The following is a 57,671-nucleotide window of genomic DNA, read 5'->3' on the forward strand; positions in this document are numbered from 1 at the left end:
ACGGGATCGGCGTGGGTGGACATGGCAGGTCTCTCCAGTCTGGTCAGGGAAAGGGAGGCCGTGCTGTGCTGCCCGGGAACACGAGGGGCCCCGGCGCCCCGTTTCTGATGCAGAGTCAGGAATGTGACGCGGGAACCGGGATGAAGTCAAGAGGTACGCCACCCCGAGCGGCATACGCCATGCATTCGCGTCCGGCGCGCGGTTACTCCACGCCTCGCCCGTCGAGCACTCGCCCAGCCCGGGAATTGACCACCAGGATCCTGCACCTGCCGAAAAGTCGTCCGCGCGGTTCATGCGACATGTTCGTACGCATGGAATGCCGCCGAGACTCCCTGTGATTCAGGGGCGTCTGGCCACGGGTCGGACAACTCGACGAGGCGTACGTCCTCGTACTGCGCCTTGGTGGCCCTGACGGCCGTGAAGCGGGCGGTATGCGGTTTTGACTGCACCGTACGGCGCAGTGTGGCTGTTCAGGTCTTCAACGTGGCGCCGAGCGCATTGCTGGGGGTCAAGGGGTCGCAGGTTCAAATCCTGTCGTCCCGACGGTGTTCACCAGCGGGTCTGCCGGAAACGGCGGGCCCGCTGGATGCGTTCGTGTGACACGTGATGGCGACGTGATGGCAACTCGCGCCCGTCTCGGCGGCCGTCTCAGGCCGCCCGGTCTGGTGGCGGTGTTTGCGGTCGGCGCGGGTGAGGGCCTTGTCGATGGCGGTGACGGCCTCGCGGGCGGCGTGGGGTAGCAGGTGGCCGTAGAGATTGACGGTGGTGGACAGCGTCGAGTGGCGCAGGTCGTGGACGCCGATTCGGGGCAGGCCCATCTCCTCAACGCGCCGGCGCAGCTCGGTCGGCATCGCCCTGCAGGCCGCGCGCGACCAGGTCGTCCAAGCCGCGGGCGTGATCGCCGACCCCACCATCGACCTCGTGGGCGCCATCGGCCGGGCAGTCCTGAACAACTTCACGCCCGCCCGCCGCCTGCGACTCAGCCCCCGCGCCGTGAAGCGCCCAATGTCCCGCTACGCCTACAAGAGTCTGCGCGTCGACCGCCACACCTACAAGGCCACCACCAGCATCGACATCCTGTTGACAAGACCCATCAGCCCATAACTTCACCGCCTTGGCCTAAAGCGCGCCATCTGCCGTCAGCTCTTCAAGATGCTCGAACGCTCGGACGGAACGACGGAAGGAAGAATCTTTCCCAAGCTGCTTGACGCGATATAGCAGTCTCGGGGGGGCATGATCGATCCGTTCTGGGGCCCGCACCGCACCGCCCGAAGCGTGTCTGCCACAGCCCACCCGTGGCCGTCCCGCCGGTTCAGCCCCGGTGCGGTGTCAGACGCAGGGTCAGGATTTGGAACGGCCGCAGCCGCAGGCGTAGGTCACCGGACTCGGTGACCTCGCAGCTGTCCTGGTCGGTTACCGGCCGCTCCAGCAGGTCTGTGACGACCGCCGACTCCAGCGCAAAACCAGGAGTCAGCGACGCTCGTACCCGGCCGCCGTGCGCCTCGTAGAGACGGACGACGACATCGCCCGAGCGGTCGTCGGCCAGCTTGACCGCCTCCACGACCACCGCCTCCGAGTCCACCGCGACCAGCGGTGCCACCTCGGCGGAGCCCGGTACCACCCGCTCCGGCAGGTTCATCTGGTAGCCCTCGCGCACCGCGTCCGTGACCTCCGCGCCGATCACGAAGCCGTACCGCAGCCGGTGCGTGCCCTGGTCGGAGTCGGGGTCGGGGAAGCGCGGCGCGCGGATCAGCGAGAGCCGGACCGTGGTGGTCGTCCCCCCGTCGGGGCGGACGTCCCGCGTGACGTCGTGCCCATAGGTCGAGTCGTTGACCAGCGCCGCACCCCAGCCGCGCTCGCCCACGTGCAGGAAGCGGTGCGCGCAGATCTCGAACTTCGCCGCGTCCCAGCTGGTGTTGGTGTGCGTGGGACGGTCGACGTGCCCGAACGGGATCTCGGCCGTGGAGTGCGCGGCGCGCACGTCCAGCGGGAAGGCCGCTTTGAGCAGCTTCTCCTTCTCGTGCCAGTCGACGACGGTGTCGATGTCCAGCCGCCGGGTCTCCTCGCGCAGCGACAGCGTCTGCGTGATCCGCGAGTCCCCGAAGGACCGCACCACCCGTACACCTTCGCCGGTCGCGGTGACCTCGTCCGCGTTGGTGAGGTCGCGGACGGTGTTGCGGTAGAAGGCGTCGATGTCCCAGGCGTCCCACTCGTTGGGGAAGTCCTGGTGTAGTTGGAGGAGGTTGGCCGCCGCGCCGGGCGCCAGGGCCTCGCGGTCCGCGTCGCGGTCGTACGCCGAGGTGACCAGACCGCGCCCGTCGACGACCACCCGGACCAGCCCGTTGTCCAGCACGAAGCCGTCGCCCTCGGCGACCGGCGCGAGGGGCGCGGCGGACGTGCTGCGCGGGGAGCCGCCCAGCGCGGGCACGCCGGCTCGCGCGTACGGTGCCGCGTTGAAGACGACCTCGCCGCCGCCTGCCGGCCCGGCCAGCGCCGTCTGCGCGTGCCCGATCAGCGCCGCCAGTTCCTGTGCCAGCTCCGCGTACGTCTCCTCCGCCTCCCGGTGCACCCACGCGATGGAGGAGCCGGGCAGGATGTCGTGGAACTGATGCAGCAGCACCGTCTTCCACAGCCGGTCCAGCTCCTCGTACGGGTAGGAGTACCGGTTGGAGACACCCTCACGGACCGCCGCCGTGGCCGCCCACAGTTCCGCCTCGCGCAGCAGATGCTCGCTGCGCCGGTTGCCCTGCTTGCCGGCGAGCTGGCTGGTGAGCGTGCCCCGGTGGAACTCCAGATACAGCTCGCCCGACCACACCGGGGCGTCGGGGTATTCGGCGTGCGCCTTCTCGAAGAAGTCGGCGGGCCTTTCGATCTCGACCCGCGCCGAGCCCTCCAGGTCCTTCAGCCGCGCCGCCCGCGAGAGCATCTCCCGGGTGGGGCCGCCGCCCCCGTCGCCGTAGCCGAACGGGACCATGGAGCGGTTGGCCGCCCCCTTGTCCTGGAAGTTGCGGACGCTGTGCGCGAGTTCACCGCCGGACAGGTCGGCGTTGTAGGTGTCGACGGGCGGGAAGTGGCTGAAGATCCGGGTGCCGTCGATGCCCTCCCACCAGAAGGTGTGGTGCGGGAACTTGTTGGTGGTGTTCCAGGAGATCTTCTGCGTGAGGAACCAGCGGACCCCGGCCAGCTTCATCAGCTGTGGCAGCGCCGCGTTGTAGCCGAAGGTGTCGGGCAGCCACATCTCCTCGGTCTCCACGCCGAACTCGTCGAGGTAGAACCGCTTGCCGTGCACGAACTGCCGGGCCAGCGCCTCACCGCCGGTGATGTTGGTGTCGGGCTCCACCCACAGGCTTCCGGTGGGCAGGAACTGGCCGCTCTTGACCTTCTCCTGGGCACGCGCCCACACCTCAGGGCGCTGCTCCTTCAGCCAGGCGAGTTGCTGTGCCTGTGACATCACGAACTTGAACTCCGGGTGACCATCCATGAGTTGCGTGACGTTGGATACCGTGCGCGCCACCTTGCGGACCGTCTCGCGCAGCGGCCACAGCCAGGCGGTGTCGATGTGGGCGTGGCCGACGGCGGAGATCCGGTGGGCGCTGGCGGTCGCGGGCGCGGTGAGGGCGGGGGCGAGCACGGCCCGTGCGGCGCTCGCGCTGCCGCCGATGTCCTGGAGGTCGATGGCGTCCAGGGAGCGGCCGATGGTCTTCAGCAGCTGCCAGCGCCGGGGCGACTCCAGGGGGAGTTCCCGCATGAGTTGGCCCAGCACCTCCAGGTCCTGGACGAGTTCGTAGACCTCGGTGTCGAAGACGGCCAGGTCCATCCGGCGCAGCCGGTAGCGGGGTTCGCCGGCCGGGGCGTCCTCGTCGTGCAGCCAGGCGGCGCGGGCACCCACCGGGGTGGGCCCGAAGGACAGTTCGCCGGGGCCGTTGTGCATGACGACCGGGTTGGCGGCGGCCTCGATGTACGCGGTGAACTCCTCGCCGCCCTCGGCGCTCCGGGTCACGGGCAGCCAGGTGTTGCGCGGATTGAGGGCCTTCACGGCGGTGCCGTCGGGCCGGTAGACGAGCCCCTCCGTGGAGAAGCCGGGCTCGGTGGTGCCGAAGCCGAGGTCGAGGACGGCCTCGACGGTGAGTCCGGCCCACTCGGCGGGTACGGTCCCGCTGATCCGGAACCAGCTGGTGGACCAGGCGGGACCCCAGTGATCGCCGACCCGGGCCGGCCGGTAGTCGGCGGCCAGGCCCTCGGCGACCGGCACCGGCTCGCCGGGGACGTTCCATATGCCGACCGTCAGCGGGACCGACCGGGCGTGCACGGCCGGCTTGACGCGCTGGTTGAGCACCCTGTCGAGCCGCTTCTCGATCACTTCGCGGTCGCTGTGCATGGCTGTCTTCTCCGTTACGGGGAGTGGGGGCGGAGAGCCCGGTCGGTGCGTTGTTCATGGCGGCGCGGTGGCGCGCGCGGCGCGTTCAGCCCTTCACGGCGCCCCCCAGTGCGAAGCCGCCGCCGAGCTTGCGGGCCAGCAGCAGGTAGAGCATGACGACGGGGACGGAGTAGATGATCGAGAACGCGGAGAGCTGTCCGTACTGGGTCTGGTCGTGCGCGCTCAGGAAGTTGAAGACGCTGACCGAGGCGGGCAGTTTGGCCGGGTCGAGCAGCAGGATGAAGGGGACGAAGAAGTTCCCCCACATGCCGATGAAGGTGAAGATCGTCACCACGGTCACGCCCGGACCCATCAGTGGGAGGATGACCCGCCACAGCACGGTCATGGTGCCGGCGCCGTCGATGCGGGCCGCCTCCTCCAGCACGATCGGCACACCGTCCATGAAGTTCTTCATCAGCCAGATGCCGAACGGCAGCGCGGAGGCGGCCAGGAACAGGGTGGTGCCGAGCATCGAGTCAATCAGGTTGACCTGCACGAACATGCTGTAGACGGGGATCATCACGGCTGTGATGGGCAGCCCGGTGGAGAAGAGGATCGTGTAGAGGAAGGGCCGCCGCAGCCGGGAGCGGTAGCGCGAGAGCGGATAGGCCGCCAGGATCGAGCAGACCACGCAGATCAGCGTGCCGCCGCCGGACAGCAGCAGCCCGTTGACCATCGGCAGGTAGGTGGTGTCCCAGTTGAGCACCCGGTCGAAGTTGTCGAAGGTCGGCGTGCCGACGGACAGCTTGAAGCTGGCGTGCGAGTTGACCGAGGCGAGCAGCATCCACAGCATCGGGACGACGTAGAGCACCGAGATCACCAGCAGGACGACGTTCACCGCGGCCCTGCTCCCGGCGGCCCGGCCCTCGCGGGACCTGCTGAAAGTGCCGCGCCGGCCGGTGCTCGTGCTCTTCACGGGGACGGACGTACGGCGTGTGGACCGGCCGGCGGGGGCTGATGCGTCGGCCGGCCGGTCCGCGGAGCCGGCGGCGGTGTCGGTGGTGGCCATCAGTCCTTCTCCAGCTTCAGCATCCGGATGTACACGACGGAGAAGAGCGCGCCCACCACCAGCAGCACCAGCGCGATGGCGGTCCCGTAACCGATCAGGCTGTTCTGGAAGGCCTGCTGGTACATGAAGATGGGCAGGGTCTGGCTCTTGTTGCCCGGTCCGCCCCGGGTCATCGCGTAGATCAGCCCGAAGACCGACAGGGTCTGGAGGGTGATCAGCATCAGGTTGGTCATGATGGAGCCGCGGATCACCGGCAGGGTCACCCGCCACAGCCGCTGCCAGGCGTTGGCGCCGTCCATCTCCGCGGCCTCCACCAGTTCCTGAGGCACGTCGTTGAGCGCGGCGGAGTAGACCATCATCGAGAACGCCGTGCCGCGCCACACGTTGGCGAGACACGTGGCCAGGATCGGCATGGTGTACAGCCAGTTCTGCTCCGGCAGGTGCAGCGCGGACAGAAGGACGTTGAGGGAGCCCTGCTGGAAGAAGAAGGCGTACATCAGATAGCCGGCGACGATCTCCGGCAGCACCCAGGCGGCGATGACGACGGTACTGGCCAGGGAACGCACCGGCTTGGCGGCCTTCTGGAGCAGCACGGCCAGGACCAGCCCGAGGGTGTTCTGCCCGACGACCGCCGAGCCGATCACGAACACCAGCGTCAGGACGACCGCGTTGACGAAGCCGGAGTCCTCGAAGGCACGGGTGAAGTTGTCGAGGCCGATGAAGCTCGTCGAGGCCGCGCCGGTCAACTGCATGTCGGTGAACGCGTAGTACACGCAGTAGGCGATGGGCCCCGCCAGGAAGACGACGAGCAGCACGGCCGAGGGCAGCAGGGGCAGGCCGCGCAGCAGCCCCCGCGTTCCGCGGCTGGCGCCGGTGGGGCGGCGCCCGCCGCCGTGCTCGCGGAGGGCGCCCGGGCCGGTTTCGGTCAGTCCGCTCACTGCGAGCCCTGGACCGTCTCGTCGCCGCCGACCGCTGTCTTGACATCGTTGTCGTACGTGTCAGCGGCCTCGGACACCGATGACTGGCCGGTGGTCACCGACTCCATCGCCTTCTGGATGGCGGTGGACACCTGCGTGTAGGCGGGCAGTCCGGGCCGGTAGTGGGTGTCGGCGACCAGTGAGGTCATGAACTCGTTGGTGGGCAGCGCCTTCAGGTACTTCTCGTCGGCGGCCACGTCCTTGCGCACGGCGATCGTCGCGTTCATCGCGTTCCACTCGGCGGAGGCGGCCTTCGTCTCCAGAGACTGGATGAACTTCCAGGCCAGGTCCGGGTTCTTGGCCTTCGCCGGGATCGACCAGGCCCAGCCGCCCGACATGCTGACCCTGCCGGGTGCCTGGCCGTTCTGGGTGGGCATGGCGGCGGTGGCCATGGTCGACTCCCACTCCGTCCACGGCTTGCTGCCGGTGCGGATCCAGTTGTTGGGCATCCACGAGCCGTCGATGTCGATGGCCAGCTTGCCCGCGGGGATCATCTCGGTGCCCACCGTGGCGCCGATGTTCGCACCGAGTGCCTGCTCGGGGGCGGGGCCGAGCTTCTCGTCGTAGACGGTGTGCACGAACTGGAGCGAGTCCTTGAAGCCCGCGCTGCCGACGACCCACTTCTTCTTGTCACTGTCGTACAGCGCGTTGCCGGCCGCCGGGGTGCCGTAGAGCAGCATCTCGAAGCCCTGCATGCTGGACTGCTCGCCGCCGGCGGTTCCGGTGTAGAGGTTCATCGGGGTGACGCCGGGCAGCTCGGCCTTGATCGTGCGGGCCGCCTTCAGGACGTCGTCCCACGTCTTGGGCTGCCACGGCACGGCGATCCCGGCCTTGGCGAAGAGCTTTTTGTTGTACCAGATGCCACGGGTGTCGGTGTTGTCGGGAACGCCGTACGTCTTGCCGTCGCTCGCGGAGGTGACCGCGGCCTTCGCGGCGTCCGCGAACTGGCTCCAGTCCGACCACTTGGCGGTGTACTCGTCGAGCGGCTTGAGGTAGCCGCTGGCGATGTCCGAGTTGATGGTGGCGGTGTCCTCGTAGACCAGGTCGGGGGCGGTCGAGGGGGAGCGCATCATCAACTGGAGCTTGGTGTAGTAGTCGTTGGACGACGCCGTCACCGGCGTCAGCTTGACCTTCGTGCCCGGGTTGGCCTTCTCGAACGCCTTGACCATCGGGGTCAGGAAGGTCTGCTGGACCTTGTTGCTGTTGTTGAGCTGCTGCTGGTAGACGACCTTGATCGTCTTGCTGGAGCTGCCCGACGACGACCCGCCGCAGGCGGTCGCCACGAGGGCGATCGCGGCGACGCCGGTGCCGGTGACGAGAAATCTGTTGCGCACAGTGATCCTCCGTGGAGAAACCCGATCCGGACGCGTGAGGGGCACGGAGATGACCAATGTGGACATTCTTGCCCAACCGGGCTCTTTTGCCTCGGCTCGCCGGAGCTCAGCTAAATCCATTGGATGGACTAAGTCAACGCTTCAGGCATGTAAACTTCCGTCAGGATCAGGGGACTTCTCATGCAAGGAGGCGGTACGCGGTGAGCGTGATGCGTCACGGACGGCAGCGCGCGGTAGGTACGCCATGAACCGGCGCTCAGCCGGGGGACAGCCGCAGGGCGGCACCAACCTCCCGCGGGTGGGCGGTTACAACCAGGCCGTCGTCCTCGACGCGATCCGCACCCGAGGTCCGGTGAGCCGCGTCGAACTCTCCCCGCTGACCGGGCTCACCCCCCAGACCGTCTCCAACGTGGTCCGCCGTCTCCTCGACGCCGGACTCGTCACCGAGACCGGCCACGCCCCCTCCAGCGGCGGCAAACGCCGTACGCTCCTGTCGCCGCGCGCGGACGGGGCGTACGCCATCGGCATTCACCTTGACCCCGACGGCGCCATGATCGTCGTGGTGGACCTGATCGGCACCGTCCAGGCCAGCCGTACCGTGCGGCTCACCGACCCCGGGGACCCGGCCGCCGTCGTCGAGCAGACCGTCCGCGCCGCTCGCCGCCTCACCGTCCGGGCGGAGATTGATCCGGCCCGACTCCTGGGCACCGGCATCGCCGCACCCGGCCCCATCGACGGCCGCACCGGCGAGGTGCTCTCCCCGCCCAACCTGCCCGACTGGGGCGACGTACCGCTGCGCACGATGTACGAGACCGCCACCGGCATGCCCGTCGCCTTGGACAACGACGCCACAGCCGCCGCGATAGGAGAGCGCTGGATCGGCGGCAAGGCGAGGGCCGGCAGCTTCCTCTTCCTCTACATGGGGACCGGTATCGGCGCGGGGATCGTGCTCAACAACACGGTCCTGCACGGCGATTCGGGCAACGCCGGGGAGTTCGCGCACATGGCCGTCGAACCCGGCGACCGGGTCTGCGCCTGCGGCAGCCACAGCTGTCTCGGCCCGTACGTCCATCCGAGCGCCATCATCGACGACCTGCTCCAGCGGTACGGGCAGGCCGCCGCGGCCCTCGGCATCACCGGCGCCGCCGACGACCTGCACACCGACTGGAAGCTCCTGCGCCGTGCGGTCCGCGGCCGGTCCCCCGACCCGTCCGCGCTCGACGTCGTCCGCACCGCCGCCCGCCGTCTGGGCCAGGCCGCCCGAGGCGCGGTGAGCATGCTCGACGTCCCCCTCGTCGTCCTCGGCGGCGAGGCTCTGCACGGCATCGAGCATGCCCTCCGCGAGGAGATCGACCTGGCCGTCAACAGCGTCACGATCGGACGGGGGCTGCGTGGGGTCGCCGTCGAGTCCAGCGTCATCGGTAACACGGTGGGTGCGGTGGGCGCCGCGTCGCTGGTCCTGCACGGGAACTACGCGCCGGGGTGGGGCATGCTCACCGACTGATCCCGGCACCGGGTGTGTCCTCGACCGCTCGAATCCGCCCCTGCTCGCCGCCGTGGTCGACAGAGTAGCTGTCCTTGCCGCCTGGTAACCGTCCGACTGGCCTTGATAAAAGTCGTGAGGGTGTAAGACGGTGTCCTATGTGGTGAGGCGGACCAGTCGCTTGTAGCAGCACAGGGCGGCGGCGAGGCCGAGAAAGGCCAGGTAGTTGCGGGAGTGGCGTTCGTAGCGGGGGCTGAGTCGGCGGTAGCCGGACAGCCACGAGATCGTCCGCATGCAGCCGGCCCCACACGCCGGCCCGCGACCAGATCAGGAACCGGCGGTGCGCGGTCGACTTCGATATCCCGAAACACGGCGGCAGAGCCCGCCAGGCACACCCGCTGACCGGCACGTAGATGATCGCCGCGAACAGCGTCTCATCAGGTCAGGCGTGTCCTGCGTTCCGCCGCCCTGTGGCCGCACCTTCGACGGTGGGATCAGCGGCTCCGCGATCTCCCACAGGCCGTCCGGAACAATCCAACTCCACGTACCCCGCCCCATGAACAGCCCTACGAGCGATCACCACATAGGACACCGTCTTACTGTCCGAAGCAGGGCGCCGTTCGCATCAACGGGTGGTCGCATGGTCGACTCAACCAGGGGTCCGGCCGGGTTGCACATACTCCAGTGATGCGGATCCATAGGCGTGCGTACACATTCGGTGCGCTCTGCCGAGTGCACCCATATCTCAGAGCGTCACCCGAGGTCCTCGCGGTGTGGCCGGACTATGGCCGCACCTCACAACTGTGGTCGCCGGCCGATCTGCTGGGTGTGGCCGTATCCGATACTCAACCGGGCAGCGGGGTGACGCGCCCCGCGCTACTGGACCTGCTGCTGACCCATGTCCTGCGTCAGTGGCTGGAGCGGAATCGTGATGCGGACCGGCCGGAGATCGGCGATCCCGCCATCGCTGTCGCGCTGCGTGAGATCCACACGAGCCCGCACAAGCCGTGGACGGTACAACAGCTCGGCCAGACCGTGGGAATGTCGCGGACTGCGTTCACCAAACGATTCACCGCGCTGGTCGGAAAACCGCCCATGACGTACCTGGCCGGCTGGCGCCTGCGCTACGGGGCCCGGCTGCTCCGGGAAACCAAGGCGCCGCTGGCGACGATCGCCCGTCAGGTCGGCTACTCGACGGAATTCGCGTTCGGAGCCGCTTTCCGCCGCGAGTACGGCATTGCGCCCGGTCGCTTCCGCACTCTCGAGTCCCGCCAGGCTCGTAGCGCACAGGGCAAGGCGGCCGGGAACCGTTCATAGGCCGGAGACACGACGAGTAGGTCCATCATCACCGGCCTCGTTGTCAGTGGCGGCTGGAAGCCTGGCTCGTATGGACAGGGATGAGGAACTGTTGCGCGGCCGGGTCTACGGTGCGGATCACGACGACCCCCGGCAGGGCCGGCGGCCCGGCCGCACCTATGCCGAACTGGTCGGCGGGCCGCTGGACGGCCTGCTGCTCGACATCACCGGCTGGACGGCGCACGAGATCGACAGCGGTGTAGCCCTCCCCACGGAGCTCGGGCAGTTCGGTGCCGGCGGGCGCGCACTGTATGACCACCGCCCCGGCGATCCGTCCCGCTGGGACTGGTCCGGCGACACTCCCTGACCGCGGGCTGCCTCGCTCGACCGCGAGCCCGACCATCGTTCGAGCACCCCGACCATGGATCCATCCACCGCAGGTCAGCGTCCGCGCCGCTGACGGTGGTGGGCAGGGCTGGGCGGGCGATGGCCGCACTGGCGGTCGGCTGATCAAAGCGGACAACACCCGCATCAGAACCGTTGACCGGATGTCGTTGTCGGGGCCATGCGGGCGTGTCGCGACGCCTTGAGCGTTTCTGGCATGAAGCGGTGCTTGAGGGCGGTGCGCCGGGTGGCGGCGTCGCCTCCGACGACTTCGGCCCGTCCGTCCATCATGGCCAGGAAGCCCTGGCGTGCGACGCCCTTGCGGCTGTTCATACCGGGGCCGAAGGCTGTGTTGTTCATGCCGGCACGGGCGTGGAAGTCGCTGTCGGTGGCGCCGGGCATGAGAGGGGCAACGGTGATGCTGTGTTCGTGAGCGACGATCGAGTTCGAACGTCCACCTGCTGATCACTCCGGACGCCGTGCGACAAGGGGAAGTCGCGCTGATCACGCGCCTTTCCACAGTCCCCTCCGGCGGCCCGCCGGGCGTCATTCCCCGTAGCTTGTCTCTCGCTCGGTGCGTACGGACCAGACGCACCGTTTCCTGGTGCGTGCGCACGAGTTGTGTCGAGACATCGCCGACCACGACGGGGAGAGGCCGGGCGGCGGCCTCTGCCATGCCGCCCGGCGCCATGCCCCCGCCTCGGTCGGTGCTGCTCACCTCCTGATCGTCAGCCAGTCCAGCGCGGCGACCTGTCGGCCGCCATTCGCCACGAGGTAGAGGTCGTGGGTACCGGTGACCTCGCGCTTCAGGCGCACCGGTTGCTCCCGCCACTCGCCGTCGTCGTCGGCCCGCACAGGCACCACCCCGACCAGCGGACCGTCCGGCGCGTCCAGGCGCAGCTGGAGCGAACATGTGCGTGCGCAGGAGGACGCGCTGCGCACGGTGAGCTGCCTGCCGTCGACGTTCACCTTGCGGAAGCCCACCCGGTCGCCGGAACCGAGCACCCCGGTGGCGGCCGTGCCGCGCTCCACACCCTGTACGACCGTGGCCTGTTCGGCCTGGAGGGTGGTGGAGGCGTCGGGCCCGTCGCCGTACAGGCGCAGGTCGTTGACGACCCAGGGGACCGGTCCGCTCGCGGTGAGCGTGATCCTGAGGTAGCGGGCCGTGGTCTGCCGGGGGAACACCGCGTCCTGTGTGAAGGAGCGGCCCGAGACCCGGGCGAGCGGCTCGCCCCAGTGAGTGCCGTCGCGGCTGACCGAGACGGAGAAGCCGTACGGCTGGCCGCTGGTGTCGCGGCCGGCGTCGAGCGAGATCCGGTCGAAGGTCTTGGCCCGGCCGAGGTCCACGGTCAGGTGCTGGCCCGGGGACTGCGGACTCGCCGCCGTCCAGCGGGTGTTGATGTCCCCGTCGGTGACGGCGGTGGCGTCCGTGCCGTCACTGGCCGTCGTGGTCCAGGTGCCGTGCCGCACCCGTTGCCGGCAGTCCGGCAGATTGCAGCCCGTCGACCAGATCGGCGCGCCGTACTCGTACGCGCCCTGATCGGGGCCCGCGCCCCGGGCGTCCGTCGTGATGCCGTCGATCGTCTCGCCCGCGTCGATGGCGGGGGAGTCGGGCGTCAGCCACAGTTCGCCGTTCACGGCGTCCGTGTAGCCGGGCTTGTCGCTGATCAGGTTGGAGCGGACCACCGGCAGTGGGTCGCCGGTCTGGGTGGCGCTGATCGGCTTCGGGCCGATGATGTTGCTGATGTACGAGCCGGAGGCGTCCGTCGCGCCGCTGAGCAGCACCGAGTTCTCGCTGATGCCCACGCCGTAGCTGGAGTTGTGGTCCTCGTTGGCGATGCTCGGCCCGGTGTGGCCGTTGAAGAAGGTGCCTCGTCTGCCTGTGTTCCAGGCGACGTTGTGGTGCAGCCGGAAGTGGCCGGAGTAGTTGTCGACGTAGAAACCGACCTGGCCGTTCGAGTCGTGCGAGGTGTTGTGGTCGATGGAGGTGCCGGAGCCGTTCAGGCTGCAGCAGACGTAGAAGGGGGAGCCGTCGCGCGAGGTGCGCATGGCCTCGGACATGTCGTTGTAGGCGATGCGGTTGTCGTGGAACTCGGTGCCGTTGAGCTGCCAGGCGGTGTCGATGGAGGCCCGGCCGGTGCGGCGGATCGTGTTGTGGGTGACCGTGTGGCCGTTGCCGTTGACCTCGATGCCGGGCGTGTAGCTGCCCATCCAGCCGACGTCGTGGATGTAGTTGTTGGTGACGGTGTTGCCGGTGCCGCGCAGCAGGACGCCGTTCCCGGCGGACTGGGAGATCTCGCTGTTCTTCAGGGTGTTGCCGGTGCCGAGGATCTGCACGCCCGAGTCGAGGATCCGGGACGCGACGATATGGCCTTCGAAGGGCGGGATCGCGAGATCGCTGTCGGGCGGCATGGGGAGGGTGGAGAACTCCGAGATGTAGGTGGCGCGCAGCCGGTCGACCACAACTCCCGTGCTCTCATCGCCCGTTCGGAGCGACGTGCCCCACAGATTCAGGCCGCGCACGGTGACGTACGAGCTCCTGCTCAGGTCGACGCCCCACAGCCGGTGCTTCGCGGTCACCGTGTGCCCGGTCATACCGCCCTTCGGCGACACCATGTAGAGCCGCTGTGCGGCCTCGTCGTAGTACCACTCCCCGGGCTGGTCGAGGGCGGCCTTGGAGCCGACAAGGTAGTAGTTGCGATAGTTCTGGTTGCCCATGCACAGTGGCGGACAGCGGTAGTTGCCGCCCTTGAAGTCCAGCTTGCCGGGGGCGGTGGCGGTGACCGTGCCGGTCTGCTGTGCCCAGGGGTTGGAACCCGCCCACAGGTGCACGGTCGCGCCGGTCCAGTCGGCGTCCGGCAGGTCGGTGTCGTCGATGTGCTGGTCGGTGGAGGTGGCCTCGGCCTCGGCCCAGGTGGTGTTCAGCGGATCGGAGCCGGTGTTCGGCCAACGGCCCTCCTCCGCCCGGGCGTTGTCCAGGAAGACCGCGTTGAAGTCGGGGTCGGGGGGAAGGTCGGTGTCGGCGGCGACCAGGCCGTCGCCCGCGTCCTTCCAGCCGGTCACCGGTTCGGTCCCGTCGACGGTCACGGGACCGTCGCCGTATGCCGCGACGGTGATGGGGGCGTCCTCGGTTCCGGAGGGCGGGGTGAGCTGCTCGCGGTAGGTTCCGCGGTGGATCAGGCAGGTGTCGCCCGGGCGGACGCGGGAGAGGCAGTCGCCGATGGTGCGCAGCGGTCTCGCCACCGAGCCGTAGGCGTTGTCACTGCCCGAGGGGGCGACGTGGTAGGTGCGGCCGGGGCCTGCCGCCTGCGCGGGTCCCTGGACCGGGAGGGCCAGCAGTCCCGTGACGGCAGCCAGTACTAATAGGTTTCTGAGCCTTCTGGTTCTCATGTCCCGCCTCCACGCATCGAGGATTCCGGGGGGTTCGTCGGGGGATCCGGGGGTTGTCGCCATGCCTCCTCGGCCTCCGGACCGTCCGGAGCGCCCAGCACCGCGCATCTCAACCAGTGCGCGCCCGGCGGAAGTTGGCCGGTCAGCATGGGCAGTGCGGTGCGCCGGGCAAGGACGTTGGTGCCGGGCAGGCAGTCGACGATCTCACCCTCGCGTCCGTCGTCGAGGTCCCGCAGGCCGGTGAGCGTGTCGTACAGCAGTCCGTAGAAGTGCATCGCCCACGGCACGTAGTAGTCGCGCCGCTCGGTGGGTCCATCGGAGTACCAGCCGTCGCCGAGCCAGAAGCTCTCCAGGCGGGTCAGCCGGGCGGTGACGAGCGAGCGGTCGTACGGCACACCCACCCGGCCGAGCCCGAGACCGATGAGCACCGGGAAGAAGTGCCAGTTGTTGTCGGCCGTCTCGCGCTGCAGGGCGGCGCACAACCAGCGTGCCAGCCGGTCGCGTTCGCGGCCGCTCAGCGGATCCCACCACTGCTCGGGGGCGAGGGCCAGCGCGAAGCCGATCGCGGCCATCTCGACGATGCGCTGGTCGCGGTCGCGGGGTTCGCCCCAGTACTCGCCGTGGCCGGGGTCGCTGCCGTGGGCGAGGCCTCGAAGCCGCAACTCGGCATGCGGTACGGCTCCCTTGCCCGCCGCCAGGGGAGCGAGTCCCCACAACGGCCGGGCGAACGACTCGAGTTCGGCGGCGGTGTCGTCATGGATCGCGGTGTTCACACCGAGCCGTACGCGAGCCCCGCCGACGCTGAAGTGCGGCACGAGAGGGGCCACCAAATTCCGTACCTGATCCTGTAGGTGTGCGCGCATGAGCCGCGTCAGCCCTTCTCCACCCAGCGTGATTGCGATAGTTTTCGCAACTCGCGACCGCCCCGGAAACGTAGGAGATTCATCCGATGACGTCAACGGTTCGGGCAGGATCTGATCCCGGGAGGCGGCGCACCCTGGCCAAAATCGCCGAACAAGCTGGCGTTTCGGTCTCCACTGTCTCCAAGGTGCTGCACGACAGATCCGATGTATCGGCGGAAACCCGGGCCAAGGTGCAGCGCATCCTCGAACAGCACGGCTATCTGGCGAAACACCGTCCCGCGGCCACCGCGGCACCGCCTGGTGGCCTGATCGACTTCGTCATCAACGAACTGGACAGCCCCTGGGCCGTGGAGCTGATCCGTGGTGCGGAGGACGTCCTGCACGACGCGAACATGGGGCTGGTCGTCTCGGCCACGCACGGCCGTACCAAGCGTGCCCGGCAGTGGCTGGACTCGCTGGCCACCCGGTCCACCCGCGGCGCGATCCTCGTCGTTCCCGAACTGACACCGGAACAGCACGAGGAGCTGGGCCGGCTCGGCATCCCGTACGCGCTGGTGGCACCGATCGACGAACCCGCGCCCGGGACGCCGTGGGTGGGCGCGACCAACTGGCCCGGCGGTCTTGCCGCCACCCGCCATCTCATCGAGCTGGGCCATCGACGGATCGCGATCATCAGCGGTCCCGAGCGCCGGCTCACCTCGCGCGCTCGGGTCGACGGCTACCGTTCGGCGCTGGCGGAGGCGGGGCTCCCCTTCGACCCGGCGCTGGTGCGCTACGGCGACTTCACCCACAACCTCGCGCACCAGCACGCGTTGGAGCTGCTGGCGCTGCCCGAGCGCCCGACCGCGGTCTTCGCGGGCAGCGACCATCAGGCGCTGGGCACCTACCGGGCCGCCGCCGAGCTCGGGCTGCGGATCCCGGCCGACGTCAGTGTGGTCGGCTTCGACGACCTGCCGTTCGCCGACTGGGTGACCCCGCGGCTGACGACGGTCCGTACCCCGCTGGCCGACATGACCGCGCTCGCGGCCCGGATGGTGCTGCGGCTGCTGTCCGGCGAGCAGTCGGAGACCACCCGGGTGGAGGTGGCGACGGAACTGGTGGTGCGGGAGAGCAGCGCGCCGCCACCGGGCCATGGGTAAGTCATCGTTGGTTAGTCATCGGATGAATAGCCGAGTGGGTCATCCGTATTGACGCATCATTGGCCTCTTCTTACCCTCCCGTGTAAATCAAATCATCGGATCAATCAGACGGGAGATCGATGATGGGAGTCAGTAGACGGGGGTTCCTGGGCCGCGTCGCCGGGAGCGCCGCCGCCGGGGCGGCGACCGGGATGGGCATCGCGGAACCGGCCGCAGCCCAACCCGGCCTGGCCGTCGGCCCCGTGGCCCTCACCGGCATGCGGACCGACCGCGAATGGCAGGACTTCCTCGCCGGACAGGACCCACGCTGGAGACGACTGCCGCGCGCCTGGTACGAGGGTCCGTTCCTCGGCAACGGCCTGCTCGGCTCGATCGTCTACCGCGAACCCGGGGCGAACGCCCTGCGCTTCACCGTCCACCACAGCGAAGTGCAGGACCACCGGCCGCAGTTCGGCCACAACTGGGGTGTCGCCCGCCTTCCGGTCGGCAATCTCCTCCTGCGTCCCGTCGGTGCCATCACCGGTGTCGACCTGCGACTCGACCTGTGGAACGCCGAGGTCGCCGGAACGGTCACCACGGACCAGGGCACCATCGAACTGCGCGCGCTGGTCCACAACGACCGTTCGCTGCTGCTCGTCACCGCACGCGCGAGCGCGGGCGAGCGGGGCTTCCGCTGGGAGTTCGTCCCCTCACCCGCCGTCAGCCCGCGCATTGTCCGGGAGGACCCTCCGGCGGGCCTGGAGCCCAACCCCGCTCCGGTTACCGCGCGGGAGCCGGACGGCACGGGCGTCGTGGTCCAGTCTCTGGCCGCGGGCGGCCGGACCGTGACCGCCCACCGGGAACGCACGCTCGGCGACCAGCGCGTGTACGTCCTGGCCGTCGCCCACTCCCACCCCGGCACCGACGCCGAGGGCCGGGCGAGATCGGCCGTCCGCAAGGCGTCCGCGCTGCCGGTCTCCAGCCTGCTGCGCGCCCACCGCGCGTGGTGGCACCGCTTCTACCGCAAGAGCTTCCTCTCCGTCCCCGACGAGATGCTGCAGAGCTTCTACTGGATCCAGCTCTACAAACTCGCCTCCGCCGCCCGCGAGGACGCGCCCATCATGGCGACCACCGGTCCCTGGCTGGAATCCACGCCCTGGCCGGCCGTGTGGTGGAACCTCAACGTCCAGCTGGAGTACTGGGCGGTGCACGGCTCCAACCACCTGGAGCTGGACGCCGTCCCGCGCACCCTCGCCGAGAACACCGACACACTGATCGGCGGCCTGCGGCCCGAGTACCAGTCCGACTCGGCGGGCGTGCGCCGCGCCACCGACGCCTCCTGCGACACCAGCGCCACCGTCGCCGTCCCGGGTGTCGGCGCCAATCCGGAGATCGGCAACCTGCCCTGGGCGCTGCACAACGTGTGGCTGACGTACCGTCACACCATGGACCGGGGCGTCCTGGAGGACGTCCTCCATCCCCTGCTGCGCCGGGCGGTCAACTACTACCTGCACTTCCTGTACGAGGGCGACGACGGGCGGCTTCACCTGCCGCCCACCCACTCGCCCGAGTACGGCAACGCCCCCGACTGCAACTACGACCTGGCCCTGCTGCGCTGGAGCTGCACAACCCTGCTGGAGATCACCGACCTGCTCGGCATACGGGACGACCTGGCGCCCAAGTGGCGCGAGGTGCTGGAGAAGCTGACCGACTACCCGGTGGACGAGAACGGCTTCATGATTGGTGCCGGGGTCCCCTTCGCCAAGTCTCACCGGCACTACTCCCACATGCTCTCCGTCTACCCGCTCCATCTCGTCAACTGGGAACAGCCAGAGCACCGCGACCTGATCGAACGCTCGCTGAAGCACTGGATCGGCTTCGAGGGTGCCCTGCGCGGCTACAGCTTCACCGGTGCCGCGTCGATCACCGCCCAGATGGGTCGCGGTGACGGGGCGCTGACATATCTGCGAGAGCTGGTCGACCGCTTCGTGCAGCCCAACACCATGTACTACGAGGCGGGGCCCGTCATCGAGACACCCCTGTCCGCCGCACAGAGCCTGCATGACATGCTGTGCCAGAGCTGGGGCGACACCATCCGAGTCTTCCCGGCCGTCCCGGGCGCCTGGCGGGACGTCACACTGCACAACTTCCGCACCCAGGGCGCGTTCCTGGTCAGCGCCGTCCGCCGGGGCGGCACCACTCGTTGGGTCCGGGTGCGCAGCCTCGCCGGCGAGCCGTGCCGGGTACGCCACTCCCTGCGTGGACGGCTCGCGGTCGCCGGGGTCGGCGGCCCGGTCCCCGCCTGGCGGGATCTGGGCGACGGAGTGGTCGAGCTTGACCTGCCACGGGACGCGGAAGTGGTGATCCACCCGGCCGGTTCGCGGCCCGACCTGCGGATCGCCCCGGTGAAGGTGACCGTGCCCGCCGACCCGTGGGGACTGCCGGAACCGCCGCAGAGCGGAACCGTCACGCAGGTCGATCTCACCGGACACTTCGACAACGACGGCATCACCACCGAGATGTACTACGGCGACGGGGACTTCGACGGCACCGGCCGTACGTATCCCATGGCCCAGTTGCCGCAGACCGGCGAGACAACGGACAACGGGATCGCCTTCCTCTTCACCAACGGGAGCGAGGGCACGAAGAACAACGTCGTCGCGGCCGGGCAGGAGATCGCCGTTCCGCAGGGCGCGTACACGAAACTGCACGTGCTCGGCGCGGGTGACACGGCGGCCGTGACCGTCCCGGCCGTGGTCCGCTACGCCGACGGAACGCGCGAGACCGCGCAGCTAGCGCTCACCAACTGGCTGGCGTCCGGCCCCGAGTACGGCGAGAGCGAGGCGGTGACCACCGGCCAGATCCACACACGAACCGGCCCGGTGGCCACCAAGGCGGCCGTCTTCCACCAGGTGACCGGGCTCGACGCGACCAGGCAACTCACCGCGATCACGCTGACCGCGCCCTCCGGGTCGGCCAGGGCCCATGTCTTCGCCCTCTCGTTGGAGCAGTAGCCGGAGCAGCAGTGAGCTGTGACCCCGGCCGACTGGATGTGTGACCGTACCACCTTATCCGCTAACATAGCGTAATTAGGTAGATAAATGGCCGAGTGGCGGCGAGGAATGGCTGTTGATGGGGCGCGCTGGCAGGCCCCCTACGGGCCAGGGTCGTCATGGACAGATCTGTCGAACCACCCTGTCGTCCATGTCTCGTGGCGCGACGCGTCCGCCTACGCGGCATGGGCGGGTGAGCGGCTGCCCACGGAGGCGGAGTGGGAGACGGCGGCGCGTGGCGGTCTGGGGCGCTCCCGCTTCCCCTGGGGAGACGAGCTCCTGCCCCGGGGACAGCACCGCTGCAACATCTGGCAGGGGAAGTTCCCGCAGGTCAACACGGGCGAGGATGGGTATCTGGGAACCGCGCCGGTCAAGACCTACCGGCCCAACAACTTCGGCCTGTACAACACATCGGGCAATGTGTGGGAATGGTGCTCCGACTGGTGGAGCACCGCACGGCACGCGGCTGACCGCCCGGAGACCCGCGAGGACCCGGCCGGACCTCCCACGGGGGAGGCGAAGGTGATTCGCGGCGGCTCCTACCTGTGCCATGCGTCGTACTGCAACCGCTACCGCGTCGCCGCGCACACGTCCAACACACCCGACAGCAGCACCGGGCACATGGGGTTCCGCTGCGCGGCGGACCTGCCCCGGCCACGCTGACGGACGCTGACGGACCGCTCGGGCGACCGCCTCCGCCCTCGCCTCGGGGGGTCGCGGCTGCGGTGGATTGCGGGTGAAGTCCCTGGTGGGGGCCGGTCGGCAGGCCAACCGCCGCCTGACGATGGACGTATGGGCGTGGGGCAGCTGTGGTTGACACGCGAATGACGGCCGGTCAAACTTTAACTCAGGCTACTGGTAAGACCAGTTAACGACCAGTTGGCTGGGAGTCTTCCTCGGAAGCTCCAGGGGTCTGCCGGCCGCGCCAAGCCTTCGGATTCCGCCCGCCCGACCGCCGCGCCGCCCAGCAGACGTCATGAGTGCGGACCCCGCCGCCGGCACCGCGCACGTTCGAAAGTCCATGCAAAAGGAGCGTCCTGGATGACCAACGCCTCTCCGCATCCGCCGTCCGCGAGCGGTACTTTCCAAGGCAAGATCGGCACGACCTACGAGGAATCGACTCCGTGGTGGCCCGATCAGCAGGCGCTTCCCGAGGACACGCCCAATGTCGTGGTCATCGTGCTCGACGACGTCGGTTTCTCCGACCTCGGCTGCTTCGGCTCGGACATCGACACCCCGGCCATGGACGCCCTCGCCGCCGACGGCCTTCGCTACGCGAACTTCCACACCACCACGCTGTGTTCGCCGACCCGTGCCAGCCTGCTGACCGGCCGGAACCACCACTCCGTCGGCATGCGCATGCTGTCCAACTTCGACACCGGCTTCCCCAGCGGTCGCGGACGGATCACCCAGGCCGCCGCGACACTGCCTGAGGTGCTGCGTGAAAGCGGCTTCAACACCATGGCCGTGGGCAAGTGGCACCTGGCGCCGATGGAGGAGACCACCGCGTCCGGGCCGTACACCCAGTGGCCGCTGGGCCGCGGGTTCGAGCGCTACTACGGATTCCTGGAAGCCGAGACGGACAGCTTCTATCCGGAGCTGTTCCACGACAACCACGCAGTGGCTCCGCCGAAGAGCCCGGAAGAGGGCTATCACCTCAGTGAGGACCTGGTCGACCGGGCGATCGAATTCGTCAGGGACCAGACGTCGGTCACTCCGGACAAGCCCTTCTTCATGTACCTGGCGTTCGGCGCGGCGCACGCCCCGCACCAGGCTCCCCAGGAATACCTGGATAAGTACCGGGGCCGGTTCGACCACGGCTGGGACGCCGAACGCGCCACCCGGCACGCCCGCCAGATCGAACGGGGCGTCCTGCCGCCCGGCACCGAACTGGCGCCGCACAACCCCGGGGTCGTTCCCTTCGACGAGCTGTCGGACGACGAGAAGAAGCTGTCGGTACGCCTCCAGGAGGCCTACGCGGCGATGGTCGACCACACCGACCACCACATCGGCCGGCTCATGGAGTTCCTGGAGCGGATAGGCCAGTTGGAGAACACCATCACCATCCTGCTCTCGGACAACGGAGCCAGCCAGGAAGGCGGGCAGAAGGGTTCGCTCAACCCCACCGCGTTCCAGAACGGCGTACCCGAGGACTTCGAGGAGATGGTCGCGCGGATCGATGAGATCGGCACCACACGCGCTCATTCCAACTACCCATGGGGCTGGGCACAGGCGGGCAACACGCCGTTCAAGCGCTACAAGCAGAACACCCACGAAGGCGGCGTCCGCTGCCCGCTCATCGTGAACTGGCCGCGGGGGCTGCCGCGCACCGGCGAGATCAGGCAGCAGTTCCACCATGTCAACGACATCGCCCCGACCCTTTACGAGCTGCTCGGTCTAGAGGCTCCCACGGTCTACAACGGCATCCCGCAACTGCCGATCCACGGTGTCAGCATGGCCTACACCTTCGGCTCGCCGACCGCGCCGACGCGCAAGGAAGCCCAGTACTTCGAGATGTTCGGGCACCGCGCGATCTGGCACGACGGCTGGAAGGCCGTTGCCTACCACCAACGAGGAACGTCCTTCGACGCGGACCAGTGGGAGCTCTACCACCACGACACCGACTTCTCGGAGTGCAACGACCTGGCGCAGGAGCGGCCCGACCAACTGCAGAAGATGGTCTCCCGCTTCTGGGTGGAAGCAGGAAAGTACGATGTGCTGCCGCTGGACGACCAAGGATTCGCCTACCGGGCGAAGATTCCGCGTCCCGGCTCTCCGCGCAAGCGCACCACCTTCACCTACTACCCCGGCATGGCCCATCTTCCCGTCGCCGCAGTGCCACCGGTGATGAACCGCAGGCACCGCATCACCGCGTTCGTCGACCGGGCCGCCGCGTCGGACGAGGGTGTCCTGGTGTCCCTGGGCAACATCAGCAGCGGATACGTCCTGTACGTCAAGGACAACCGGCTGGTCTACGAGTACAACTTCCTCGGCACCCGATACACGGTGATCTCGGCGGAAGAACTCCCCATCGGCCCGGTGGAGTTGACCTTCGAATTCGTCAAGACCGGTGACATGCGGGGCGTTGGAAACCTGTACGTGTCAGGAAAACCGGTCGGCAACGGGGCCATTCCCCGGGTCCTCCCGCACTTCCTGGGGTGGCAGGGCCTCGACATCGGCCGTGACACCCTGTCGCCCTCCTCACCCGGCTATGACGGCGAATTCGCGTTCACCGGAAAGTTCGAGAAGGTCGTCTTCACGGTCGCACCGGACGAAGAAGGCGAGGAACCCTTCGAGCGAATCGACTGATTCGCCGAATGCGTGGGCGGGCCCGCTCCCTTGCCCCACCGATATGAGGATCGGTGGGGCAAGGGAGCGGGCCCGCCCGACGTCCCGTCAGTTCGGCGGCGTATAGCGTCCGTCGATCGCTGTCCAGCCTCCGTCCACGAAAAGCTGGCTCCCCGTGACGAAGGAAGACGCGTCCGAGGCGAGGTAGACGACGGCGCCGGCCAGCTCACCGGCCCGGGACCAGCGGCCCAGGGCGGTCTTGGCCGCATAGGCCTCCGACCATTCCGGCACAGCCCTGATCTGCGCGGTCAGCGGCGTGTCCACCATGCCCGGGGCGATGGCGTTCACCCGCACGCCCGACGGACCCAGCTCGGCCGCCGCGGTCCGCATCAGCTGGACGAGGCCGGCCTTCGTGGCCGCGTACACACCCTGTCCCGGCTCGACGGCCACCGCGCGAATCGAGCTGAAGCCGATGATGCTTCCGCGGCCGCGTTCAGCCATGTCACGGCCGAACGCCCGTACCAGATCGAAGGACGCGCGCAGATTGAGCGCCACGACCCGCTCGAATTCCTCCGCCGTGTAGTCGAGCAGGCGCTTGCGCACGTTCGTCGCTGTGGTGAAGACGAGCACGTCGACGGGTCCGAGCTCCTCGGCGGCACGCGCGACCGCCTCGCCGTCGAGCACGTCGAGGGCGTACGCCGAAAGGCCCGGCCCCATCGACGCCGACGCCTTGGCCGCCGTCAGGTCGAGGTCGGCGCACACCACCGTGGCGCCGTGCGCGGCGAGGGCCAGGGCGCTCTCGCGGCCGATTCCGCTGCCCGCGCCCACCACGACAGTCCTGCGGCCGTCGAGCCTGAACAGGCGGGAGTAAGCCTCCACCGCATCGGTGTTGTCCACCGCATCGGTGCGGTCCTTTGCTTGCATGGTCCTCACGGCTTCGTTGTCGTCGGACGGATCACTGCCATACGGGTTACGGTGAGTTCTTCGATGGCGAACCTCGGGCCCTCCCTTCCGGCCCCGGAGTCCTTCACGCCGCCGTACGGCATGACGTCGGAACGGAAGCCGGGAACCTCATTGACGACCACTCCGCCCACCTCCAGGCGGTCGAGAGCGGCGAACGCCGTGTCAAGGGCGCTGGTGTAGACGCTCGCGTGCAGTCCGTAGCGCGAGTCGTTGACCAGGTCGAAGGCCGTTTCCAGATCGGGGACGGACCGTACCGCGACCACAGGGCCGAAGACCTCCTCGTCCCAGACGTCGAGGGCGCGGTCAACGTCGAGCAGCACGGTCGGCTCGATCACTCCGCCGGTGACCTTGCCTCCGGCCGCCAGCGACGCCCCCGCCTCCACCGCCTCTTCCAGCCACGCGCACACACGCTCGGTCGACCGCTTGTCGATGAGTGCCGAGACTCTCGTCGCCGGATCGCGGGGATCGCCCACGACCACCTGGGCCACTCGCTCCGTCAAGCGGTCCACGAACTCCTTGCGCACGGCGTCCACCACGATGACCCGCTGCACGCTGATGCACGCCTGGCCCGATGCGTAGTACCCGCCGCGCACCACCGCGTCGGCGGCGGCGTCGAGGTCGGCGTCGGCGGCCACCACCAAGGCGGCGTTGGAGCCGAGTTCGAGCAGCACCTTGGTGGGTGCCGCGTCCCGGGCGATCCGGTGGCCCACGGCGGCGGAACCGGTGAAGGACACCGCCCCGATCCGGCGGTCGGTGGTCAGCGCGGCGCCCACCTCGGGGCCCCCGGTCACCAGCTGCACCGCGGCCTGCGGCGCGCCGCCGGCGCGAAGGGCCTCGCGGAGGAGGTGCACCAGCCACAGGGTCGCCAGTGGCGTCTGCGGGGCGGGCTTGGCGATGACCGGGCAGCCGGCGGCCAGCGCCGGCGCGATCTTGTGCGCGGCGAGCAGCAGCGGGTAGTTGAAGCCCGAGATGCCCACCACCACGCCGATCGGCTTGCGGGTCCAGAAGCCGAGCAGACCCTCACCCGACGGCAGCAGGTCCAGCGGCACCGTCTCCCCGTGCAGCCGGGCCACTTCCTCGGCCGCCGTCAGCAGTGTCAGCAGGGTGCGATCCACCTCGACACGGCAGTCGACCAGCGGCTTGCCGGTCTCCAGGACCAGGAGCCGCTCGAAGTCCGCGCGTCGGGAGGCGATCGCCTCGTGCGTCGCGAGCAGCGCCGCCCTGCGTGTGTGCGAGGGGAGTCGGCCGACCCGCTCGCGGACCGCGACGGCCGCGTCCACCGCGTGGCGTGCGAGGCCGGTGTCCCCGACCGGTGCCCGCGCGACGAGCGTCCCGTCGTAGGGGAAGCGGACGTCTTCGGTGGCGGGTGCCTCCACCCAGTTGTCGCCGAGGGGAAGACCCTCGGGAAACTCCCTCCCCACGGGGCTGTCGCCGCCGGCGTGTTCGACATGGGTGGTCAAGGTCGGTACTCCCGGTTGAGGTCGGCCGCCGACACTCCGGACAGTGCCTTGCTCAGAGTCGGAACGGCGGCGATCAGACTGCGTGTGTAGGAATGTTGCGGTTCCTCGTACACCTGCTCCGTGGGCCCGGTCTCCACGATCTGCCCGTCGTGCATGACCGCGACCCGGTCGCACACATGACGGACCACGGACAGGTCGTGGGAGACGAAGACCAGGGTGAGGGACAACTCGTCGACGAGGTCGGCGATGAGGTTGAGCACTTGGGCCCGTACGGACACGTCCAGGGCGCTGACCGGCTCGTCGGCCACGATGATCTTCGGGCGGGGGGCGAGAGCGCGGGCGATCGAGATGCGCTGCCGCTGGCCGCCGGAGAACTGGTGCGGATACCGGTCCGCCGCGTCGGCTCGCAGGCCGACGGCCTCGAGCAATTCGGCCACCCGCTCCTTGCGGTTGGGGTGCCCCTGCGCGACGAGTGGCTCGGCCACGATGTCGCCGACGCGCATGCGCGGGTCCAGCGAACTCATCGGGTCCTGGAACACGAGTTGGAGCCGCTCGCGGACGAACCGGAGCTGTCTCTCCCGGAGCCCGGTGATGTCCCGGCCGTCGATCGCGACGCTGCCGCTGGTGGGGCGGTCGAGCCCGGCCAGAATCCGCAGCAGGGTCGACTTGCCGCACCCCGACTCGCCCACGATGCCGAAGCGTTGCCCCTGGGGGATGGCGAAACTGACGCCGCGCAGGGCGTGCACCGGCGGGCTGGGGTGGCGCAGCGAGGTACGAGGCCGTCGGTAGTCGCGCGTGACGTCGCGGACGCTGATGGCGTCCGCGGGGCCGGTCCCCGACCCGGGTGCGAGGGTGGCGCTGGTCGGCTGCTCAGCCACGGCCGGCCTCCTGGTTCGTGGGTGTGCCGGTCCCGCGTGCGCCGCTCTCGGATACCGGGTGGAAGCAGGCATAGCCGGAGTCCGGCCCGGTCGGGCTCCATTCCGGCCTGGTGGCGCACACCTCGGTCGCCTGAGCGCATCTGTTTCTGAAGACGCATCCGGCAGGGAACTGGCCCGCCGGCGGAACCGACCCGCCGATCGTGACAAGCCGACCGCGGTCGTCGACCACGGTCAGGTCCGACGCGCCGATCAGGCCCTGGGTGTAGCGGTGCCGGGGGCGCGTGAACACCTCCCGGACCGGGCCGGACTCGACCACCCGCCCGCCGTACATGACCATGACCCGCTCGCAGGCGGTGGCCACCACGGCCAGGTCGTGGGTGATGAAGAGCATGGCCGACCTGCGGTCCTGGACGCCTCGCACGATCAGGTCGAGCACCCGCGCCTGCACCGTGACGTCGAGCGCGGTGGTGGGTTCGTCGCAGACCAGGAGCGCGGGGTCGTTCGCGAGGGCGATGGCCAGCACCACCCGCTGCCGCTGGCCTCCGGAGAACTGGTGCGGGTAGGCGTCCGCGGCGGCCGCGGGATCGGGAAGCCCCACCTGGGCGAGCAGTTCCACGGCGGCGGCTCGGGCGGACGCGCGGTCGGGCCTGGTCCGGTGGACCAGCAGCACCTCGGCGATCTGCCGTCCGACCTTCATGGTGGGGTTGAGAGCGGTCATGGGCTCCTGGAAGACCATGGCGATCTCCTTGCCCCGTACCCGGGACATCCGCGCCTCGTCGGCACCCACCAGGTCGTGGTCGACTCCGGCGAGCCGCACCGATCCAGTGGCCCGGAGCCCCTCCGGGAGCAGGCCCATGACGCTCAGCGCGGTCAGCGACTTCCCCGACCCCGACTCACCGATCAGGCCGACCCGTTCGCCGGCCCGGATGGTGAAGTCGACATCTTCGACCAGCTTGCGGCCGCCCACCGCGACGTCCAGGTTCCGCACGGCCAACACGTCGTCGGGGGAGCCGGGGGAGCCCGGCCCGGAGGCCGGTGCCGTGTCAGGTGCCGGGGTCATCGGCGGTCCTCCAACTTGGGGTCGAAACGGTCGCGCAGGCCGTCACCGAGCAGGTTGAAACCGAGCACCACCACCGCGATGGCGATGCCCGGAAACACCGCGAGCCGGGGGGCGATCGACAGCATCTCCTGGCTCTCCTGCAGCATCCGGCCCCAGGACGGTGTGGGGGGCGGGGTTCCGAAGCCCAGGAACGACAGCGCGGCTTCGGCGAGTACGGCGATGGCGAAACCGACCGACGCCTGCACGATGACGAGACTGCTGACGTTGGGCAGGACATGCCGCAGACCGATCGAGAACGGCCCTCGACCCGCCGCGCGCGCGGCGAGGACGTACTCGGTCTTCATGACCTGCAGGGTGCCGCCGCGGATCAGCCGGGCGAAACCGGGGATGGACGCGATACCGATGGCGACCATGGCGACCAGCGTGCTCGCGCCGTACACGGCGGAGAACATGATGGTCAACAGGAGCGCCGGGAAGGCGAGAACGAGGTCGTTGCCGCGCATCACCAACTCGCCGAACCAGCGGGGTGCCATTCCGGCGACGATGCCGAGGGGCACTCCGACCAGGGCGGCGACTCCCACCGCCACGAAGCCGACGAACAGCGTGGTGCGCGAGCCCATCAGGATCTGGCTGAACACGTCGCGGCCGAACTTGTCCGTGCCGAACCAGTACTCCAGCGACGGCTTCTGCAGCCGCACCGAGGGATCCACAAGGGTTGGGTCGTGCGGGGTCCACACGAAGGACAGCAGCGCCATGCCGAATACGACCGAGACGATGAGACCGCCCACCAGGAGGCTGCCCGGCATCGGGCGGCGCCGCCGACGGCCCTCGGGTACCGCCGGCGCGGCAGCGGCTTCCGTGTCCAGAGCATTGTCCAGAGCACTCATGACGCACCCACCCTCAGCCGCGGGTCGATCAGCAGATAGACGATGTCCACCAGGAAGTTCACGAGCAGCACCGCCATTGCGATGATCATGACCACGTCCTGCACCACGACGAGGTCCCGGTTGGAGACGCTGTCCAGCAGCAGGCTGCCGAGCCCGGGGATGACGAAGACCCGTTCGATGACGACGGAACCCACCAGCAGCGTGGCGAGTTGCAACGCCAGGACGGTGACCACGGGCACCGCCGCGTTCCGCAGGCCGTGCCGCAGCAGCGCCTGCGTCGGGCGCAGGCCTTTGGCGCGAGCGGTGCGCAGATAGTCCTCCCGGAGGACGTCGAGCACGGCGCTGCGGACATAGCGGGTGAGCACTGCCCCCTGCACGACTCCGAGGGACAGTGCGGGCAGCACCAGCTGTTTGAGGAACAGGACCGGATCCTCCACCGGAGGTGTCCAGCCGTTCGCCGGCAGCCACCCGAACTCCACCGCGAACACGGTGATCATGAGGATGCCCGCGAGGAAGGCCGGGACCGCCACGCCGACTTGGGACAGGGCCGACAGAATGAGCCCGGACGGCCTGCGGTGCCGCACAGCCATGAGGATGCCCAGAGGGATCGCCAGGATGCAGGCGACCACCATCCCCGTGCCGACGAGCCACAGGGTGACCTGGAGACGGTCGGCGATCTGCGGGCCGATCGGCGCCTGTGAGATGTAGGAGTTCCCCGGGTCGAAGGTCACCAGTCCGTGAACCCAGCTGAGGTACTGGTCCACGAGCGGCCGGTCGAGCCCGAATTCCCCGCGCAGTTGCGCCACCGCCGCGTCCGACGCGCTGGTGCCGAGGACGACGCGGGCCGGATCCCCCGGCAGCACCGCCATGAAGGCGAACACCAGCACGGAGCTCACGACAAGGCTGGCCAGGAGGATGGCGATCCGCTGTACCAGACGGACGATCATGGGTTGACGCCGCCTTTCATGACCGGCCCAGGCCGGTGAGATCCAGTGACTCGGAGACGTTGTTCACGGGCAGGCCGGTGATGTCCTTGTCCGCCACCATCAGGTTCGGCAGCAGGAACAGCCAGTCGGCCGCGGCGTCCTCGGACAGCAGCCGGGCAGCCGCCCGCAGGGAGGTGATCTGCTCCTCCGGCGTGCCCTGGTCCGCCTTCATCAGCAACGCGCGGAACTCAGGGTTGTCGTAGCGGATGTAGGAGGTCTTGTTGCCGAACACCGTCTGCATGTCGCGGGGCTCCACATGGCCGATGATGGACATGTCGTAGTCGGCGTTCTTGAACACGGTGGTCAACCAGGCGGCGGGGAACTCCAACTGATCGAGCTTCACCTTGAACCCGGCCTGTTCCAGCTGGCTCTTGACCACGGTGCCGCACGCGGTGGCATACGGCAGCGTCGGGAGCCGCAGCCGCAGCGTACGGCCGGCTTGGCCGGACTCCTCGAGGAGCTTTCTGGCCTTGTCGCGGTCGTACGGATACTCGTTCGTGAGGTCCTGGTACCACGGGTCGGTCGGAGGGACCATGCTGCCGATGAGCTTGCCGCGGCCTCCCCAGCAGGTGTCCACCAGGGCTTTGTGATCGATGGCGTAGCGGACTGCCTGGCGGGCCTTCGGATTCCGCAGCGGTCCCGAGCCGTTGTTGAGGGAGAGGACCACCTCGCCGTTGGTCGTGCCCTCGATGACCTTGTACTTCGGGTTGTTCTCGAACCGGTACAGGGCATCCGGGGTCTGCATCGTGCCGATCACGTTGATGGTGCCCGTGAGAAGCGCGTTGTTCATGGCCGTCGGATCCTTGAAGTACTTGAGGACGACCGACGCGAAGTGCGGTTCGCGCCCCCAGTAGCCATCACGACGGGCCAGCGTGATCGAGTCGCCGCGGTTCCACCTCTTCACCACGTACGGGCCGGTGCCGACCGGCTCGGTGGCCAGCTTGCTCACGCCGGTCCGGCTGAACATCGCGCCGACGCGGGTGGTCATCCGGTACAGCCAGTCGTTGCTCGGCCTTTTCAGAGTGACCTTCAGTTCGGTGGGCGACACCGCCTGCACCCTGTCGACGACGTCCATCTGGGACTTCTGCACCAGCGTCCAGTCGGACGTGACGCGTTCGATGGAGAACTTGGCGTCCTCGGCCGTGAAGGGTGCGCCATTGCTGAATCTGGCGTCCTTCACCAACTCGAACGTGTACGTCTTGCGGTCCTTGGACAGGCTCCACGACCTGGCCAGACCGGGCCGTATCTTCGCGGACTGGTCCAGCTTCACCAGGTTCTCGTAGACGTTGTAGAGCAGTGCCTGCGGAATGGCGGCACCTTCGGTCTTGGTGAAGTCGAGGTTGGCCGGCTCGGCGGCGAGGCCGATCGTCAGGGTGTTGCCGGCATTCGCGGCGCTGCCGGTCGCCAAGGACCCGGCCGAGCAGGCTGCCAGCAGCAGGCATGCGAGCGTGGCTGCGACCGTCCGGATGTGCCGCGTCAGCCGCCTGTCGTGTCTCATCTGTTCTACCCCTGGCTTTCCATCGCGTGCAGGACGGCGGATGCCACCTCCGCTGTGGTGGCGTTGCCGCCGAGGTCGGCCGTGTGGTGCCTGGAATCTCGCAAGGTGCCCGCCACCGCGTCGCGGATGCGGCGCGCCGCGCCGGTGTGTCCGAGGTCGTCGAGCAGCAGCGCACCGGAGAGCATGCAAGCCACCGGATTCGCCACGCCCTTTCCGACGATGTCGGGTGCGGAGCCGTGGACGGGTTCGTAGATACCCGGAACGTCCCCGCCCGGAAGGACGTTGGCGCTGGGCGCCATGCCCATACCGCCGACGAGTACCGCGGCGAGATCGGACAGGATGTCGCCGAACAGGTTGCTGGTGAGCAGGACGTCAAGGGATCGCGGAGCCTGGATCATGCGGGCGGCCATGGCGTCGACCAGCACGGTTTCCAGCCGGACCTCCGGGTAGTTCTCGCCCACCTCACGCACCACCCGGTCCCACAGCGGATAGCCGTATCGCATCGCGTTGGACTTGGTCACCAGGCACAGATGCCCCGACCGCCGGCCGGCCAGGGCGAAGGCCTGGTGCGCCGCCCGCTCGATGACGCGACGGGAGTGCACGGCGACCTCGATGCCGAGATCGTGTCCGCTGCCGGCATGCGCCACCCCGCCGACGCCGACGTACTCGCCCTCGGTGTTCTCGCGAACGATCACCAGGTCCACGCCGTCGGTGTCGCGCACCTTGGTGGGAACTCCGGGGAACGCGCGCACCGGGCGGAGGTTCACGGCGAGGTCGAGTTGCTGTCGCAGGCCGATGATCAGGCCCCAGACCAGTTCGTGCTCGGGCACATCGGGACGTCCGACGGCACCGAATAACACGGCGTCCGTTTTCTTGACGAGGTCGGCCGCATCAGCCGGCATCGCCGCGCCCTGCCGGAGGAACCGCTCACCTCCCCAGTCGAACTGGATCACGTCGAGCCGGTGGCCGTCGGCCTCCAGCGCGGCGTGAAGTGCGGGAATGGTTGCCGCGACGACCTCAGGACCGATTCCGTCGCCCGGAATGACGGCAAGCCGCACGACCTTGGTGTCCCGCATCCTGGACGCCACCTTTCGCTTGCAACTGGCCTGACCAGTAAGCTCACTTGTCAGGTACCGTGGACGACTGAAACTGTTCTTGTCAAGGGCTCGCATGTCCCAGAAGCAGTGAACGAAGGAGGGTGCGGGTGCTCACGGAACAGGACCTGGCCGCCATGCCGGCCGTCGAGATGGTGGCAGGATTCGCTGACCGCACGTTGTCGCCGGTGCAGGTCCACGACGCCGTCCAGTCGGTGATCGAGGCGCGCGAGAGGGTGCTCAACGCGTTCTGGGTGCAGGATCCGGACGAGTCCCGCAAGGCAGCCCTGGCCAGCGAGGCCCGATGGGCGGCGGGGGAACCGCTCGGGCTCATCGACGGCGTGCCCGTGACGCTGAAGGAGAACGTCGCCCGCAGGGGCGTCCCCATGCCCTCGGGCAACGCGGGGATCGAGCCGGTCGTCCCCGAGGCGGACGCGCCCATCACCGCGCGCGTCCTCGAATCCGGCGGGGTGATCCTCGGGTCGACCGTGATGCCGGACTGGGGCATGCTCTCCTCGGGTGTCTCCAGCCGGCACGGCATTTCGCGCAGCCCCTGGAACCCTGCCTGGACCACGGGTGGTTCCAGCTCCGGTGCGGGGGCCGCGGCCGCCGGGGGATACGGTCCGCTCCACGTCGGCACCGACATCGGGGGATCGATCCGGCTGCCGGGCACCTGGCTGGGCCTCGCCACGCTCAAGCCCAGCTACGGGAGGATCCCGCTGGACACCCCGTACCAGGGGCGCGCCGCCGGCCCCATGACGCGCACCGTGGCGGACGCGGCCCTGTTCATGCGTGTTCTGAGCCGACCGGATGCCCGGGACTGGTCAAGCCTGCCGCCGCAGGACATCGACTGGTCGGCGCTGGACGGCGATGTACGCGGACTGCGGGTGGGGGTGCACCTGGACGCCGGCTGCGGGGAGCCGTGCGACGCCGAGATCCTCGCCGCGGTGAACCGCGCCGCCGCGGTCTTCGAGGCGGCGGGAGCCGTCGTGGAGCCGGTCGAGCCGTTCATGAGCCAAGAACTCCTGGACGACCTGGATCTGTTCTGGCGGGTGCGGTCCTGGAACGACTTCCGCGAACTGGCGCCCGAGGCCGCGCTTCGCGTCCACCCCCACATCATCCGATGGTGTCAGGGAGGCGCGGACGTGCCGGGCACGAAAGTACTCCGGTGCCACCAGCAGATCATGCGCATCCAGGCGCAGACCGTGGCGGCGACGGTCCCGTACGATCTGGTGCTCTCGCCGGTAGCCCCGGTGGCGGCGTTTCCCGCTGAGCAGCCGATGCCGTTCACGGAGGACGGGAAGACCATGTCCCACATCGGCTTCACCGCGCCGTACAACATGTCGGGGCAGCCTGCGGCGACCGTCAACTGCGGCTTTACGGCGGACCGTCGGCCCATCGGGGTACAGATCGCGGGCCGCCGCTTCGACGATCTCGGCGTCCTGAGGGCGGCGGCGTGGTACGAACGGAACCGGCCTGCCGAGGCGGTCCCGCACTGGCCGGACAGCGCCCCCGGGGCGCCCACCGGGGAGAAGACGACATGGACCACGCTCGAAGGGGAGAAGCCGTGAGCGACGGGGCACAGTTCCGGCAGGTATCGCCGCCGGTACGGCTCTACCAGCGCATCGTCGAGCAGATCGAGCAGGCGATCGCGCGAGGTGACCTGAAGCCCGGTCAACGACTGCCGAGCGAGCGGGAGTTGGTGGCGCAGTTCGGGGCGAGCCGGCCCACAGTGCGGGAGGCCCTGCGTGTGCTGGAGAGCAACGGCCTCGTCCGCTCGCGCCAGGGTGACCCGAAAGGCCCGGAGATTCTGCCGTTCTCGTCGGCCGGCCTGGCCAAGGAGATGACCCGGCTCGTCCAGTTCGACAACGTGTCGATGGCCGAGTTGATCTCGTTCCGCATGATCCTCGACGGGTCGGCGAGCCTGCTGGCGGCTCGGCTGCGGTCCGAGGAGGAGCTGTCTGCCATGGAACGGACGCTTGCCGTCATGTCGGACGCGATCGAGGAAGGGTACGAGGAGTTCAGCAAGGCGGACGTCGCATTCCATGAGGTGGTGGCCCAGGCCAGCCGCAACTCCCTCATCGAGGTCTGCAACCTGGTGGTCCGGGGTGCTGTCCTCTCGTTGATCTCGGACAAGCTCGCCCACGCAGCCCACAGCACAGCGCTCATGCGGGAGTCGCTCCACCACCACAGAGAGGTGCTCGAGGCGATCCGGGCACAGGACGGGCTGGCGGCAGCACGCATCTCGCGGCGCGACCTTTACGACTACTACGCCGGCTACGTCCCCGAGAACGAAAAGGGGCCGCTGCTCGCGCTCATGGACGACGAAGAGACCTGAACCTCCACCATGGTGACCGCGCGCCGCGGCCGGGAGCGGACGAGTCTGTGCCGTTCGGATCCGCCTAGGGACGCTGGGATCATGTCCAGCGCTCTGCGGTCCGCGGCCCAGCACATCGCACTGCACACCATCACCCGGATTGATCGTCGACCGCTCTGGTGGAGACACCGGGGACGTAGGCCTCCATCACCACCGCGTACAACAGGGCCTGGTCGATGCAACGGCGGGGCTCGAGGAGAACGGGAAGAACGAGCCCTTTTGCAGCTTGGGTATCCGCAGGTCGACATCGCCGGCCTTGGCCGACAACGACCTCGTGCGGTGGCCATTGCGTTCGGGCACCCGGAACTCGGTGCGCTCACACGGTGCGGCGCCGATCCGCTCGATCGCTTCGGCTTCGATCAACTCCTGCAACGCCACACGGACCGACTCGCGGATCAGGTCCACGCCGTCACCGGCACGGAACGCCTCGAGCAGCTCGGTCAGGGCAGACTGGGACAAGGCCATCGGTGGAACCTCTTTCTTCAGTGCGTGCTTGGCCGTACACACCGAAGATCCCGCTGATGGCCGCCTACATCAGGACGCCCCGCCGCGGTCCCACAAACCCCACCACTCCCAGGAACGCTGACGCCGAAGATGCCGCAGAAACTGATCCCGGTATCCCCGGTATCCCCGGTATCCCGGTCACCGTGACGAGGCGACGTCGAAGGTCCTCGGTACCTGCAAGGACAGGGAGTTCGTGCAGCTGTGGGACGCAGGCGATCATCCGGCTGTACCGCATTTCAGGGGCGCGCCTGTCTTCGGCAAGCTGATGCTGGAGGACAGCGATCTGACCACCGAATCGGTGCACTTCCGCGGTAGGGGCAGTAGGGACCGGCGAGTGCGCTTTCGGGCCGAGGACGGCGCGGGCGGTCCGCGTTTGAGGCGGCAGGGCCCGCTATACCCGGGTGAGTTCGAGCACGGTTGCCATATCGCTGAAGGGGAGCAGTTTGTCGCCGATGATCTGATGGGGCTCGCTGCCCTTGCCGGCGATCAGGACGATGTCGTCCGGGCCCGCGGCGGAGAGAGCGAAGGCGACAGCCTGACGGCGGTCGGTGAACCGTTCGAACGGTGTGCCGGTCCCCGCGATGCCGGGCGCGATCTGGTCCAGGATGGCCTGGGGGTCTTCGTTGCGGGGGTTGTCCGAGGTGAGGACGCACAGGTCGGAGTGGGTTCCGGCGATCCTGCCCATGTCCGTCCGCTTGGTGGTGTCCCGGTCCCCGCCGCAGCCGAAGACGGTGATGACCTGGCCGCGTGCGAAGTCGCGGATGGTGGTCAGGACCTTGTCCAGGGAGTCCGGTGAGTGGGCGTAGTCCACGATCACCGACGTGCCGCTCGGCGTCTGGAAGCGCTCGAACCGACCCGGGATCGCAGGCATCCGGTCGAGGGCGGCGACCAGCCCGCCCAGATCGTGGCCCAGAAGGTGGCAGGCTGCCACGGTGGCCAGCGCGTTGGCCACCGAGAAGCGGCCCGGGACGGGGATCGCCGCCGGATACTTGCGGCCGTCGTGGTGCAGGATGAAACGCGTGCCAGACGCGTCCACGGAGAGGTCGGTGGCGCGGTAGTCCGCCTCGGCGTCCAGGGCGTACGTGGCCACCGCGCCCGGCATCATCGCCTGGATCCCGGCGCCCACCGGGTCGTCGGCGTTGACCACAGCGCGCCTGCACAAGCCCTGGAACAGACGCAGCTTGGCGTCCCGGTAGTTCGCCATCGTTCCGTGATCGTCCAGGTGATCCTGTGTCAGGTTGGTGAACACGCCGACGTCGATGAACGTACGGTCCACCCGGTGTGTCAGCAGCGCCATGGACGTGGCTTCCAGTACCGCGCTGCCGACTCCGCGGTCGCGCATGCACCCCAGCAGGTACTGCAGGTCCGGCGACTCCGGCGTGGTCAGCACCGACCTCGGCATCGGGATCAGCTCGTCGCCGATCCGGCTGCCGGCGGTCCCGATGACCCCCACCTTCGCGCCCTCGGAGATCCGCAGGACCGACTCGACCATGTACGACACCGACGTCTTGCCGTTGGTACCGGTGATCGCCACCATGTCCATCTGCCGCCCCGGCTCACCGAAATAGCGGGAGGCGACGACCGCGGCCGCTGTCCGGGTGTCCGGCACTCGTACGACGCACACCTCCGGTGCCGACGCCCACACCGACGCCGCAGTCGCCGGCGTCGCGGCGTCGACGAGTACCGCCGCCGCGCCGCACGCGAGGGCAGGTGCCACCGAGTCGGGGCCGCCTTCACGGTGGCCGGGCACGGCGATGAACAGCGAACCCGACGTCACCCGGTCGGCGTCGAAGGTGGTTCCCGCAGTGATCCACGTCCTCGCCGGGTCACCCTGCAGAACGTGGTGCTCCTGCCCGGCCAGCAACTCGCTCAGCTTCACAGTGATCCCTTCGAAGGTGGCTCGGGCCGTCGTCGGGCCGTCGCCAGGCGGCAGCCCGGCGGTGCGCCGGAAGCTGCGGTGGTGCCGTTGAGCGGGTGTGCAGGTGTCGCGGACGCGTCCGATCAGAACCGGATGCGGCGGCTCAGGCCGGCAGCAGAAGTCCTGCCGTGTTGCCTGCGGTGTGTTTACAAGAACAGCGAGCCGAGCGAGGCCAGGGCCCGGCCCCGGTGAGGGCGCGGAGAATCGCTAGCCGTGGCCGTGCAGCGCGATACGGCCACTCTCGGGCGCCTCATTGTCAGCTGCGGTCGCCGGGCCTACGGCAGCCGATCCCATGGCAGCCGGGCACAGCCGACAGGCAGCCTGCTGCAGGCTGTCCCTCACGGCACGTGTGCGACTCATGTGCCGAGTGTACGTCTGCCCGAGCGGCCCGAAGGCCACGCTCGGCGCGCCACCGAGCGCGCACGAGGCGGGTACCTCCTCGTCCGGCCCCCTTGGTGGCCCCGGCAGTGGTGCAGCGGGCGGCATACAGCTTTGACTGCGCCGTACGGCGCAGTGTGGTTGTTCAGATCTTCGGCGTAGTGCCGAGCGCATTCTGGGGGAGCGCGCTCCGAGCTGGCGGCGGTGGGTGTCTCGGCAGTCACACCGTGGGTAGACGCGGCCGCGGTCGGCGATGGTACGCATGAGGATCGCCTCCAGGAGGCGGAGGGAGGGCCGACACCTCCAGTCTCATGCGACCACATGCGACCACCAGGCCCGTCACACGTGCCGTGGCCAGCGCGTTTCCCTTGGCCGGGTGCCAAGGGCTGCGGTTCGGGAACCGTGTGAAGTTATCCGACGCCGGTACCAGCAGATTCTTCGTCTGCTGGTGGTACAGGCGTCACGCGTCGCTGACCTGCGTAAAACGTGGCCAGGTATGGCTCGTTGGAGCCGTCGGCCCGGGAACGGTCCGGATCTTGTCCTCAGCGAGACGGGCCTGGTCATCTGTCGACGCCGCACCCCTCGGCTCGTGGACTGCCCCAAGCGGATGTGTTGGCCCGTCCAGTGCTACGGCGAGGTGGGCAGGTGCGGGGAGCGGAGCACGAGCAGGGTGATCTCGCTGGGGGCGAAGACGCGGAACGGCGGGCCCCAGAAGCCGGTGCCGCGGCTGGTGTAGAGGAGGGTGCGGGTGCCGTGGTGGCTGAGGCCGGCGAGGGCGGGCTGGTCGATGCGGACCAGGTGGTGGAAGGGCCAGATCTGGCCGCCGTGGGTGTGGCCGGAGAGTTGGAGGTCGATGCCGTCGGCTGCCGCCCGGTCGACGAACTTGGGCTGGTGTGCCAGGAGCAGGACGGGTAGGTCGGGGTCGGCGCCGTTCAAGGCTCCGGCGAGGTGGGCGCGGTGGCCTGCCAGGCCGGAGGACTCGGCGGTGACGTCATCCACGCCGGCGACCACGAGGGTGTCGCCTCCGCGTTCGAGCAGCAGATGGCGGTTGCGCAGCGGCTCCCAGCCCAGCTCGCCCATCAGGTCCACCCAGCCCTGGGCCTCGCTGTAGTACTCGTGGTTGCCGGTGACGTATACACGGGCCCGGGTGGCTCGCACGGTAGCGAGTGGGGCGGCCTGGGTGCGGCGGCGTTCGGCCGTGCCGTCCGCGATGTCGCCGGTGTGGCAGACCAGGTCGGCTTCCAGCGTGTTCACCGTCTCGCACACCCGTGCCGACCAGCGAGCGCGATCGAGCGGGCCGTAGTGGGTGTCGGTGATGAGGACGACGCGAATGCCGTCCAACCCGGCACCCAGCCGCGGGAGTTGTACGTCGAGGCGGCGCACGCGTGGCACGCGGCGGGCCTCGGCGTACCCCCAGGCGAGCAGTACGGCGGTGATGCCGAGGACGGCCCACGTGACGATTCGGGCCCGGTCCTGGCTCTCGCCGACGCCGGCCACGGTCAGGGCGAGCCGCAAGAGGACGCCGAGCAGAACGGACCAGGTGAACAGAACCCAGCTGGTGCCCAGCAGGGTGTCACCGACGATCGCCGCCCGGTCCTGCTGGCGCCGGCCGTGGCCGCGCGCCATCGCGAGCGGCATACCGATGAGGCCGAGGGCGAACAGGGCGGTGCCGACCAGCGTGACGGGCAGCGGCCAGTGCTGGCCGGCGTGCAGGAGCACCCAGCAGGGCACGGTCCACAGCAGGACGGGGGCGATCAGGGGGAGGTAGCGCATCACGCGGTGCAGTCGGCTCTGCCGCGGAGCTTGCACCTCGCTGTCGGCGGGTCGGGTGTCGCTGGTGTCGGTCACGCTTCCCCTCCCTGACCAGGCTGCCGTCTCGCGCACTGTATCCGGTCGTCGGGCCGGCCGGACCGGCGTTCATGGGCGCGGACCCTTGGGACAAAGGGTTCTTGAGAACTCGCATCGGTGCGGACCGGGGAGGCCACTGTCCTCCCTCGACTTGTCCAGGCCCACCACCTGGGCACTCAAAGATCAACCAACTTTGCGATCGGCATAGGACAAACCCGACACTCGTCAGGCGGATTGCCTTCACCGGCCGCGCCGGGCGAGCTGGGTCGCCTTCCACGACGTCATCATGCAGGCGTCGGGAAAACGCATCGCCCGTGGGGTGGTCCGTGCGCTGGAGAGCCAGGTGGTCAACACCGCGCGGTACATGGGCCGGCCCGAGCGCGCCGTGTGCGTCGCCTCCAACCGCGGCCATCGCCGCGTGTACGAGCGCATCGCCGCCCACGACCCGAGCGGTGTGGCCGAGGCGATGTTCACCCACATCACCGAAGCCTGGCTCGTCCGCCGCAGCGCACCGGGCGACCCGGTACGCCTGGACCGTTGGCAAACGCCACCGGCGGCGGCACCGCGTTACGGGATGGCCCTCGGGCTGGTGAGCGTTGCCCGACCCCGCGCTCCGTCGCCGTATGAGCGCTGACTTGTCGCGTGACCCGGGCGGGCTCGGACTTCCGCCGAGCCCGCCACGCCGGCTCCATCCCGGAGCCGGACCCGTGTCACGCCGTCAGCGCTGCAGTGTCAGCAGACCCGGGCGGTAGGGCCATTGGCCGTAGTCGCCGCCGGAGTTGGGGTCGCGTCCCTGGTAGAGGAACTGCAGGTTGCAGGGATCGATGGTGAAGGTCTGATCGGCGCTGGCGCGGATCAGTTCGCCATGGCTGATGTCGTTGGTCCAGGTGGCGCCACTGTTGGCCTTGCCGGCGAAGGGGTTGCTCTCGGTCGCGGCCTGGGGTGTCCACGAGCCGTTCAGACTGGTGGCCGTGAACGAGCGGAAGTAGCGGCCTTGAGAGCCGATCGCCTCGACGATCATGAGGTAGCGGTTCTGGCCCTGCAGCTTGTAGACCTGCGGGGCTTCGAACAGGTTGTTCCTCGTATCGCTCATGATCGTTGTGTAGTTCGAGCCGAAACTGCCCGGGAAGTTCCCGATCGGCATGCTGGCCCGGTAGATCTTGCCGTTGTCACCGGCGAAGAACAGGTACATGTTCGAGCCGTCAGCGATGAGCGTCTGGTCGATGGGTCCCGTTCCGGAGTCGGGGAGACTTCCGGAGAAGAGCGGCTGCTCCGCTGACCAGCCATTCGGGTTGGTGGGGTCGCTCGACGTCCGGTAGGCGAACTGGGTCCGACCCCACTGGTAGGCGAGCACCCAGATGTTCTTCGGCGCGAAGTAGAAGAGCGTGGGCGCGACGGTGGAATTCGACATCGCGTTCTGGCTGGCCGAGGCCATCTCCGGCCAGTTGGTGAACAGGCCGAAGTTCATCGAGCCCCAGCCCGATCCTTGTCCCACGCCGTGCGTCGTCCCATAGACGAGGTGCTTGCCGTTGTAGGGGGCGACGGTGAAGTCCTTGAGCGAGGCCCACCCAGCCTTGGGCTGCGCCAGCGCGCCCGTTGATGTCCAGCGGTATGTCGACGGCAGATCGCACTGGCCGGGGTTGTCGCCGCCGACCTTGACGAGCTGCCACTGCTGGTTGGTGCCACCCCAGTCGTCGTACTGGACGACGTTCGCGTTGTCGGCGCTGGAGCCGCCTTGTACTTCGAGGGCCTTGTTGCTGTGGCGCGCGATGAGCCTCACGTAGCCGTCCGAGCTGTCGGCCAGCCGGAACTGCTGGTTGGTGCCGTTCAGGTCGGCCCACTGGACGATCGAGCCGCCGTTGGCCGCGGAGAAGTTGTGGACGTCCAGCACCTTGCCGGAGTGGCGGGACTTGATGCGGTAGTAACCGCCGCCGGAGTCGACGAACTGCCACTGCTGCTGGCTCTGATCGTTCCTGGTCCACTGGGTGATGCGGGCGCCGTCGCTGGTCGCCCGGTTGTAGACGTCCAGGGCTTTGCCGCTGCTGCGGTTGACCAGCACATACGAGGCGTTGGGGTCTACGGTCGCCGCGGCGGCGGGCTTGGCACCGAGGAAGGTAGCCACGAGCAGCAGGGGCGCGAGGACGGCGAGCAAACGTCTTGGACTGACCGGGGACGGGTGGCGAAACCACATCAGAGGGCCTCCGTTCGGGGGCGGGGGGGGTGAGGTGACACCGAGGAAGCGCGGAGCGGACGTACCGGGGGACAGGGCATCTCGAATGTTTCGATGAATTCCCCGATGCTGTGACGCCACAAGCTAGGAATGCGGGGCCCGCTGGTCAAGGCCTGTCGCCGATCTGTCCATAAACAGCGCCTCCCATGTGGGCTTGACGAGCTGTCGCGGCGTTCCAGAAAGTTTCGGGCGACGAATCGAAACTTCTTCTGCGGAGAGTATTGACGATCCATCGTCAATACTTCAATCTCCCTGTCTGAGAAAGCGGCCCTAGTTCGAGATATCGAACCATGTCGCCCCTGGCCGATCTGTGCTGCATGGCAAATCCACGCACAGCTGCACGACAGATCCGCGCACCAAAGCACCTTCGCCCCCCCGTTTCGTTCCGGTGAGGTTCGCACCAGCGCATCGTGGCTCTTCGCGCAGTTGGAGAGGTACGCGACGCCGCGTGGCGGCCCCCGGCTGAGCCGCGATGGAGGTACCCCCATGCCTGTGTCGGAACACCGCCACCGCCCGCCGTAGGTCACCCGGCGGCCGGCCGGGTGCCGTCCGTACCGATTGAGATCGGCCCGGTCCCCTCACCGCGATGTCCGGTGATTCCGTGCTGCCCGGGTTCCGGCCCGCCCCGTTCGTCTGCCGAGTGAGAGCGGACGACGCATTCCCCTGCGCTTCAGTCCTTCCGTGACTTCTACCTTGGAGGCACAGCCATGGGCTCGTATGCCCTTCCCAGATCCGTTATCCGCCGGAAGATCCGCGGCCTGCTGTTGGCGCTGGTCGCCGGCGTCCTCGGTACGGTCGCCACGCTGGCCGCGCCGCCACCGGCCGCACACGCCGCCGAGAGCACGCTCGGCGCCGCGGCGGCGCAGAGTGGCCGCTATTTCGGAACCGCCATCGCCTCGGGCAGGCTGGGCGACTCGACGTACACGTCGATCGCCAACCGCGAGTTCAACTCGGTGACGGCCGAGAACGAGATGAAGATCGACGCCACCGAACCGCAGCGGGGCCAGTTCAACTTCACCGCCGGCGACCGCGTCTACAACTGGGCGGTGCAGAACGGCAAGCAGGTGCGCGGCCACACCCTGGCCTGGCACTCCCAGCAGCCCGGCTGGATGCAGAGCCTCAGCGGCAGCAACCTGCGCCAGGCGATGATCGGCCACATCAACGGCGTGATGGCCCACTACAAGGGCAAGATCGCCCAGTGGGACGTCGTGAACGAGGCCTTCGCCGACGGCAATTCGGGAGCCCGGCGCGACTCCAACCTGCAGCGCACCGGCAACGACTGGATCGAGGTCGCCTTCCGCACCGCGCGCGCCGCCGACCCGGCCGCCAAGCTCTGCTACAACGACTACAACGTCGAGAACTGGACCTGGGCCAAGACTCAGGCCATGTACAACATGGTCCGCGACTTCAAACAGCGCGGCGTCCCGATCGACTGCGTAGGCTTCCAGGCCCACTTCAACAACGACAGCCCGTACAACCCCAACTTCCGCACCACCCTGCAGAGCTTCGCCGCCCTCGGCGTGGATGTGGCCATCACCGAGCTCGACATCCAGGGCGCCTCGCCCAACACCTACGCCAGCGTGACCAACGACTGCCTGGCCGTCCCGCGCTGCCTCGGCATCACCGTCTGGGGTGTGCGCGACAGCGACTCGTGGCGACCGCAGCACACGCCGCTGCTGTTCAACTCCGACGGCAGCAAGAAGCCCGCCTACAACGCCGTCCTCAACGCACTCAACGGCGGCTCCTCCACGCCCCCTGGGAATGCCGGACAGACCAAGGGCGTCGGTTCGGGCCGCTGCCTGGACGTGCCGAACTCCGGCACCGCCGACGGCACCCAGGTCCAGCTGTGGGACTGCAACAGCGGCACCAATCAGCAGTGGACGCACACCGCCGCGGGTGAGCTCAGGGTCTACGGCAACAAGTGCCTGGACGCCGCCGGCACCGGCAACGGCGCCAAAGTCCAGATCTACAGCTGCTGGGGCGGCGACAACCAGAAATGGCGCGTCAACTCCGACGGTTCCATCGTCGGCGTCCAGTCCGGCCGCTGCCTCGACGCCGTCGGAGGCAGTACCGCCAACGGCACCCTGATCCAGCTCTACACCTGCTCGAACGGCAGCAACCAACGCTGGACCCGCGCCTGATGGGACCTGCCACAGACGAAAGGGCGAGTCGATGAAGACCTACGGTGCGGCTTCCCCCGCCCCTCCACGCAAACATCGCTGGTGGTCCCGGGTCGCCGCCGTGGTGGCGGCGACCCTCGCGATCGGCATGCTCACCGCGGTGAATCCGGCGCCCGCCGAGGCGGCGACGGTGGACACCAACGCCTGGTACGTCCTGGTCAATCGCAACAGCGGCAAGGCGCTGGACGTCTCCGGCACGTCCACCGCCGACGGCGCGCGGGTCAGCCAGTGGACGCGCACCGACGGAGCCAACCAGCAGTGGCAGTTCGTGGACTCCGGCGGCGGCTTCTACCGCCTCAAGGCCCGGCATTCGGGCAAGGTTCTCGACGTGGCCGGCACCTCGACCGCCGACGGTGCCGCGATCCAGCAGTGGGCCGACCACAACGGGGCCAACCAGCAGTTCCGTCTGGCCGACTCCGACGCGGGCCACGTCCGGCTGATCAACCGCAGCAGCAGCAAGGCGGTGGAGGTGCAGGGCGCCTCCACCGCCGACGGCGGCAACGTCGTCCAGTACTCCGACTGGGGTGGCGCCAACCAGCAATGGCAGATGGTCAAGCTGTCGTCCGGTGGCGGTGGCGCCAGCGGATGCGGCAGCGCCCCGACTCTGGCGAGCGGGACGCACACGATTCAGAGCGGCGGCAAGAGCCGCAGCTTCATCCTCAGGGTTCCCGCCAACTACGACAACAGCCGCCCCTACCGGCTGATCTTCGCGTTCCACTGGCGGGGCGGAACCGCCGGCGACGTCGCCTCGGGCGGCACGAGCGGGACCGCCTGGTCCTACTACGGCCAACAGGAACAGTCCAACAACAGCGCGATCCTCGTCGCCCCCCAGGGCCTCGGCAACGGCTGGGCCAATTCGGGCGGTGAGGACATCACCTTCGTCGACGACATGATCCGGCGCATCGAGGGCGGCCTCTGTGTCAACCCGGCACAGCGCTTCGCCACGGGATTCAGCTGGGGCGGCGGTATGAGCTACGCACTCGCATGCAGCCGGGCGAACGCCTTCAGGGCCGTCGCGGTCATCTCCGGCGCTCAGATCAGCGGGTGCAGCGGCGGCAACCAGCCCATCGCCTACTTCGGAATCCACGGCATCAGCGACAACGTCCTCAACATCGGGCAAGGACGGTCCCTGCGCGACAAGTTCGTCGCCAACAACGGCTGCACTGCCCAAAGCCCGCGCGAGCCCGCGCCGGGCAGCCGAACGCACATCACCACCACCTACTCGGGCTGCCGTGCCGGATACCCGGTCCAATGGGCCGCGTTCGACGGTGGCCACATACCCGGTCCGGTCGACGGCTCCCCCAACGAAAGCGGCGTCGCCACCTGGACCAAAGCAGAGATCTGGAGGTTCTTCGCACAGTTCCAGTGACACGCCCGCACCACGGAGTGGAGCCAGGATGATCCTGGCTCCACTCCGTCGACGTCTGTCCCAGATTGAAGGACGGAGAGTGTATTTCGCGAAGGAGCCCCAGTAAGCAAGCAAGTACGAGTTCATCGACGAGATGCGGCTCGACACCCAGGAGTACACCTACAGCGTCGAGTTCATGTGCGGCCGACTCGGCGTCTCCAGATCCGGCTACTACGACTGGCGATCCCGCCCGGAATCCGCGACGGCCCAGCGGCGCGACGAACTGAAATTGCTCATCGAGAAGGCCTTCGACATGTCCGACAGCACCTACGGACACCGGCGGATCCAGCCCAACTCGACCGCTGGGGCGTCGCCGCCGGCATGGAACTGGTCCGTCGCCTCATGCGCGAACTGGGCCTGGTGCCCTGCCAGCCACGGCCGAAGAGGTTCAACCTCACCCAGGCCGCAGCCGGCCAGGTGCCGGACCTGGTGGGCCGCGACTTCACGGCAGATGCGCCCTGCGAAAAGCTCGTCGGTGACATCACCTACGTCGCGACCGGGGAGGGCTGGCTGTACCTCGCAACGGTCATCGACTGCTGTACAAAGGAAGTCATCGGTTACGCGATGGACGACCACTACCAAACCCCGCTGATATCCAGGGCGATCCGCAACGCGGCGCGGAACAGGAACCTCTCGGCGGACGCGATATTTCACTCCGGCCGCGGCAGTAACTACATGTCAGCCGAGTTCGGGAAGGCGCTCGACCGGTTCGGGCTCCGCCGGTCTTCCGGCCGCACCGGGATCTGTTTCGACAATGCCATGGCCGAATCGTTCTTCGGCGCGCTGAAGAACGAGCGTGTATCAAGGGTGACTTACCTGACCCGAGAGGCCGCTCGGCAGGACATCACTCAATACATCGAATTCTGGTAAAACCGCAAACGCCTCCACTCGGCGGTGGTTTACCGCCCTCCGCGCGAAGTCCACGCCGAGTATGAGAAGTTGCGAATCACCGCGTGAAATAAACGGTCAGAAGCCTGTCCGGAAAACGCGAGGCCCCTCACGACCGTGTCGCGCAGCAGGCGCAGTTCCGCGTCGGTGGGTGGTTCGACGACGGTCAGGTCGTTGGCCACCTCCAGTTCCCAGCCCGTGGCGGCCCGTACCTGGTCGACGGTCACTCCCGGGTGGAGGCCGGTCAGACGGAGTTCCTATGGTGAACGGGCCGCCGGGGACCAGCACTGGTCCTGGTCCGACCACACCCTCAGGATGCCGTCGTGGTCCTCGGTGGCGACGCGGGTGCCGTCGGGGGACCAGCCGACGGACTCGACTGCAGCTCCCTGGCGGTCGAAGGCATTGTCCTGGCCTGGTGGACGATGCGGAACACGCTGTGGCTGGTGCTGATGGCCAGGCGGTCGTCGACTGGTGACGAGGCGGTACTCCACACCCGGTACGTTTGTTCGATCACGTGGTTGGGAGAGACGCCGGTCGTGGCGTCCCATACTCGGACCGTTCCGTCGTCCGAAGACCTGGAGTGTCGTGCCGCCGAGGTCGACGCCGATCCTGAGGTCGTTGGTCTGCATGGTGACTTGCCGCGTTCCGCGGACTCGACGGGCCCCTGGCCCGTTCGGACTTGGTCCAGGTGAGACGCGCAGGCGCGCAAAGGCGCAACAACGGGTTCATATAAGCTCCTCGCTTCGGTTACCACCGTCCGAGACTGCTTGGGAGAGCCCCTGTGACCGCCGCGTTCGCTCCATCCGAAGGGGCCGTTACACCCGTCGACGCGACATCCGCTGACGAGGCAACCGTCGAAGGGAAGTCCGTCGAGGGGAAGCTCGTTGCCGGGACGGCGGGGAAGGAGTCGGTCGTGGAGCAGACGGCCGTGGCAGGGACGCCCGTCGGCGAGTCGTCCCTCGAAGTGGCTGTCGGCGCGGGGGAGTTCTGGGTCGAGCCGGGCGCATCCACTGGCGCGGAGGATCTGTCGCTGGGCGAGTCGGCGGCTGTCCCGGCGCCCGATGTCCCGGCGTCCGGTGACGCTGTGACCGTCCCGCCGCCGGTTGGGACGGTACTCGCCCCGCTGTCCGATCCTGCGCCTGTGCCCGTCCCCCGCCAGGACATGACCGTCCCTTCCCCCGGCCTTCCCGAGGCCGTGGTCCGAGACGCGCGCGAGTTCGGGGAGTACGCGCGGACGGGCGGCTGGGCGTTCGCGCTCAAGGTGGCGCGCAGTGTGCGGCCCGGCGGACAGCCCGCCGGGGAGACGCCGAAGGTCTCCGCAAAGAGGTTCGCCGAGCTGGCCGGGTGCTCACCCGAGCGGGTCATGCGCTACTACAAGGCGTGGGACATGGCGGCCGACGACGCTCTCGTGCCGCACCTGGAGGCACTGGTCCCCGGCGAGGACATCGAACTGCCGGACGCCGACGTGTGGCTGTCGTACTACAACTCCCGCAACAGCGCTTCCTCGGTGCGTGGTACGGCGATCACAGCGGCGGCCGAGGCGGAGGGCATCCGGCCCACCAAGGCGCTCGAAGTTGCCGAGAACCCCACTGCGCTGCGCGCCGCGATCCTCGCGGATCCCTCGACCGCGCAGGCGGCGCGGGCGGCGCTCCTGGACCGGCTGAAGGAGGACCCGGCGCTGCAGACGGAGCTGGCCCGTGACATCGCCCGCACCGACGAGCTGAAGAAGGCGGTGGCGACCGAGACCCAGGTGGCCGGCCGGATCGGTTATGTGCGCCAGATCGTCGAGGACGGCCAGGTGAGGACGCCGGCCGGGCAGACGATCGAGGCCTCGGCCGAGCTGCGGGACGAGGCCGAGCGCCATCTGTCCCTCCTCGACGAGCTGGACGACGACGAAGAGGCCGGCCAGTGGGCGGCGGAGGCGTACAGCACGGTGAAGGACCTCGTCGCCCAGACCGTCGAGGCCGACCCGGAACTGCGCCTGCAGGAGCGCCGTACGAAGTTTTACAGCAGCCTTCAGAAGGCGACGAAGGTCTTCGAGGAGCTGACCTTCGACGACGTGGACGACCTCGACACCATCTACGAGGACGACATGCTCCAGCGTCTGGAGGAACTCCAGCAGGCGATCGCCACCTGCGTCACCGCCCTGCGCAGGGCGGCCCCGGCACAGCCGTGACCCGGCGGACGGCGCCCGCGGCCGACGCGGGCCCGGACGCCGTTCCGAGGTGCGGCCGGCGGGCCCGCCGGTGTCCCGCCAACGCCCATACGGAATATGCGAGTTCTGCGACGTTCCTGGGCTACGGATGCCGCTCCGGCGCGCGCAGCGGCGTCCAGTGTCCGAGTGAGTGGCGGAGCTCCCGGTGCCGGTTTCGGAGCGAGCAACGAGAGCAACTCCCCGAGGCCCGCAGCGCGTTCACACCGCGGGGCAGCGTGACCGAACGGGCGGTCGGCGTGCGTGCGGGGGGTGTGGATGACTGGTAGACGCACGTCGGAGTCGCGTCAAGCAGGGAGTTGAGGTCGGCCATCTCGCGCTGTGCGCGTCGCTCGGCGTGGCACAGAAGGGCCGCCCTGGGCCACTTGGCGCCCCACCCGGCCCGGTTCGTTGTCCTCAGCCGCGTCAGTGGCTACCAGGGGGTACTCGCCGCCAACTCCTTGGCCAGGACGGTCTATCCGTTCCTGCGCTTGCCGATCGGCAGAATCGGCTCCCGGGATGACGAGACCTCGAAGGTCCTCGGCACCTGCCGGGGCAAACAGTTCGTCCAGCTGCGGGATGAGGCGGGCCACCTGGGTGGGATGCAGCGCCATCGTTGATCAGCTCATCGATGCGCCGAAGAACGACCTCGGCGCTATTCGAGGGCTGTGACTGCGCAAAAACTCCCACCGTGCGAGTCCTGAGTTCAGCCTCCCAACTTCGAACTGGACATCGGGATCCGAGCAGACCCATTCCCCCACGGCCTTCGTACTGGTCAGGTGCCTCTTTGGCCGGAACACAGGATCAGCCGAAGGCCGCCCTCACGTCCGCCGGATGCACTTCCGAGTGATCATGTTCGGGGGGCGCCGTTCGATCCGGGTCCCAGACCAAATTCAGCGTGCCCCGGCCGGGTTGGCGTCCTCGCCGAGGTAGGTGCCGTATCCATCGGCTACCAGCGGGCCTTCGAAGATCAGCACCTCGTTGACCAGTCCGCCCCTCTGGTTGCGGTAGTTGATGACCAGGCAGTCCACGCCGACGTAGCATCCGACCACTTCAAACTGCAGGTCCGGGATGCGCCGCAGGCCCTCCGCCCAGTAGGCACGCAGCGCGTTCTTGCCGCGAATGACCCCGTCACTGCCGAGCAGTTGTGCGGCCACCGGCGACCGGAACGTCACGTCGTCGGCGAAGTGCGTTAACAGAGCGTCCAAGTCGTGCGCGTTCCACGCCGTCACCCAGGAGTCGACGAACGCCCGCGCTGTTCCATGATTCATGGGCGCATTATGCCGTTCCACACCAGGCCCTAGCAGACCGCTCGGTTCGAAGAACAAGCGGCCCGCCACCCGCTACGACGTGGGCAAGACCGTCAAACGGCTTGAGACAATCACCGAACGCAACCAGGCCAGACCATAAGCACAAGCGCAGACCGTGTCCTATGTGGTGAGGCGGCATCCGGCCACGGAGCCTCCGCAAAAACCCGTTGGCGGACCACGGCGACCGTTGCTAATCTCCCGGAGGCCGTGCGAGAGAACGAGGAGGTGGTACCCGTGAACGCAGTATCGACATGGGTGCTCCCCTCCGGGGTTACGGTCGGGCGATAGGTCGTCCGGGAGCGCCGTTCAAGAGCACTCCCGAAAGGCACGACCGTGCAATTCACTTCTGAACAGCGCCTCGACGACGGCGTCCTCGAGCGCGAATTCACCCTCGGGGAGATCCCCGGCACCCTGTGGACGCCCGGATCCGCACCGGCCCCGCTGGTCCTGATGGCCCACAACAACGGCTTGCCCAAGGCGGAACCCCGGCTGGTGGCCCGGGCCCGATACACCGCGGCGCGCGGCTACGCGGTGGCCACCATCGACGCCGCCGGGTGCGGTGACCGTCCCCGTTCCGCCGCCGACGAGCAGGCCCGTGCCGACCTCCGGGGGGCGATGCAGGCCGGCGAGCCGGTCGACGAGATCTTGGAGTCCTTCATCGGCCCGCTGGTCGAAAACGCGGTCCCGGAATGGCAGACCACTCTGGACGCCCTCCTTGAGCTGCCCGAGATCGGCGGCCCGGTCGGGTACTCCGGTGGGTGGACCGCCCTCGGCATTCGGCTGGCAGTGGTCGAGCCGCGCATCGCGGCCGCAGGCTTCTTCGCCGGGGGGTACGTGCCCCGTGCCCAGCGCGAGGAGGCCCGGCAGGTCACCATTCCGCTGCTGTTCTTGCTGCAGTGGGACGACGAGGGGAACCCACGGCAACGGGCCCTGGACCTGTTCGACGCCTTCGGCAGCAAGGAGAAGACGCTGCACGCCAATCTGGGAGGGCACACCGGCACCCCGTGGTTCGAGCTGGAGGACGGGTGCCGGTTCTTGGACCGACACCTGAAGTGAGGCCGGGCCGTCTGGCGGGCAGCAGACGGTAGGCGGTGTCGGCCAGGATGCCGTCATCGAGTACGGGGCCCGGCCCTCCTCGATGGCGGCGGCCAGCAGGTGCACAGCCGCCCCGATCCCGGCAGTACCGGCCATCGGCGGTAGCGGCTGGTCGGGGCGGCGCTCGGCCACCAGCGCCGCCATCAGCTGGGACCATGCCGTGAGGTACTCGACCCGTACCTTGCGGATCGCCGGGCAGGCGACCGACTCTGCCCAGGCCGGGCCGGGCCGGGGTTGGCGGCCAGCAGCCGGCAAGGGGTACGCATCGCGGCGTTCAGCATTTCCGCGGGGGCCGTCGCTGGGCTCGGTGATCCGGCTGACCTCGGTGCGAACGCCATCCCGATTCCGCCGCCGTCACCGAGGTAGCGCCACAGGTAGTCGACGAACGGCCGGCCCTCGTCGTCGCCGACCACCCACGCCGAGGCGCGGAAAGAAGTCCCGGCTCACGCTGTTCGGCGGCGCGGGAGGCCGCTGCAGGCGGAGGGTCACGGCCACTGGACCGAGACCGACGTGGGGCGCCGCACTGCTCTTCGAGCGGTTTCTCGATGTTCTCACTTGCCCCTGTCTCCCTGTCCATGGAAGACGACAAGGCTGTCCACGTGAAGCATGACGACGATCGAGGCGTACGCCCTGGGGACCGCGGAAGCGGTATCCGCACTCGCTTGATCCGATCCTGTGAGACGTCCGCGCGGATCGGGCCGTCAGTGGTCGGATCGGTGGCCGGGACGGGCGGTGGCGGGTGGTATCCACCGGGCAGATGGTCCTGATCCAGCACCGCAATGGTGAGAGGGCTAGGCGGCGGGGCCGATCTGGCCCATGATCGTCGTCAGTCGCCGACACCCGTTGCTTGCGGCATGGTCTGGCAGTGCACCCATGCGCCGCGGCCCGGTAACGGGTCGACGGTACGGCTCGATTCCCCCCACGGCTACGCACGCGAGTCACCCGGACAAACCATGCAGGTCCCCCGCCCTCATGCCTTCCCGCGCTACGCGGGGAACCGCGGAGCTTTCACTTGGGACGACCTCACGGTCGGTGAGGATCTGGTCGCACGTGCGGCCGTCCGCCTGGAAAACGCCCGCCGGTTCCGCCGCCAACGCGGCATCACAGCCAGCGGTCAGCGCCGGGCACCCGCGCCGGTCTTCAGCGTGCGACCGAGCGCGTGCGCCTCGCGCAGCAGGAGTGCGCCGAGTTCAGGTCTGCGCTCGGCGCGGAACCTGGTCTCCACACCCGTCACGGTCAGTGCCCACGCGGGCTGCCCGGCGTGATCAAACACAGCCGCCGCCATGCCCCAGCTGCCTTCCACGACGAGTCCGGGGTTCACGGCGTAGCCGTCGATCCGGGTCTGCGCGATCCGCTCGCGCACCGCGTCCGGCGCATGTGCCGGCCCCCACCGGTCGACCAAGTCCCTGGATGCCAGATAGGCGTCGATCTCGGTGTCGTCGAGGAACGACAGCGCCGCCAGGCCCGCCGATACGACACCGAGAGGGAAGCGCGCGCCCTCATACAGCACGAAGGAACGGATCGGAAAGTCTCCGTCCTCACGCAGCAGGCACACCGTCTCGTCACCCCGCCGGGCTGAGAAGAACGCGCTCTCTCCCGTCAAGGCTGCGAGCCGGTGCACGCTCTCACGTGCATGACGGGTGATGTCGTAGCGAATGCCGGCCACGCCACCGAGCAGATACAGCTCGGGGCCGAGGAACCAACGCCCACTGCGTCGATCGCGGTCGACGAAGCCCTCCTCCGCCAACGAGGCAAGCAGTCGATGCACGGTCGGTCTCGGCAGGCTTGTCGCCCTCGCCAGTTCGGCGGTGCCCGCACCAGCCTCGTTGACCGTCGACAGCGCACGCATGAGTGTGCTGATCCTGCCGACGAGGTGAGCTGCCGGGGTCGCGTCCATGCCGTCATCGTATGTCCACTCAGTGGACGCCATGTGCGCTCCCCGCTCACCCGGCAATCGGTTTTCCCCGTCAGAAGCGCTGCTTCTTGCATGACAAGCGCGCATGAGAGTTGACTCTGGCGCTCAGACAGTGAACGCACCGGATGGGGAGGTGGACGAGTTGACCAAGCTGCGCGCGATCGCGGAACAGGCCTTGGCCGACGTGCTGACCGATGGGATGACGATCGCCGTCGGCGGGTTCGGTCTCTGTGGTGTCCCGTACGACCTCATCGAGGTCGTACGGGACAGCGGGGTCACGGGGCTGACGGTCGTATCCAACAACATGGGGGTCGACGGCAAGGGTCTCGGCCTGCTGCTGGAGAACCGCCAGGTGGCCAAGGTGATCGCCTCCTACGTCGGCGAGAACAAGCTGTTCGCCCAGCAGTACCTGAACAAGGTTCTCGACGTGGAGTTCTCCCCGCAGGGCACGCTCGCCGAGCGCATGCGCGCCGGTGGGGCGGGTATTCCGGCCTTCTACACGAGGGCCGGTGTGGGCACGCCCGTCGCCGAGGGCAAGCCGCACGCCGAGTTCGACGGACACGTCCATGTCCAGGAGCGTGCGATCGTCGCCGACCTCGCACTCGTGCACGCCCACACCGCAGACCACGCGGGCAACCTGACGTACCGGGCCGCCGCCCGCAACTTCAACCCCCTCGTAGCCACGTGTGGCCGGGTGACCGTCGCCGAGGCCGAGCACCTGGCTGAGGAGTTCATCAACCCCGAATCGGTCACCACCCCCGGCATCTACGTGAGCCGTCTGGTGGTCGCACGCAAGCGGACCAAGGAAATCGAGCAGCGTACGGTCCGCCCCCGCGTGACCGTCGAAGCGTAGGAGTGACGACCCGTGCCCCGGACACGCGACGAGATGGCCGCGATCGCGGCCGCCGAACTCGACGACGGCAACTATGTAAATCTTGGCATCGGCATTCCGACCCTCGTGGCCAACCACATCCCCGACGGCGTCCGGGTGACTTTGCAGAGCGAGAACGGCATCCTCGGCCTCGGCCCGTTCCCCTGGGAAGGAGAAGAGGATGCCGACGTCATCAACGCGGGCAAGCAGACGGTCACCGTCAACCCCGGTTCGAGCTACTTCGACTCCGCGACGTCCTTCGGCATGATCCGCGGTGGCCACATCGACATTGCCATCCTGGGTGCCCTGCAGGTGAGTGCCAAGGGCGACCTGGCGAACTGGACCATCCCCGGTGCCCTCGTGAAGGGCATGGGCGGCGCCATGGACCTCGTGGTCGGCGCCCGCCGGATCGTGGTGCTCACCGACCACGTCGCCAAGGACGGAAGCCCGAAGATCGTCGACGACTGCACGCTGCCGCTGACCGCTGCCGGCGTGGTCGACCGCATCATCACAGATCTCGCCACCATCGATGTGAGCCGGGGTGGCCTGCTACTGAGGGCACTCGCTCCGGGTGTCACCGAGGAGGAGGTTCGGGCGAGGACCGGCGCCCCGCTGCAGTTGTTCGCAGCGGCAGCCGCAGGAATCGGGAGTACCTCAAGAGTGGCGTGATCACGGACCGCACGGTCGAGGGAGACTGCGCACCACGGCCGTGAAGCTCATTTGACGCTCGGCATCGTGCTACGTGATGCCGATGACACACCCTATGAAGCGCAGATCTGCAAGAGGAGCCACCCGGCGGGATCACCGTCGAGCCGGATGACCACGGACTCGGTCGCTGCCGCAGCGGCCTGACCACCAAGCTGCATCTGACCACCAAGCTGCACCTGGCCGTCGAGCGGGTCGCCGGGTCACCAGGCCGCCGGGCGCTGGATCGCCTCGCCGGCGGTGGTGAATGTCATGGACGCGATCCGGGGTAAGCGCCGCGGCCGGCCTTCGTGCCCTTCGCGTCGCCGTACTGGCTATGCACCGGCGCGGGCCAGCGTCTCCAGAGGGCCGACCAGGATCTCGGAGAAGGCGAGTTCGGCGGCTCCGATGAGCACCGCGTCGTCGCCGAGTTCCCCCACTCGCAGCCGCAGGTTCTCGCGGGAGGCCGTGAGGGCAAGGCGGTTGATACGGCTGCGGATCTGGGCGGCCGAGCCGAGGAACACCTCGCGGAGCGTCCCGCCGAAGATGACCGTGCGCGGGTTGAGCACATTGACCAGGTTGGCGACGCCGATGCCGAGCCAGTCGCCTACGTCGTGCAGGGCGGCGCGGGCGGTGATGTCTCCCCGGTCGGCCGCTTCGACGACGGCGCGTACGGCTTCCCGGCCAGTGGCCGACGGGTCGCGCTGCGCGGTCTCCAGCAGGGCGCGCTCCCCCGCCTCGGCTTCGAGGCAGCCGCGCCCCCCGCAGCCACAGGGCCTGCCATTTCGCGGGTTGACGACCATGTGCCCGATCTCGCCGCCGTATCCGCTGTCGCCGCCCAGCAGTTGGCCACCGGTGATGACACCGCCGCCGATGCCGATGTCACCATGCAGGTACACGAGGTCCTGGCAGCCGGTCCCGGCACCGCGCAGGTGCTCCGCGAGCGCACCGAGACTGGCCTCGTTACCCACCGAGACGGGAAGGCCGAGGCCCAGCCGGCGCATGAGGTCCTCGCCGAACTCCTCGTCCTCCCAGCCGAGGTAGGGGGCGGCGCGGACGAGGCCGTCGGGTCGGCGCACCATCCCGCGGACGGCGGCGGCCACGCCGACGCAGTAGGTGCCGTGCCGTGCTGTGCTCACCATTTCCAGCGCGGCTCCGGCGAGGACCTCGGCCACCTTGCCGGCGTCGCGACGGCCGGGAAGCACGGGGATCTCCCTGTGGTCGAGGAAGACCCCGCCCAGGCCGATGCGCGCGGCGGCCAGCCGGTCCACGCCCACGTCGAAGGCGAGGACGTACACGCGGTCGGACTCGGGCCGTACGACCAGGGACGGACGGCCGGCCCTGCCGGTCTCGCGGGGCAGTTCCTCACGGACCAGGCCGGCCGAGCCCAGCTCGCTCACCAGACCCAGGATGGTGCTGCGGTTGAGTCCCATGCGCTCGGCCAGGACGGCCCGCGACATGGATCCGCCGATGTGCAGATGACGGAGCAGGGTGCCGAGGTTGTGCCGGCGAATCTCCTCCTGCGAGGGACCGGCTTTCATGGAGCCCCAGACCTCATCGTTGTACGGCCCGGCGACGGGACAGCGCATCCACGCCTGCGGCCACCAGCAGAACCGAACCCGTGACAGCGTACTTGACCCCTGAGCTGTACCCCATCAGGCCCATGCCGTTCTGGATGACCGCGACCACCATGCCGCCGAGCACGGCGTCAACGACCCTTCCCCGCCCGCCGAACAGGCTCGTCCCGCCGATCACGGCGGCGCCGACCGCCAGCAACAGCACGTTGCTGCCACCGGTGTTGGGGTCGACCGAGTTGCCCCGGGACGCGGCGATGATGCCGCCGACCGCGGCCAGGGACGAGCAGATGACGAACGCGGAGATCCGAATGGCCGCCACGTTGATGCCGGCCCGGCGGGCCGCCTCGGCGTTACCGCCCACCGCGTAGATGTGCAGGCCGAACGAGGTGCGCTGGAGCAGGAACGTACCGGCGACGAGCAGGACGGCGATGACCGGCACCACGATCGGCACGCCCTTGAGCGAGTCGACGATGACGTTGCGGCTGCGCTCCTGGTTGAGCAGGTGGACGGCGATCGCACCGAGCACCGCCATGCCGCCGATCCTGACTGCGAGCAGGGTGAGTGGAGCGGGGGCGAGCCCGCGCCGCCGGCGATTGCGGTTCTTCCGGAGCTGGATCGCCGCGTACGCCCCGACACTGACGGCGAGCAGTACCCAACCCAGCGCGGGGGAGAGGTTGTTGTTGGCGACGGCCAGGATCGTCTGGTCCCGGATGGAGATGTTGGTGCCTTCCTTCAGCAGCATCAGCACGATGCCCTGGAACCCGAGGAAGGCGGCCAGGGTGACCACGAAGGAGGGGATGCCGACCTTCGCCACCAGCAGGCCGAGCAGCAGGCCGATGACCGTACCGCTGAGGATCGCCGCGCCGGCCGCGCCGTACCAGGGCCATCCGTGGTCGGTGAGCAGGATGGCCAGGACGGCGGCGCAGACCCCGCTGGCGTACCCCGCGGACAGGTCGATCTCGCCGAGGAGGAGGACGAAGACCAGGCCCATGGCGATGGCGATGCTGCCCGCGCCCTGGGTCAGCAGGTTGGCGAAGTTCAGCTCGGACAGGAAGACCGGGCGCAGGGCGGCGAAGAACACGCACAGGACGATCAGGCCGAGTATGGCGGGGAGGGCGCCCAACTCGCCGCCCCGTACCCGCTCGACGTAGTTCCGGGCGACCGAGCGCAGACTCACGGTCCCGGCCGCTCCGTTCTTCTTCGACGTACCGGGACTGCGCGGCAGCTCCGGCTTCTCGGGGGCGACTGCGGCGGTCATGCGGTGGCTCCGTTGCTGTGGGCGAGGCCGAGGTCCCCGCTGCGGCCTGAGGTGATGAGTTCGACGACCTGGGAGTACGTCACGTCCGACGTGCTGACCTGGGCGGCCGTCCGGCCCAGGTAGAGGGCGGCGATCCGGTCGGACACCGCGAAGACGTCGTTCATGTTGTGCGAGATCAGGACCACGGCGAGACCGTTGTCGGCCAGCCGCCGGACCAGTTCGAGAACCTGTGCCGTCTGGGCGACACCGAGCGCGGCGGTCGGCTCGTCCAGGATGACGACCTTGCTGTTCCACAGCACGGCCTTGGCGATGGCCACGGTCTGCCGCTGGCCGCCGGAGAGACTGGAGACCTGCTGGCGGATGGACTTGACGGTGCGGACCGACAGCCCTTCGAGGGTCTGGGCGGCCATCTCCTCCATCGTCGCGTCGTCCAGGACGAGTCCCCGGCGCTTCTCGCGGCCGAGGAACATGTTCTGCACGATGTCGAGGTTGTCGCAGAGTGCCAGGTCCTGGTACACGATCTCGACGCCCATTGCCGCCGCGTCACGCGGGCTGTGCACCTGGACCTGCTCATTTTCGAACCAGTACTCGCCGCCGTCGATCGGGTGGATCCCGCCGATGCACTTGACCAGGGTGGACTTGCCTGCGCCGTTGTCTCCGACGAGGGCGGTCACCTCCCCCGGGTGGACGTCGAAGGACACGTCGTGCAGTACCTGCACGGCGCCGAAGCTCTTGTCGATCCCGCGCAGTCGAAGGATCGGGGTCGCTGTCATGGAAGACGGCTCCTTACGGTCGTGAGGTCGCGGGCCCCGGGGGGTGGGAGCCCCGGGGCCCGCGGTCGGGCCGGCCGGACCAGGTGTGACGGTCCGGTCGGCCGGTCAGGGTTACTGGATGCCGGCCTTGGTGCACAGGGCGGCGTACTTGCCCGTGCACAGCTCTGCCTTGGTGACGAAGCCGTCGTCCACGACGTCCTTGACGTTGTCCTTGTAGATGGCCACCGGCGTCTCCAGCACGGACGGGACCTTGCGCTTGCCCTCGGGGTCCTCGACGGCCGCGTTCGTCTCGCCCTTCTCGCCCTTGGCGAGGGAGATGGCGAGCTTGGCCGTGGCGTCGGCCTCCTTCTTGACCGCCTTGTAGACGGTCATGCACTGGTCGCCCGCGAGGATGTTCTGCAGGCCCTGCACGGTGGCGTCCTGGCCGGTGACCGGGACCTCGCCGTTGCGGTTCTGCTTGCGCAGGACGGCGATGGCCGCGTTGCCGAGACCGTCGTTGGCGGCGAGCACGCCGCCAACCTTGGGCTCGCTGGTGAGCATCTGCTCGAAGATGGTGCCGGCCTGGGCGTTGTCCCAGTCCGGGACGGACTGGTCCGGGCCCTTCACGTAGTCGCCCGACTTGTACTTCGGGTCGAGGACGCCGTTGTAGCCCTCGGCGAAGAGCGTGGCGTTGTTGTCCGTCGGGGAGCCGTTGAGCGTGGCGACGATGGGCTTCTTGGCCTTCATGTCGCTCAGGCACTTGCTGAGGCCCTCACCCTGCAGCTTGCCGACCGCGGTGTTGTCGAAGCTCACGTAGTACTGCGCGGAGCCGCCGAGGGTGAGCCGGTC

At 68.7% G+C, this 57,671-nt stretch carries 42 protein-coding genes and 5 pseudogenes (1 of these 47 running past the window's edge); 19 read left to right on the forward strand and 28 right to left on the reverse strand.

What is annotated here, in order from left to right; translation table 11 throughout:
- Positions 1–524 precede the first annotated feature (524 nt).
- Complete coding sequence (locus tag OP79_RS02035; RefSeq protein ID WP_157857263.1) at positions 525–851, reverse strand: hypothetical protein; 327 nt, start codon at positions 849–851, stop codon at positions 525–527.
- A gap of 43 nt (positions 852–894) precedes the next feature.
- Between OP79_RS02035 and OP79_RS02040 the strand changes: the two genes are divergently transcribed.
- Positions 895–1,104 (forward strand): hypothetical protein, encoded by a 210-nt coding sequence (locus tag OP79_RS02040; RefSeq protein ID WP_106972272.1) that lies wholly within the window; start codon positions 895–897, stop codon positions 1,102–1,104.
- 208 nt (positions 1,105–1,312) lie between these two features.
- Here OP79_RS02040 and OP79_RS02045 read toward each other — a convergent pair whose 3' ends face one another.
- From OP79_RS02045 to OP79_RS02060, 4 genes are all read right to left on the reverse strand, one after another.
- Positions 1,313–4,378 (reverse strand): alpha-mannosidase, encoded by a 3,066-nt coding sequence (locus OP79_RS02045; protein WP_033318155.1) that lies wholly within the window; start codon positions 4,376–4,378, stop codon positions 1,313–1,315.
- 85 nt (positions 4,379–4,463) lie between these two features.
- Positions 4,464–5,426 (reverse strand): carbohydrate ABC transporter permease, encoded by a 963-nt coding sequence (locus tag OP79_RS02050; protein ID WP_078491561.1) that lies wholly within the window; start codon positions 5,424–5,426, stop codon positions 4,464–4,466.
- Complete coding sequence (locus OP79_RS02055; RefSeq protein WP_033318370.1) at positions 5,426–6,355, reverse strand: carbohydrate ABC transporter permease; 930 nt, start codon at positions 6,353–6,355, stop codon at positions 5,426–5,428. The genes OP79_RS02050 and OP79_RS02055 overlap by 1 nt, the downstream gene beginning before the upstream one ends.
- Before the next feature lie 5 nt (positions 6,356–6,360).
- Positions 6,361–7,737 (reverse strand): extracellular solute-binding protein, encoded by a 1,377-nt coding sequence (locus tag OP79_RS02060; protein WP_033318156.1) that lies wholly within the window; start codon positions 7,735–7,737, stop codon positions 6,361–6,363.
- Positions 7,738–7,981: 244 nt separating this feature from the next.
- On the opposite strand from OP79_RS02060, the gene OP79_RS02065 reads away from it, so the two are divergent.
- Complete coding sequence (locus OP79_RS02065) at positions 7,982–9,241, forward strand: ROK family transcriptional regulator (RefSeq protein WP_063741853.1); 1,260 nt, start codon at positions 7,982–7,984, stop codon at positions 9,239–9,241.
- 135 nt (positions 9,242–9,376) lie between these two features.
- Here OP79_RS02065 and OP79_RS51265 read toward each other — a convergent pair.
- Positions 9,377–9,778: pseudogene (locus OP79_RS51265) on the reverse strand (transposase).
- A 129-nt stretch (positions 9,779–9,907) separates the two neighbouring features.
- On the opposite strand from OP79_RS51265, the gene OP79_RS02075 reads away from it, so the two are divergent.
- Together OP79_RS02075 and OP79_RS02080 are read left to right on the forward strand one after the other, a co-directional pair.
- Complete coding sequence (locus OP79_RS02075; protein ID WP_078491563.1) at positions 9,908–10,537, forward strand: helix-turn-helix domain-containing protein; 630 nt, start codon at positions 9,908–9,910, stop codon at positions 10,535–10,537.
- A 70-nt stretch (positions 10,538–10,607) separates the two neighbouring features.
- Positions 10,608–10,883 (forward strand): hypothetical protein, encoded by a 276-nt coding sequence (locus tag OP79_RS02080; protein ID WP_033318157.1) that lies wholly within the window; start codon positions 10,608–10,610, stop codon positions 10,881–10,883.
- 164 nt (positions 10,884–11,047) lie between these two features.
- Here OP79_RS02080 and OP79_RS02085 read toward each other — a convergent pair whose 3' ends face one another.
- From OP79_RS02085 to OP79_RS02095, 3 genes are all read right to left on the reverse strand, one after another.
- On the reverse strand, positions 11,048–11,302 hold the full coding sequence (locus tag OP79_RS02085) for a hypothetical protein (RefSeq protein WP_033318158.1): 255 nt from the start codon (positions 11,300–11,302) through the stop codon (positions 11,048–11,050).
- A gap of 312 nt (positions 11,303–11,614) precedes the next feature.
- Positions 11,615–14,290 carry a discoidin domain-containing protein gene (locus OP79_RS02090; RefSeq protein WP_033318159.1) on the reverse strand — a complete coding sequence of 892 codons (2,676 nt, stop codon included), beginning with the start codon at positions 14,288–14,290 and terminating at the stop codon, positions 11,615–11,617.
- Complete coding sequence (locus tag OP79_RS02095) at positions 14,287–15,153, reverse strand: DUF2264 domain-containing protein (protein WP_078491564.1); 867 nt, start codon at positions 15,151–15,153, stop codon at positions 14,287–14,289. Before OP79_RS02095 ends, OP79_RS02090 begins: the two co-directional genes overlap by 4 nt.
- An 86-nt stretch (positions 15,154–15,239) precedes the next feature.
- Between OP79_RS02095 and OP79_RS02100 the strand changes: the two genes are divergently transcribed.
- The 4 genes and pseudogenes from OP79_RS02100 (at position 15,240) to OP79_RS02115 (ending at position 22,633) form a co-directional block, all read left to right on the forward strand.
- Positions 15,240–16,292 carry a LacI family DNA-binding transcriptional regulator gene (locus OP79_RS02100; RefSeq protein WP_033318160.1) on the forward strand — a complete coding sequence of 351 codons (1,053 nt, stop codon included), beginning with the start codon at positions 15,240–15,242 and terminating at the stop codon, positions 16,290–16,292.
- A 122-nt stretch (positions 16,293–16,414) separates the two neighbouring features.
- Positions 16,415–19,285, forward strand: coding sequence for a glycosyl hydrolase family 95 catalytic domain-containing protein (locus tag OP79_RS02105; protein WP_033318161.1), 2,871 nt, complete (start codon positions 16,415–16,417; stop codon positions 19,283–19,285).
- Between the two features lie 111 nt (positions 19,286–19,396).
- Positions 19,397–19,987: pseudogene (locus tag OP79_RS02110) on the forward strand (SUMF1/EgtB/PvdO family nonheme iron enzyme); the annotation flags it as partial.
- Positions 19,988–20,365: 378 nt separating this feature from the next.
- Entirely contained in the window at positions 20,366–22,633 is a 2,268-nt protein-coding gene (locus OP79_RS02115) for an arylsulfatase (RefSeq protein ID WP_033318162.1), read from the forward strand.
- 87 nt (positions 22,634–22,720) lie between these two features.
- Here OP79_RS02115 and OP79_RS02120 read toward each other — a convergent pair whose 3' ends face one another.
- The 8 genes from OP79_RS02120 to OP79_RS02155 are packed head-to-tail and all read right to left on the reverse strand — an operon-like array spanning position 22,721 to position 31,420.
- Positions 22,721–23,536, reverse strand: a complete 816-nt coding sequence (locus OP79_RS02120; RefSeq protein WP_051744341.1) for an SDR family NAD(P)-dependent oxidoreductase — start codon at positions 23,534–23,536, stop codon at positions 22,721–22,723.
- Positions 23,537–23,541: 5 nt separating this feature from the next.
- On the reverse strand, positions 23,542–25,035 hold the full coding sequence (locus tag OP79_RS02125; protein ID WP_078491565.1) for an aldehyde dehydrogenase family protein: 1,494 nt from the start codon (positions 25,033–25,035) through the stop codon (positions 23,542–23,544).
- Complete coding sequence (locus OP79_RS02130) at positions 25,032–25,913, reverse strand: ATP-binding cassette domain-containing protein (protein WP_033318163.1); 882 nt, start codon at positions 25,911–25,913, stop codon at positions 25,032–25,034. Before OP79_RS02130 ends, OP79_RS02125 begins: the two co-directional genes overlap by 4 nt.
- Positions 25,906–26,973, reverse strand: a complete 1,068-nt coding sequence (locus OP79_RS02135; protein ID WP_033318164.1) for an ABC transporter ATP-binding protein — start codon at positions 26,971–26,973, stop codon at positions 25,906–25,908. The genes OP79_RS02130 and OP79_RS02135 overlap by 8 nt, the downstream gene beginning before the upstream one ends.
- On the reverse strand, positions 26,970–27,860 hold the full coding sequence (locus tag OP79_RS02140; protein ID WP_211270719.1) for an ABC transporter permease: 891 nt from the start codon (positions 27,858–27,860) through the stop codon (positions 26,970–26,972). Before OP79_RS02140 ends, OP79_RS02135 begins: the two co-directional genes overlap by 4 nt.
- Positions 27,857–28,807 (reverse strand): ABC transporter permease, encoded by a 951-nt coding sequence (locus OP79_RS02145; RefSeq protein WP_033318165.1) that lies wholly within the window; start codon positions 28,805–28,807, stop codon positions 27,857–27,859. The genes OP79_RS02140 and OP79_RS02145 overlap by 4 nt, the downstream gene beginning before the upstream one ends.
- A 16-nt stretch (positions 28,808–28,823) precedes the next feature.
- Complete coding sequence (locus OP79_RS02150) at positions 28,824–30,344, reverse strand: ABC transporter substrate-binding protein (RefSeq protein WP_033318166.1); 1,521 nt, start codon at positions 30,342–30,344, stop codon at positions 28,824–28,826.
- A gap of 5 nt (positions 30,345–30,349) precedes the next feature.
- The gene (locus OP79_RS02155; RefSeq protein ID WP_033318167.1) at positions 30,350–31,420 is read right to left on the reverse strand and encodes an isocitrate/isopropylmalate dehydrogenase family protein; all 1,071 of its coding nucleotides are present in this window, start codon (positions 31,418–31,420) and stop codon (positions 30,350–30,352) included.
- A 128-nt stretch (positions 31,421–31,548) separates the two neighbouring features.
- Between OP79_RS02155 and OP79_RS02160 the strand changes: the two genes are divergently transcribed.
- Together OP79_RS02160 and OP79_RS02165 are read left to right on the forward strand one after the other, a co-directional pair.
- On the forward strand, positions 31,549–33,009 hold the full coding sequence (locus OP79_RS02160; protein WP_063741855.1) for an amidase: 1,461 nt from the start codon (positions 31,549–31,551) through the stop codon (positions 33,007–33,009).
- On the forward strand, positions 33,006–33,776 hold the full coding sequence (locus OP79_RS02165) for a FadR/GntR family transcriptional regulator (protein ID WP_033318168.1): 771 nt from the start codon (positions 33,006–33,008) through the stop codon (positions 33,774–33,776). The genes OP79_RS02160 and OP79_RS02165 overlap by 4 nt, the downstream gene beginning before the upstream one ends.
- A gap of 142 nt (positions 33,777–33,918) precedes the next feature.
- Here OP79_RS02165 and OP79_RS02170 read toward each other — a convergent pair.
- The 3 genes and pseudogenes from OP79_RS02170 to OP79_RS02180 all read right to left on the reverse strand — a co-directional run.
- Positions 33,919–34,280 (reverse strand): annotated as a pseudogene (locus OP79_RS02170) (transposase); the annotation flags it as partial.
- A 430-nt stretch (positions 34,281–34,710) separates the two neighbouring features.
- Complete coding sequence (locus tag OP79_RS02175) at positions 34,711–36,198, reverse strand: UDP-N-acetylmuramoyl-L-alanyl-D-glutamate--2,6-diaminopimelate ligase (RefSeq protein WP_033318170.1); 1,488 nt, start codon at positions 36,196–36,198, stop codon at positions 34,711–34,713.
- A gap of 1,044 nt (positions 36,199–37,242) precedes the next feature.
- Positions 37,243–38,463, reverse strand: a complete 1,221-nt coding sequence (locus OP79_RS02180; RefSeq protein WP_033318171.1) for a metallophosphoesterase — start codon at positions 38,461–38,463, stop codon at positions 37,243–37,245.
- Positions 38,464–38,740: 277 nt separating this feature from the next.
- On the opposite strand from OP79_RS02180, the pseudogene OP79_RS56745 reads away from it, so the two are divergent.
- A pseudogene (locus OP79_RS56745) lies at positions 38,741–39,097 on the forward strand (FCD domain-containing protein); the annotation flags it as partial.
- A gap of 84 nt (positions 39,098–39,181) precedes the next feature.
- Here OP79_RS56745 and OP79_RS02190 read toward each other — a convergent pair.
- Positions 39,182–40,654 (reverse strand): non-reducing end alpha-L-arabinofuranosidase family hydrolase, encoded by a 1,473-nt coding sequence (locus OP79_RS02190; RefSeq protein ID WP_033318172.1) that lies wholly within the window; start codon positions 40,652–40,654, stop codon positions 39,182–39,184.
- 746 nt (positions 40,655–41,400) lie between these two features.
- On the opposite strand from OP79_RS02190, the gene OP79_RS02195 reads away from it, so the two are divergent.
- From OP79_RS02195 to OP79_RS51275, 3 genes are all read left to right on the forward strand, one after another.
- Positions 41,401–42,834 (forward strand): endo-1,4-beta-xylanase, encoded by a 1,434-nt coding sequence (locus OP79_RS02195; protein ID WP_033318173.1) that lies wholly within the window; start codon positions 41,401–41,403, stop codon positions 42,832–42,834.
- A gap of 31 nt (positions 42,835–42,865) precedes the next feature.
- Positions 42,866–44,242, forward strand: coding sequence for an RICIN domain-containing protein (locus OP79_RS02200; protein WP_051744343.1), 1,377 nt, complete (start codon positions 42,866–42,868; stop codon positions 44,240–44,242).
- Positions 44,243–44,602: 360 nt separating this feature from the next.
- Positions 44,603–45,151 (forward strand): IS3 family transposase, encoded by a 549-nt coding sequence (locus tag OP79_RS51275; RefSeq protein WP_078491566.1) that lies wholly within the window; start codon positions 44,603–44,605, stop codon positions 45,149–45,151.
- A gap of 131 nt (positions 45,152–45,282) precedes the next feature.
- On the opposite strand, the pseudogene OP79_RS51280 reads toward OP79_RS51275, so the two are convergent.
- A pseudogene (locus OP79_RS51280) lies at positions 45,283–45,426 on the reverse strand (3-oxoadipate--succinyl-CoA transferase subunit B); the annotation flags it as partial.
- Between the two features lie 905 nt (positions 45,427–46,331).
- Here OP79_RS51280 and OP79_RS49600 point away from each other — a divergent pair.
- Both OP79_RS49600 and OP79_RS02220 read left to right on the forward strand, forming a co-directional pair.
- A complete protein-coding gene (locus tag OP79_RS49600; protein ID WP_033318382.1) occupies positions 46,332–47,345 on the forward strand; it encodes a hypothetical protein in 1,014 nt (337 codons plus the stop codon).
- A 401-nt stretch (positions 47,346–47,746) separates the two neighbouring features.
- Positions 47,747–47,980, forward strand: a complete 234-nt coding sequence (locus tag OP79_RS02220; RefSeq protein WP_157857264.1) for a hypothetical protein — start codon at positions 47,747–47,749, stop codon at positions 47,978–47,980.
- Positions 47,981–48,253: 273 nt separating this feature from the next.
- Here OP79_RS02220 and OP79_RS02225 read toward each other — a convergent pair whose 3' ends face one another.
- On the reverse strand, positions 48,254–48,631 hold the full coding sequence (locus tag OP79_RS02225; RefSeq protein WP_033318176.1) for a nuclear transport factor 2 family protein: 378 nt from the start codon (positions 48,629–48,631) through the stop codon (positions 48,254–48,256).
- Positions 48,632–49,003: 372 nt separating this feature from the next.
- On the opposite strand from OP79_RS02225, the gene OP79_RS02230 reads away from it, so the two are divergent.
- Positions 49,004–49,726: a dienelactone hydrolase family protein gene (locus OP79_RS02230; protein WP_033318177.1), complete on the forward strand. Its 723-nt coding sequence runs from the start codon at positions 49,004–49,006 to the stop codon at positions 49,724–49,726.
- A 1,153-nt stretch (positions 49,727–50,879) separates the two neighbouring features.
- Here OP79_RS02230 and OP79_RS02235 read toward each other — a convergent pair.
- Complete coding sequence (locus OP79_RS02235) at positions 50,880–51,662, reverse strand: IclR family transcriptional regulator (RefSeq protein WP_033318383.1); 783 nt, start codon at positions 51,660–51,662, stop codon at positions 50,880–50,882.
- A gap of 160 nt (positions 51,663–51,822) precedes the next feature.
- Here OP79_RS02235 and OP79_RS02240 point away from each other — a divergent pair, with 160 nt between their 5' ends.
- Complete coding sequence (locus tag OP79_RS02240) at positions 51,823–52,533, forward strand: 3-oxoacid CoA-transferase subunit A (RefSeq protein ID WP_033318384.1); 711 nt, start codon at positions 51,823–51,825, stop codon at positions 52,531–52,533.
- Positions 52,534–52,566: 33 nt separating this feature from the next.
- Positions 52,567–53,220 carry a 3-oxoacid CoA-transferase subunit B gene (locus OP79_RS02245; protein WP_051744378.1) on the forward strand — a complete coding sequence of 218 codons (654 nt, stop codon included), beginning with the start codon at positions 52,567–52,569 and terminating at the stop codon, positions 53,218–53,220.
- A 350-nt stretch (positions 53,221–53,570) separates the two neighbouring features.
- Here the strand turns inward: OP79_RS02245 and OP79_RS02250 are convergent, their stop codons facing one another.
- The 4 genes from OP79_RS02250 to OP79_RS02265 form a co-directional block, all read right to left on the reverse strand.
- On the reverse strand, positions 53,571–54,776 hold the full coding sequence (locus OP79_RS02250; RefSeq protein WP_033318386.1) for an ROK family transcriptional regulator: 1,206 nt from the start codon (positions 54,774–54,776) through the stop codon (positions 53,571–53,573).
- A 13-nt stretch (positions 54,777–54,789) separates the two neighbouring features.
- Positions 54,790–56,070, reverse strand: coding sequence for a sugar ABC transporter permease (locus OP79_RS02255; RefSeq protein ID WP_033318178.1), 1,281 nt, complete (start codon positions 56,068–56,070; stop codon positions 54,790–54,792).
- A complete protein-coding gene (locus OP79_RS02260) occupies positions 56,067–56,843 on the reverse strand; it encodes an ATP-binding cassette domain-containing protein (RefSeq protein WP_033318179.1) in 777 nt (258 codons plus the stop codon). Before OP79_RS02260 ends, OP79_RS02255 begins: the two co-directional genes overlap by 4 nt.
- 111 nt (positions 56,844–56,954) lie before the next feature.
- Positions 56,955–57,671: the 3' portion of a sugar ABC transporter substrate-binding protein gene (locus tag OP79_RS02265; protein ID WP_033318180.1), read on the reverse strand. 375 nt of this gene lie beyond the right edge of the window; 717 of the gene's 1,092 nt are visible here — the last part of the coding sequence; its start codon lies off the right edge, out of view — the gene reads right to left on this strand; its stop codon occupies positions 56,955–56,957.

Origin of the sequence: Streptomyces yerevanensis, from assembly GCF_000716805.1 — a bacterium.
In the GTDB taxonomy this organism is placed as follows: Bacteria; Actinomycetota; Actinomycetes; order Streptomycetales; family Streptomycetaceae; genus Streptomyces; species Streptomyces flaveus.

What these genes read in the sequence shown, in the direction of transcription:
- OP79_RS02090 (WP_033318159.1), bottom strand. Translation starts at nt 14,290, where the DNA reads ATGAGAACCAGAAGGCTCAGAAACCTATTAGTACTGGCTGCCGTCACG.
- OP79_RS02080 (WP_033318157.1), top strand. Translation starts at nt 10,608, where the DNA reads ATGGACAGGGATGAGGAACTGTTGCGCGGCCGGGTCTACGGTGCGGAT.
- OP79_RS02085 (WP_033318158.1), bottom strand. Translation starts at nt 11,302, where the DNA reads ATGCCCGGCGCCACCGACAGCGACTTCCACGCCCGTGCCGGCATGAAC.
- OP79_RS02050 (WP_078491561.1), bottom strand. Translation starts at nt 5,426, where the DNA reads ATGGCCACCACCGACACCGCCGCCGGCTCCGCGGACCGGCCGGCCGAC.
- OP79_RS02245 (WP_051744378.1), top strand. Translation starts at nt 52,567, where the DNA reads ATGGCCGCGATCGCGGCCGCCGAACTCGACGACGGCAACTATGTAAAT.
- OP79_RS02115 (WP_033318162.1), top strand. Translation starts at nt 20,366, where the DNA reads ATGACCAACGCCTCTCCGCATCCGCCGTCCGCGAGCGGTACTTTCCAA.
- OP79_RS02150 (WP_033318166.1), bottom strand. Translation starts at nt 30,344, where the DNA reads ATGAGACACGACAGGCGGCTGACGCGGCACATCCGGACGGTCGCAGCC.
- OP79_RS02225 (WP_033318176.1), bottom strand. Translation starts at nt 48,631, where the DNA reads ATGAATCATGGAACAGCGCGGGCGTTCGTCGACTCCTGGGTGACGGCG.
- OP79_RS02250 (WP_033318386.1), bottom strand. Translation starts at nt 54,776, where the DNA reads ATGAAAGCCGGTCCCTCGCAGGAGGAGATTCGCCGGCACAACCTCGGC.
- OP79_RS02065 (WP_063741853.1), top strand. Translation starts at nt 7,982, where the DNA reads ATGAACCGGCGCTCAGCCGGGGGACAGCCGCAGGGCGGCACCAACCTC.
- OP79_RS02135 (WP_033318164.1), bottom strand. Translation starts at nt 26,973, where the DNA reads ATGACCCCGGCACCTGACACGGCACCGGCCTCCGGGCCGGGCTCCCCC.
- OP79_RS02140 (WP_211270719.1), bottom strand. Translation starts at nt 27,860, where the DNA reads ATGAGTGCTCTGGACAATGCTCTGGACACGGAAGCCGCTGCCGCGCCG.
- OP79_RS02235 (WP_033318383.1), bottom strand. Translation starts at nt 51,662, where the DNA reads ATGGACGCGACCCCGGCAGCTCACCTCGTCGGCAGGATCAGCACACTC.
- OP79_RS02100 (WP_033318160.1), top strand. Translation starts at nt 15,240, where the DNA reads ATGACGTCAACGGTTCGGGCAGGATCTGATCCCGGGAGGCGGCGCACC.
- OP79_RS02195 (WP_033318173.1), top strand. Translation starts at nt 41,401, where the DNA reads ATGGGCTCGTATGCCCTTCCCAGATCCGTTATCCGCCGGAAGATCCGC.
- OP79_RS49600 (WP_033318382.1), top strand. Translation starts at nt 46,332, where the DNA reads ATGACCGTCCCTTCCCCCGGCCTTCCCGAGGCCGTGGTCCGAGACGCG.
- OP79_RS02095 (WP_078491564.1), bottom strand. Translation starts at nt 15,153, where the DNA reads ATGCGCGCACACCTACAGGATCAGGTACGGAATTTGGTGGCCCCTCTC.
- OP79_RS02035 (WP_157857263.1), bottom strand. Translation starts at nt 851, where the DNA reads ATGCCGACCGAGCTGCGCCGGCGCGTTGAGGAGATGGGCCTGCCCCGA.
- OP79_RS02260 (WP_033318179.1), bottom strand. Translation starts at nt 56,843, where the DNA reads ATGACAGCGACCCCGATCCTTCGACTGCGCGGGATCGACAAGAGCTTC.
- OP79_RS51275 (WP_078491566.1), top strand. Translation starts at nt 44,603, where the DNA reads ATGGAACTGGTCCGTCGCCTCATGCGCGAACTGGGCCTGGTGCCCTGC.
- OP79_RS02075 (WP_078491563.1), top strand. Translation starts at nt 9,908, where the DNA reads ATGCGGATCCATAGGCGTGCGTACACATTCGGTGCGCTCTGCCGAGTG.
- OP79_RS02155 (WP_033318167.1), bottom strand. Translation starts at nt 31,420, where the DNA reads ATGCGGGACACCAAGGTCGTGCGGCTTGCCGTCATTCCGGGCGACGGA.
- OP79_RS02045 (WP_033318155.1), bottom strand. Translation starts at nt 4,378, where the DNA reads ATGCACAGCGACCGCGAAGTGATCGAGAAGCGGCTCGACAGGGTGCTC.
- OP79_RS02145 (WP_033318165.1), bottom strand. Translation starts at nt 28,807, where the DNA reads ATGATCGTCCGTCTGGTACAGCGGATCGCCATCCTCCTGGCCAGCCTT.
- OP79_RS02200 (WP_051744343.1), top strand. Translation starts at nt 42,866, where the DNA reads ATGAAGACCTACGGTGCGGCTTCCCCCGCCCCTCCACGCAAACATCGC.
- OP79_RS02255 (WP_033318178.1), bottom strand. Translation starts at nt 56,070, where the DNA reads ATGACCGCCGCAGTCGCCCCCGAGAAGCCGGAGCTGCCGCGCAGTCCC.
- OP79_RS02120 (WP_051744341.1), bottom strand. Translation starts at nt 23,536, where the DNA reads ATGCAAGCAAAGGACCGCACCGATGCGGTGGACAACACCGATGCGGTG.
- OP79_RS02190 (WP_033318172.1), bottom strand. Translation starts at nt 40,654, where the DNA reads ATGTGGTTTCGCCACCCGTCCCCGGTCAGTCCAAGACGTTTGCTCGCC.
- OP79_RS02105 (WP_033318161.1), top strand. Translation starts at nt 16,415, where the DNA reads ATGGGAGTCAGTAGACGGGGGTTCCTGGGCCGCGTCGCCGGGAGCGCC.